The organism is Clostridium sp. DL1XJH146, assembly GCF_054819755.1.
On sequence record NZ_JBTVVN010000006.1, the window covers coordinates 1 to 57,671 of the forward strand.

The window sequence follows — 57,671 nt, forward strand, 5'->3', positions numbered from 1 at the left end:
GATACTCCGTATTTTAACAGGAGGATATTTATTTTTCAACACTTAAAAAGTCTTAATATAGGAATGCTGTGCATTGTTTATTGTGCATTAAATAACACTATCGTATACTCAAATAAGTTTGAAGATTGTCTTTCATCTTATGAGCTTGTTCTCTATCTTTTTCTTTTATAAAATATCTATTACCATCTACAAGGGTTGAATAATTTGTGAAGCTATTATTTTTTAAATAATCATTAAGCTCACTCACTTCTTCATTCTGTCCAAGCAAAACTTTATCTCCTATATAATCACCATTGACAAAAACTCTATAACTATCGTGGATTTCTTTCGTAGGTTCTTCTTTTTCATATATAGACCCAATTATTGCTCCAGGAAAAGCTTCTGTAAACTCAGTAGCATCTATAATTATTTTTTTATCTCTTTTCATAAAATCAGCTCCTTAGACTAATTTAACATAATTTTTTACTTATCCATAACTCCTTAAACTATGAAGTTTTGTACACGTATAAATTAAGTTTTAGTATAGTTTATATTTACTGATTCTAGTTTTCCCCTTCTTTATCTTATTATTCTATAGTTTATTCCTATTTTACAAGTACAAAAATTATATATATTACTATACATACACAAGTATTTAAAACAACTACACTATTAGCTAACTTTTCATAATCTTTCTCATTACTATATTTGCTCATCATTATAGGTAAAGAAAGAGGTCCTGGTAATATCAAAAATGTAAAATATGCATAATCAAAAAGTACATCATTTATAATAATCTTGTCCAATACAAAGAATTTAAACAAATATCCTACTGAAAAAACAATTATATATCTAATAATCACGTATATTACACTTTTCTTAATATGTTCTTTTTCAAATTTAAGTCCGTAACCAACTATTACAAATATAATTGGATTTGCTATAATTGACATATACTCAATACTTCCTATAATTCCTTTTAAAATAAAATTACTCTCAAAAATACTAGATAATCCTAAAATGTTAATAATCAAGCCCGTTACAACTGCTACTATCAAAGGTGATTTTAATAAATTCTTAAAAGTATCTAGGGTAAATTTATCTTTTTTCAACATAACTTTCATTAAGTTAATATATATAATCCATACAAACAGCTCATGTCCTACACCCAATATAACTATCTTATTCAAATTTTCTATACCAAAAATAGTCCCATAAAGGGGTATCCCAAGAAGTCCAAAAGAAAAACAAGTTGTTATAAAAGGAAGTATTGATTCTTTTACTAATCCCAATTTATTTATTAAATAACCTACAAAAAATAATAAACAATTAAGTATGATTATTGCTATAGTTAAATTTAAATATTCAATTTCAAGATCCATCCTTAAAAATGTCAAAAACAAAACTGCTGGAAGTGCACAATCTAAAATAATTTTCATCAAATCTTTTATTGTGTTCTCTGATAAATAATTTTTAACTCTTATAAGATATCCTAAAGCTATTACTAATATTATAGGTAAAATTTTTGCTACGATTTCATTCAATTTATCTAAACCCCTCTTTTTTTTGTTTTTAGCTATGTTTTATAGTGTTTAATATATCTTTGCTATTATATCATTATTTAACTGGTTTTTTATTATTATAATATTATTATTATAATATTATTATTTTAAATAAAATCGCAAATATTTAATCTTTAACTTAAAAAAATACGGTAGAAATATTTGTCCCTACACAAAATTTTCTACCGTTCTTTTTATATTAAAAATTCTTCAATTGTCTTTCTAACAGCTCCAGTGCCTTGTATCATTTTAACAAATATATTTTCAATCTTTACTCCAAGACCTATCTTATACATGTTAACTCCAAATATTTCTTCATTTGAAAGAATATCAGATATATCTACCTTAGTGTCACCCATATTAACCTTATCCATTATCTTTTTAAGTGTATCTATCATAGGGTCAGGGCTTAAAGTCATTTCATTGCCTTCATCATCTAATTCCATCAAATATCTGCACCAACTAGCTATTGCAAGAGGAATTCCTACAAGATTAGCCGGATCTAATTTTTCATCCTTAATATAAGATTTTATAGTCTCTCCGAATCTTATGGCTACTTTCTGTGATGTATCTGTAGCTATTCTTTGAGGTGTATCCGGTATATATGGGTTTGCAAATCTTTCTTGTACAACTTCATCAATAAATTTCTTCGGACTCAATACTTTAGGGTCTATAACTACAGGCAATCCTTCATCGTAACCTATTTTATCTACAAGTCTTTTCAGTGTTTCATCCTTCATTTCATCGGCAATTAAAGTATGCCCAAGCAGACAACCTGTTACTGCTAATGCAGTATGCAATGGGTTTAGACACGTTGTTACCTTCATAGTTTCTACATTATTTACTGTATCTCTATCTGTAAATATAATGCCTGACTCTTCAAGTTTAGGTCTACCATTTGGAAATTTATCTTCTATTACTAAATACTCGCAAACTTCTGTATTAACAAAAGGTGCCATGTAAGTATTTTTATTCGTTATAACTATATCTATATCTTCAAGACCATCCTTTTCTAATGCTTCCTTTACTACAGTAGCAGGTCTTGGAGTTATTTTATCTATCATAGATAGAGGGAATGTTATATTTTCCTCATCTTTAATATATTCAATAAATCCATCTTCTACAAATCCTCTCTTATTCCACTCATTTGCAATAGAGAATACAGCTTCTTTAACTTTATCACCATTATGTGAGCAGTTATCCATACTTACTAATGCCATTGGATATCCGCCAGCTAAGTATCTTTTATAAACTAGAGCCGTTACTACACTCATAGCGTGAGTAGGTAAGCTAGGTCCATTTTCTAAATCTTTTTTTACAAAAGAGAGGAACTCTCCCGAGAAATCTTTTAGAGCGTAACCTTTCTCTGTAATTGTAAAACTAGCCATTTGCAAACTAGGATTTTCAAAGGCAGATACAAGTCTATTGTAATCTCCATTATCTATCTTAGTAGTTATACCTTCTACAATACTTGCAACAACCTCTTTATCAAAGCTACCATCACTATTCATAAGAACAACTAAAGCTAAGTTATCATGAGGCTCATATACTTTTTCAATAACTTCATAATCAAAAGTTTCTACAGCTATTATTCCTGTATGGGCTATCCCTTTGTTAAGAAGATTTTGATGAGCTCTAGCTACAAAGCCTCTAAATATATTACCTGCTCCAAAGTGAACCCAAGTAGGATTTTCTTTTGTATTAGCTTTTACTTTATCATAATCAAACTCTGGAAGAGCAATTCCAGCCGCTTGCCATGCTTCAACATTTTTTAATTCATTTAGATTTAATTTCATTATTTGTTTTTCTCCTTTTCAAGAGTATCCCATATTCCTAAAATATACATTACACCAAGTGCTCTATCATAAAGTCCATATCCTGGTCTACAATTTTTCTCTTCACCCCATAGGTGTCTACCATGATCTGGTCTAGCATATCCTTCAAAACCCATTTCATGATAAGCTTTAACTACTTCTACAATATCAACATTTCCATCACAAGCTCTATGAGAAGTTTCTATAAAGTCCCCATTTTTAAAAACTTTTACATTTCTTATATGTGCAAAATGTATTCTATCTCCAAATTCTCTAATTATAGCAGGTATATCATTATTAAGATTTGGACCTAGTGAACCAGTACATAATGTAAGTCCATTATACGGGCTATCTACAAGATCTAAAAATTTCTTAATATGATCTCTACTTCTTATAACTCTAGGAAGCCCAAATATAGGCCATGGTGGATCATCCGGATGTATTGCCATTTTAATATCCTCTTCTTCACACACTGGAATTATTCTTTCAAGAAAATATTTTAAATTTTCAAGAAGTATATCTTCTGTTACTCCACTATATTTTTCAAATAATTCTTCAAGATGCGCTAATCTTTCTGGCTCCCAACCTGGCATTGTCTTTTCTCCTGCACCTTCAAGTATTCTGTCTACAACAGATTGAGGTGAAACTCCTTCAACTAAACTTTTTTCATAAAATAAAGCATTTGAACCATCTTCCGCTTCTTTATATAAATCAGTTCTAGTCCAATCAAAAACAGGCATGAAATTGTAGCATATTACCTTAACTCCAACCTTTGCAAGTTTTCTTATTGTATCTATATAGATGTCTATGTACTTATCTCTTGATGGAAGTCCAAGTTTAATGTCATCATGTACATTAACACTTTCTACAACTGCAGGACTAAGTCCTTTGGCAGCTAATTGATCTGCTACTTCTTGAATTCTTTCCATTTCCCACACTTCACCAGCTACCTTATCATGAAGTGACCAAACAGCTCCCATAACTCCTGGTATTTGTCTTATATGGTCTAAGGTTATATCATCATTTCCTTCACCATACCAACGCCAAGTCATTTTCATTTTTTTCATCTCCTTATTTAATACTTTGTTCACAGTTCATAAAATTTTAAAGGTTTATACCAAAATAGTCTTTTGCATTATTGAAACAAATGCCTTTTATTATCATTTCTAAAGTAGTGTTATCATCTGGGAATTCACCATTCTCTACCCACTCACCAACCATATTACATAAAATCCTTCTAAAATATTCGTGCCTTGTATAAGATAAAAAGCTTCTAGAATCTGTAAGCATACCTATAAATCTTCCTAAAACCCCAAGGTTAGCTAAAGCTCTCATTTGTGTTTCCATTCCATCCTTATTATCATTAAACCACCATGCAGTTCCAAATTGAATTTTACCTGTGATTCCACCTCCAGCAAAATTACCTGCCATAGTTCCTAACACTTGATTGTCTTTAGGATTCAATGTATATAATATAGTTTTAGGAAGACAATTACATACATCTAGAGAATCAAGAAGCCTAGATAATTTTTCTGCAATAGAATAATCATTGATAGAATCAAATCCACTATCAGCACCTATATCATTGAACATTCTAGTATTATTATTTCTAAGTGCTCCTATATGAATTTGCATGGTCCATCCTAATTTTGAATAAATCTTCCCAAGTATATTCATAGTGTATGTTTTAAATTTTTCTTCTTCTATTATATCCACTGTTCCACCATTTAACGCTTTGCTAAATATATATTTAACCTCATCTATTGTTCCTTTTTTATAGAAAACATATCCTAATGAGTGGTCTGATATTCTGCATCCTCTTTCATGAAAATATAAAGCTCTTTCTTCTAGTTGCTTAATGAATTCATCGTAAGATTCAATGTTTATTCCAGAAACCTCAGATAGTTTTGATACCCATTCTTTAAAAATAGGATTATTTATTTCTAAAGCTTTATCAGGTCTAAAAGTAGGTAAGACCTTAGTTTCAAAATCATTAAGAGCTGCAATTTTTTCGTGATACAGGAGGGTATCTGTAGGATCATCTGTTGTACAAATTCCTTTTACTTTAGATTTTTTTATGATCCCTCTTGCAGTAAAATCTTCTTTTTGTAATATTTTATTGGCTTTATCCCATATAATTTTTGCATTTTCTTTGCAAAGAATTTCATCGATATCAAAATACCTTTGCAGCTCTAAATGTGTCCAACTATATAAAGGATTTCCTATAAGATATGGCATAGTCTCAGCCCAAGCTTCAAACTTTTCATAATCACTTCTATTTCCAGTAATATAGTCCTCACTTATACCATTACCTCTCATAGCCCTCCATTTATAATGGTCACCATAAAGCCAAGCTTCAGTTATATTGGTGAATTTTTTATCTTCCAATATATCTTTAGGAGCTAAGTGACAATGATAATCAAAGATAGGCATATCCTTAGCAAATCGGTTAAACAATTCAATTGCTTTATCATTATTCAGTAAAAAATTATCATCCATAAACTTACTCATAAAATATCACCTCTTATGTAAATGGTATCATAGAAAACTTTGACTTATTTGTTTAAAACATTGCAAATATTGCTGTATAATATATATATAATTTCATAACTGCCCTATAAAAAGCGAGGATAACTTTATGACAAACTATTCTTCAATCCAACATATTAATAATAACTTATGGTTTCATCATAGCGTTGATAAGCCACCTTTTGAATATTCTACTCATATCCATGACGGCTACGAAATATATTATTTAATTTCAGGAGATGTAACTTCCTATATAGAAGGAATAAGTTACTCTCTTTGTAAAAATGATATTTTACTTATTAACAACAAGGAGCTCCATAGACTATATATAAATTCTCACACTATTTACGAAAGAAAAGTTTTACATTTTAAACCTGAAATTTTGAACATTATAGAATCTAATACATACAATTTATTGTCATGTTTTGAAAACAGAACCTTAGGTCATAATAATTTACTTAAATCCGATGCTGAAACTTTGAAAGAAATTGATTTTATACTAAATCAAGTCGAAAAATATAGTAAAGTTACCTCACAACAAAATCAACTACTTATAAAAACATATGTTATACAATTACTTATAATTTTAAACAATATTTATTCCAAACAAGAATCAAGCCCAGATTTTATTATTCATAATGAACTTACATCAAATATTTTGAATTATATAAATAAAAACCTAAGTTCAAAAATAACACTAGATACACTTCAAGAAAAATTCTTTCTCAATAAGTATTACCTTAGTCATTATTTTAAAGCCAATACAGGATTTACTTTGATAGAATACTTAACATATAAAAGAATAATGAAATCCAAGGAACTTATTTTGAAAAATATACCTATAAACCAGCTTTACAAAACTTTGGGCTTTAATGACTACTCAAATTTCTACAAGTCATTTAAAAAAATAACTGGATTATCTCCACGTCAGTATAAAAAAAATAAACAAGAAATAAAAGAGACTAGCCTGTAGCTAGCCTCTTATTTTAAAAAATCTTATCTCTGTGGTGTGAATACATCAACTAACATAGAATCATTCTCCAATGTTACAAGTCCATGTTCTACATTCTCAGGAATATATACAGTATCTCCAGCTTTAATAACTTGTTTTACTCCGTCTAACTCAAATTCAAAACTATCTTTGGACTAAAATATATTATTTTTCCACCCAAGCAACTTGGCAATACACTCTACATAAAAATAGTCACCATAAATCAATGATACATTCACATTTTGATTAGCTGGCCTATGTCCTGTTCCTTCAAGTAACAACCCTTCATAATCCATATTATCAAAAGTTGAATATTTACTAGTTAATGCAAATATTATTTTTTCTGCTTTTTCCCGGTAAATTCTACCTTCTTCTTTTGGAAGATGTTTTGCAATTTCTAACATTCCAGAAGCAGCACAAGAAGCAGCTGAAGTATCTTTAGGTTCTCCATCAAGGTCATTTACTCTAAAGTCCCAACAAGGTACATAATCATCACCCAAAGCAGCTAAAAAGTAATTTGCTACTTTCTGTGCTGCCCTTAAATACTTTATTTCTCCTGTATATTTATAAACATTTGCCATTCCATATAATGCCCAAGCCTGTCCTCTGCTCCATGCTGAATCCGGTCCATATCCTTGGCCTCCAAGAGCTTCTATGAAGTCTCCACTTTCAGGGTCAAAGCTTGTTATATGACAAACTGAACCATCTTCTCTAATAAAGTATTTTAATACTGTGTCAGCATGAGCTTTCGCAATATGTTTAAATCTTGGGTCTTTAAATTCTTCTGCAGCCCAAAACAATAAGGAAATATTCATTGAAGAATCGATAATAGACCAACCTATTTTATCTTGATTCCATGCACGTAAAAAATTACCTGCTATATTAAATCTACCAGCTAAGAAATTAGCTGCTTCTAATCCTCTTCTTTTACCATCCAAGTCACCTGTAAGCTTATATTTTATAATTCCTGTAGGTAAAAACTGAAAGCCCACATCGTGATGAAGATTTGACTCTTTAACAAAACATTGCTCTATACGCTCATCATAATCCCAAGCAGCCTTACGAAAAGCTTCATCTTTTGACATATCATAAATAATCCATAGAATTCCTGGCCAAAAACCAGAAGTCCACCAATCAAGTTTCATATCATCATAGACACCGTCAAAGGAAACATGTGGTGACTTACCTTTTGAGTTAGCTATCATTACATCAGTTTTTTCAATAATAGCTTGCCATATATCACCTAATGATTCTTCAAATTCGTCAAATTTCATAGTTTTAAAATCCTTCATACTATCATATCCTTTCAAATTAGCATATAACTTCAATTTCATCTGAAATTTTTACAGTATATTCTTTTGAATCAATTACAACATTAATTACAATATGTTTTCCATCATTAAAGTAATCCAAAACATCTACTTTTTTAATTTTTTTAGCTTCTTCTGGAATTAAAAGAGTTACCATATCCATTGGCAAGCTTTCTTTTATCCAATACCTAGCTACTTTTGCCTTCCGTTTACTACCATATTTATCGGATAGCCAACTCTCAAATACTTCCCCTTTAACTTTTGATGTAACTAGAGGAATAACTTGAATATTTGCTTTATTTTCATCATTACTTCTTGCTATTAAGCTCTTTGAGAACAATTCAACTTCATTACTATTAAAGTGCCAAAACTGTTCAATATCGTGTTCATCTTGTCCTAGTAATGTATCTACAACGACAAAGAACTCATCATTAATTGATATAAGTTTTCTTCTATGCGTAACTTGATCTTCCAAACGTTGGTATCCATAATGCTCTGCATCTATCAAAGAATACTTATTCGTAACTTTAAAATTATTTAATTTATATTTAGGAACTTCCTTAAAACTCATCCTATGCTCATATTCAGCTTGGTCACAGCCATCTACGGTTATTGTATTATGTGCATTAGTTCCTTTTAGATATCTTCTATCCGTACACTCATTGTAAGTAAAAATCCCAACATCCGTTAAAAGACTATACCCATACGCAAAAATATCAAAGCTTAATAAATCTGCATGAGGATGACCATGAACTAAGGGTCCACAGTGAAACATTGTATATAAGGCATCGTCATCCCAATTGCTTCGAATACAGTAGTAACCGCCATTATTAAATGCTCTTTTTTCCTGCAACCCAATTAGTAATTCTAAATTTTCAGTTTTCTTTTTATTATCATTAATCTTAGAAACAAACCAACTAAGTTTTTCATCAACCTCTGCAAAGGCTTTTAGCTCATTTAGATGAAATAAAAAATAACCAAATGCCGCCATATAGTTTCTAGATATTTTAGGAATAACATCTGAATCGCCTATAGGTGTACAGGAACCATCCGGCCTATATGTGTACATTGAAAATTGGAACATTTTCTTAACCCTCTCCTTATAGCTATCGCTTAAGGAGTATCCATTAATTTCTGCAAATAAAATAGGCTTTGCAAATAACATAACTGTAAGATTATGATAAGCTGGTACTGCTTCAATATGAATTCCATCCTCATATATCTGCTCTTCTGCACAAGCTTCTAATGTTGTTTTAGCTATATCTATCCACTCTTTAGATTCAAGAATTTCTGGGAAAAATATAGCTCCATATAATAATCCTTCCATATGCATTATGGTGTGATTATGATTAAGAATACAAATATGCTCTGCTAGTTGATTGCAATGCTCATAAACAAGCTTAATAAACATTGTATTAAGTCTCGGTGTCCAATAGGGTGAATCTTGAAACATATAATATGCTTGTATAAAATACACCATTCTCCTACTAACTTCCAAAGAACGCCAACCTGAATAATCCCAAAAATGTTCTTTGCCGTCATTTGGACATGGGCATTTTTCATACCAATCACTTAGTAGTTCAATAAACCCTTTAGTATACTTTTCATCATCGGTATACCAATAAGCTTTTGCCAAATCCAAAAACCATTCTTGTATGTTAATAGAAAAAAGACCTTCACGGTCTCCATTTGGAGTTACATGCCAATTAATCTCATCTCCAACAAAAACAAATGGATTCTCTATTGAATTACCTCTTAGTATAAATTTATGCTCAAGAGCCATATCAGCCTTATACAGAATTTCTTCTATTTCTTTTTTATATTTTTTTTTGTTTTCGGTGACTATTCTATGCTTATCTTTCTTATCAAAAAAAAATGTTGTTTTTTCTCTATTGCGGTAGTAATCTAATAATAACTCTTCTGCTTTGGCCATATTATCATTTGAAATTGCTAATTCAAATCCATTCCCAATTATTTTAACATCAATTTTATTTACAATTTCTTTAAACATACTAATTTAAATCATCACCTTAATCACTTATTTTAGATATACTGTCCTTGTTATATTACCCTTTAGGTGTTAAAACCTTTATGAATTCTTGGGCTAATTTATTTTGATAGACTCCCTCATATTCTTTACTTATAAATTTATTTAATGCTTCATCAAAAAAACGCTTCCATGATTGACTTTCTCTGCCAGGGATAATTGGATAATAAAGTATATTATTAGCTTTGGCTGCCTCATAATCTCCCGGTGCATCTCCAATCATAAGTACTTGAGTATTTTCGTATTTATCTTCTTTTGCTATCCTTATGCAGTCCTTTTTTGATCCCATCTCTTGTCCAGCCATCACCTTAACATATCTGTCTAAACCAAGGTGCTGCCATTCATCCTCTATAGCTTCTGCATTAGCTGATGAAACAACAATAATATCTGCATATTTTGTGGCTAATTCTAAGCTTTCTTTAACATAAGAAAAAGAGGGTTGCTCTTTATCTAAAAGAGCAATACTAGCATTGACGGCTTTTGACCATATCAATGCCTTTTTAAGTGCCTCATCTTTGCAACAATTATATTCTTCCTCTAAAGCTTCATTAGATAAACGCTCCGAATTTTCAGCCCATTCTTTTAATTTTACAAAATTGGGTATCAATATATTTGTAAAGTGTTTTTCTTGTAATAATTCTAACGCTTTTACTAAACCTTTAAATCTATTAATACCTCTATAAAGAGAGTATAGATTGACATAATTCCACACTTCTATAGCCTCTTCTTTAATCTCTTCTAGTCCCCAAACCTCAATCATTTTTGGTCCAAAACACTCTACGTGTTTTACTTCCATTGTATTTATTGCACATCCATCTGAGTCAACACATAATAGGAATTCCTTTTCTTTTTTTAATGTTTTTAATTCATCATTCATTCTAGCATCGTCCTTTAAGTTGATATTCTACTGGCCATTCTCCTTCAGGATTAACATCTCCAAATAATACACCTGCCGTTGCTTCGATGTTATCTGGAGAAGTAGCAAAGGTTATTACAACATTTTCTACATTTTCTGGTATAGATATTTCTTCATATGGTGTATTTGTTACTACAATAATTTTTTTAGATTTATCTTTTGAAAGTTCATTGATAAATTCACTATTACACAATTTGCCTCGTATAAAGTAATTAGTAATTACAATAGTATCAAATTCTTTTACTTGTTCCATAATACGTGTTTTATCATCTTCATCATATGTGTACGCAGTTTCAATATAAGATAAATTTTTATTGTACTTTAAGCAATTCTTATAAAGAATACCAGGATGCCATGTATAGCTATTATAGCTTTTTACCATTTGCTCAATTATTAGAATATTTTGCTCAGAACTTAATGGAAGTATGTCATCTTGCTGTCTTGCTATTAAAACAGATTTTCTAGCCACTTGTTTTGATAATTTAATAATTCGTTCATCATTAATTATTTCTTCTGGTTTTGAATTATTATAATTAGATTGTTGAAATAGTCCGTATTCATATTTTAAATTCAACACTCTATAAACTTTTTTATTTAACTCTTCTTCGCTTATTCTACCTTGTTCTACAAACATTTTAATTGTATTAAAAGTTTCTTCAACCAATTCGTTTTCTGCTTTCATAAGAACAAGGTCTGCACCTGCTTCAAGTGCCATAGCACAAGCATTTGCAACTCCATATCTAGTTGCTATTGCACCCATAGTCATGCTATCAGTTGTTATAACACCTTCAAATCCTAGTTCATTTCTAAGTAAATCAGTAATTATTTTTTTAGACACCGTTGCAATATCCTCTTCGTCTAAAGCCGGAAAAATACTGTGTGCAATCATAATAGAAGGCAACAATCCTTTTTCAATAAGGATTTTATATGGTAATAATTCTCTTTCAAGCATTGTTTCTTTATCAACATCGATAACAGGCAACTGGAAATGAGCATCTATAGGCGAATCCCCTCTACCAGGGAAATGCTTACCCGTTGCAATTATTTTTTCTTCTTTATAACCTTTGCAAGATTCTATTGAATATTCAATAACATCTTCAACCCTATCAGAATAGGCTCTAGTATAAATTTCAGGGTTTCGTGGATCAACATTAATATCTAAAACAGGCGAATGTAGCCAATTGAACCCTACTGATTTACTCTGTTTTGAAACAGCTTTTGCTACTTCATAAGCCAGTTTTTTATCACCTGTTGCACGAAGTCCCATTGGTTTTGGAAATATATTGACACCCCCAAAGAAGAAATCAGCACTTGTGCCTCCTTCTTGATCATAAGAAAAGTGAAGTGGAATACCTAAAGGACGTTCCAATGCCATATCCTGAAGTTCATTTAATATTTTCTTATATTCTGATGCTGTACAATTTGGTGCATTTACACCTTTTTTATAACCTGTTTTACGCTCAACATTTACAATTACTTTCCCAGTTTTAGGATCTGTATAATTGCCAAAAGATCTATGCTCTGGTGACAATCTAAGACCACCGCAATGATACTTTGTGATATATTCGTGTATATGAGGTTTTACTATTGTTCCTGAAAATCCTAATGTTAGCATTGCTCCTATTTTTTGATTCAGTGACATTTTTGAAATAAGTTTTTTGATACTTTCTGTCTCCATTACCCTTTTACAGCTCCTTCTGATAAACCTGATATAAATGTTTTATTTGCAAATATATAGACAATCAACATTGGTATAATGGCAAGTGATGCACCTGCAAGCATAATGTTCCATTCTATAGCAGCCTCTGTTCCATATTTTAATGAAACAACTCCAACTGTTAATGGTCTAAGATTAGGATTAGTCATTGTAAAAATAGATGAGTGAATATAATTATTCCAAGCTCCTCTAAAACTAAATAACCCTACAACCCCAAGTATTGGTTTAATCAACGGCAATATTATTTGCCAGTATATTCTAAAGAATCCAGCACCATCAATTGTAGCGCTCTCATCTAATTCTTTTGGAACTCCTTGAACAAAACGAGATACTAAGAAAATGTTAAAATTCATATTAGCACCAATTAGTATTAATATTATTGGCAATAATGAATTTTGTAATCCTAGTTTTACAAATAACAAATATAAAGGTTTTAAAGTTACTGTTCCTACAGATATAAACATAGTTCCAAGCAAAACACCCATAAATAGTTTTTTACCTGGAAAATCTTTTCTAGCAACACAATATCCTGTCATAGATGACACAATGATTGAACCAACAGTCACACCTACTGCAATGATAATACTGTTTAATGAATATCTTGCAAAGTTAAATCTCTTTAGTGCAATAACATAATTATCAAAAACCCATTTTTTAGGGATTATCGTCCCTCCAAGTGTTACTTCTGCATTTGTTTTAAAAGCCCCTAATATTGCGTAAAATACAGGGAAAACTGTTGCAATACAAAGTAAAATAAGCACTACATACATTAAAGCATAAAGCATTTTTGTCTTTTTATTTTTCATAGATTGTTCTCCCCCTTAATGATTATCTTTCATTTTTTTAGATGATTGCAAATAAATTAGCGTAATTACACCTACAATAAGAGATGTTAAAAGAGCTACTGCAGTACCATATCCATATTCAACAGTTGACATATTAGTATCTGTTCCAAAGAAAATTCTGTATATCATTAAGAACATTACATCTGTTTCACCTGCTGGTCCACCACTGGTCATAATCATAATACTTTCAAATCCTTTTAGAGCTGTCATGATTGCTAACATTACAACCATCTGTGTTACTGGAGCCATCATCGGTACAGTTATATGAATTAGTTGTTTGAATTTACTAGCACCATCAATTGATGCACTTTCATATAGTTCACCCGGTATAGATTGAAGACCTGCCATAAAATAAATCATATAGTTTCCTATTGCACCCCAAATTGCAACAACAACAACTGTTTGCATAGCATGTTCCATACCAAGCCAGTTTACAGGCTGACTCACCAAATTAAATCTCATTAACAATTGATTTATAATACCATTGTAAGAATTGAATATAAAATAAAATACCATACTCATAACAGAAACACTCATTATAGTTGGCAAGAATATTGCCGCACGAAATAAATTTCTTCCTCTAAATTTAATATTAAGTAATACTGCCAATAAAAATGAAAGTGGTACTGTTATAATTAGTTTACCAAAAGCATACTGAAATGTATTAACAACAGCATTCCAATAATCTGGATCACGTGTAAATATTCTTATAAAGTTGTGTAAACCTACAAACTCTGCCTGTCCGAACCCAGAATAATCGAAAAAAATGTATCTTAATACCCAAAGCAATGGATATACAGTAAAAACAGTTAAAAAAACGATTCCAGGTATCATCATGAATGAAAGTTGATAATTCTGTCTTATTTTCTTTAACATAAATACTCCTTCTCTTTTCATATTTTTAGCACAAAAGGGCTAAATAATAATTTAGCCCTTTCACAAAAATTATTGCTATTTTAAGATCTTTTAGTCTGTTATTATAATTCTCTCAATTTCGCCTTTTTCTATGGCTTTATCATAAGCTTCATTATATCTTGTATTAAGATCTTCTATAGCTTCATCAATATCCATTGCACCTAGAATAACTGCAGTAAATTCTTCTGCGTAATCTTTACCTTCAGCAGTTAACCCATAGCTTGCACCATATCCAAATTGGAAAGGTGTAACATCCCAAAATTTATCAATGTCTGAATTATATTGGAATTCTTTTGCTCCTTTAACTGTAGGCTCAGCTGTTTTTGCAAGAACTGAATCTACAACTGAAAATCCAAGACCTTTATCATGATATCCCACTAAAACATCTTCGCTATACATATAATCAAGTAATTTCCATGCTGCATCTTTTACTTCAGATGTGCTGCTAATTCCTTGCCAGAAACCTGCTTTAGTAGCTCCAATCTTACCTTCACCTTCTGTTCCATCTATAATTGGAACTGGTGCTGCTGACCAATCAACTTCTGTTGGGAACTGACTATTATAAACTCCAACTTCCCAATGTGCTGAAATATATGATCCAATTTTTCCATCTGCAAACTGACTTCTTAAAGGGTCCATACTCAATCCTTCAACTCCAGGGAACATATAACCTTTATCATACATTTCTTTAAATGCTAAAATTATTGGTTTCATTGCTGAAAAATCATACTTACCTTCTTCGTAATTATATGGTTGCGCACCACTTGCTTCAGCTATTTTATCAATAGATCTGCTAAATGCACCAGCTGGAGTTTTTAAATTAATAGCAAACCCATACTGTCCATCTGCTTTTCCAGCCTCTGTCATTAATCTTGCATCTTCAACCATTTCACTTAATGTTTTTGGAGCTTCAGTTATACCAGCTTCAGCCATTAAGTCTTTGTTATATACAAGTCTAAATATGTTACCAATATTCGGCATACTATAAGTTTTGCCATCAACATAGTTACCAGAATCTACTTTAAGCAACTCTCCAAATCTTTCTCTATGTTCATCTGTAATGTAATCATCTATAGGTGCAATCATATCTCTTGTAACATAATATCTAGCATCGCTTTTCATAGAAAAAATATCTGGTGCTTGATTACTTTGAAATGAAAGTTCTAAGTTTTGTGCATAATTATCAGTTTGCACTACATATTCAACTTCAATATCAGGATTTTCTGCCATGAATTCGTCAATCTTTTCTTGCATATAATCTTTATCATGAACCTGATGAGTCCACCAAACTATTTTTGTTTTCTCTGTTACTTCATTTCCCTCTTTGTTTGAAGTATTTGCATTTGCATTTGATGTAGCATTATTGCCACATCCTACTAAGATACCCACTAAAATCATTAATGTTGTCATGATACTAGTTAATTTAAACCATTTACTTTTCATAAAATACCCCCTATTTAATTTATAAAACACATATTTAGATGTTATCGGTTTCACCAAGTAGTAAAAAAAATAAACATCGTTAATAACTGTTCTATAATATTAATTATAAATCATTGTCATTTTCTTTCAATGAGGCTCTTTTATGAACAAGGGGGGGGATTCTTATCATTGTTTTTTATAGCTTGTACGTATTGAGCTGGATTTTGTCCAACATGTTTTTTAAATAGTTCACTAAAATAACGTCTATCCGAATATCCAACCATATTTGCAACTTCATATATTTTATATTGACCATCAACTAAGAGTCCCTTAGCTTTTTTTATTCTGTAATTGATTAAGAATTCAATAAATGATTCTCCTACATATTCTTTAAATACTGCTGAGAAATAAGTCGGACTTATACAAATATAATTTGCAACCTTTTGCAATGATATGTTTGTATTATAGTATTTATAGATATATTCTTTGGCTTTATAAATATCCTTCTCCAATCGGCTCTTTTTTTCCTCTTGCATCAATTGACATATCATTGTTAAATTTTGTTTCATCCAATCTTTTATTCTATCGAGAGTTTTTAACTTATTAATCTCAACTAAATAGTCTAATTCCTTTGTACATCCGTACTTATCACTATCTGTGTATAAAATCTTTCGGTATACGCTTCCAATAAACTCTATCAATATATTTTTAAAAGCTTGTGGTGATAATTTTTTTTCTGATAATAAATCATTTAAATACTTCTCTACCAAAACATCAATTTGCTCAACCCGCCCAATTTTTATAGCAAATAATAATTCTTCCTCTACATTCATCGGATATTTAAATAGGCTTTTTGATCCCAACTCAATATCATCTATTGTGATAACACGATTACCCCCTAGATATAGTTTGTATGAAAGTATTTTTTGCGCATTTCTAAAAGAATAATAAATTTCTTCCATCGTCGGAGAAATATCTCCAATTGCAAGCGTAATAGTATTCTGTGAACAATTCTCTACTGTACTTCTTATAATCTCAGCTATCTTATATGCCTTATGAATATTTTCTTTTAGATTAATTTTTTTATCGCCATTTAACAAGATAATAATTTTATTTTGGTCATATCTAAAAACTTCACATTTACAAGTTCTACTTACATCTTCTCTAAGGGTATTTGCTACTTGATTTTTATATAATTCAAATTCTTCCATATAATTTTTATTATTAATCATATGTATATTATCCAGTTCTGCAATAATTATTATGATGTTTTCAGTTTCCAAATTTATACCTAAAAAATCAAATTTTTCTTTAATCTTAGATAAATCATCTTTTTTAGCACTACTGAGTAAATACTTAAAATATTTTTCTTTAAGTAACGGAAAACTCTCAACTAATTTATGATTTAATAAATCAATTTCTTCTTTGCTATTTCTTTCCTCGTCTAACTTAATTTTCGCCCTATTAACTGCCTCTTTAATTAAATTAATCCTTACAGGTTTTAATAAATATTCTTCAGCACCAAGTTTTATTGCCTGCTGTGCATAAGCAAAATCATCATATCCGCTTAGTAAAATAACTTTTATATTCATATCTAATTCTTTTATTCGCCTTGTTAATTCAATGCCATCCATTTTAGGCATCCTTATATCTGTAACCACAATATTATGTTTCTTTTCTTTTATAAGTTTTAATGCCTCTTCACCATTAAATGCTCTATCACACACTTCAAATCCTTGTTGATACCAATCTCCCATTTTCATAATGCCTTCTGTTATATCACGTTTATCATCAACTAAAATTAATTTATACATAATCATCCCCCCAATTATTTATTCAATAATCACATGATTTTTATCTTTGGTATTCTTATACTGATCATGGTTTCAACATAAGGTGTACTATGTATTGTAAACTCACACAATTCACCATAATGCAATTCTAATCTTTGAAATACATTTTTCAGTGCATACCCTTTATAATTTTTATCAATATGCTTAAAAGAGTCTAACATATTTTTATCAGAAAATCCGCAACCATTATCAATTACCTCTATACATACCTTGTCCAAATCCTGACTTACATTAATCTTTATAATACCTGTTTCATTCATTTCATTAAATCCATGCAAAATGCTATTTTCAACTAATGGTTGAAGTATAAGCTTAAGTGTTTCATATTCATATGCTTCTTCATTAATATTAAAATAATAATTGAATTTATCCTCATAAATAATCTTTTGAATAAGCAAATAGTTTTTAACATGCTGAACTTCCTTGTATACTGTTGTTACTTCCTTCCCTTTATTAAGCCCAATTCTAAATAAATCTGCTAAAGCTATTGCCATTTCTCCTACTTCTTCATTCCCCTTCATCATTGAACGCCAATAAATTGAATCCAAAGCATTATATAAAAAATGAGGATTAATTTGAGCTTGTAATGCCCTCATTTCAGCCTTTCTTTTTAATAATTGCTCTTCTTTTATGTGTTCATGTTCTAATTTCAATTCTCCAATCAAACTCTGAATTTTATCACTCATAGCATCAAAACTCCTGCCAAGTTCACCTATTTCATCATAGTATTTACTGTTAAACCTAATATTAAAATCTTCATTTGGTGCGCTCTCCATAATTCTCTGCAGCCGTTTCATAGGCTTTGTAATATTACCCGCCATAAATGTTGAAAATAGAAATGCGCTTATTAGAAGTATAAAGCCTGATATTAATGTAATAGCTTTAATAAAGCTAAGGTCTTTTAATATAATATCTTGTCTTTGAACACTAACCATTTTCCAATTATTTATATGAAAATCAGATATATTGATCAACATATTATATTTTTCTTTAAACATAAAGGACTTATTATTATCAATTTCATCTAATTTATTTAGAAAAGTTCTATCATAAAAAATATCTAAAAATTCATTTGTTTTATTTGTGAAAACTATCTTATTTTCCTCATCAATTATATATATTTCACCTTGAATCTTTCTGCCCATTTCTTCAATATATGATTCAAAAGTATCCTTACTGAGATCTAGTAAAAAAAATGAATTCTTTTTATCAATATTTGCTTTTTCATTATCAATAGTTATATTCATAATGACTGGTATTGAGCTACTTGAATGATCAGTGATATCTTCATTATTCCCCCAATAAACAAGCCCATTAGCTTGTTTATTTTTATATAAGTCTTTTATATACGATTCCTCTTCTCTCTTGAAACCTAAAAAAGAATCATAAAAATTTCCTCTAGGAGTAATAACTTGAATAGACTTTATATATTCATCTCTTGATTTTATCTGAGTTAATAGGGGTTGAATCCTTGAGTATTGAAGATTATAATCAACATCTTCATTATTAAAAATATCTATAAGACTTTCTGTAAAAGATTCTGTTGTTTGTAAAAAATGTATTTGAATCAATATACTTTTCAATTTTTCATCTAAATATTTTGTTGACTGCTGTAAAATCTCATTGACGTTATTGTTTACTTGGTGATCAATTACTTGTGCTGCCTCATAATACACAACCGTACCTATTGTAATTATTGAAAATATTAATACAAATAACCATATTATAGTTATTTTAAGATTCATTTGTAAATTCCGAAATTTATTATATATATGAGAAATTATTTTCATCTACAATCTCCTTTTATTTTAATTTACTATTTAGATATTTTACTTTATAAAACCTACATAAAATGTTTACACTTTTCCTTTATTCTACACTACAATATTTACCTTATAACTGTCAAACCATTAAAAAATCGAATGTTTTATTTTATAATAGAAACAGGAAAAAGCTAGCATGTAACTATACTCTTCATTTATCTTCTAAAATCATATATTCTTTTCAAGTATAAAGTAAATTTACACAAATTTTTTTTAATATAAATTTAATAAAACTTTTGATTTGCTAATATTTACTTAATTGTTTATAATTTTATAGAAGACCATAATTATACGAAAAAACTATATCAAAATTATTTTCTACATAATATTTAAAAATATCACATAAAAAAATAATTTTTTAAGGAGGAGTGAGATGAAAATATTTATAAGCGCAGATATCGAAGGTGTTACAGGCGTAACTCATTGGGATGAAACTGAAAAACCTAATGGAGATTATCCCCCTTTTGCTGAACAAATGACAAGAGAAGTATTAGCCGCATGTAGAGGTGCTCAACTATCTGGCGCTGAACAAATAGTTATAAAAGACGCTCACAGTTCTGGAAGAAATTTAATACACTCTTTGCTTCCAGAAGAGTCATTGCTAATAAAAGGTTGGAGTGGACATCCTTTTTCAATGGTACAAGAACTAGATAGTTCTTTTGATGCTGCAATGTTTATAGGATATCATTCTGGTTCTGGGTCTTCCGGTAGCCCTTTATGCCATACAATGCATGAACATAACATCAGCTATATAAAAATAAATGGAGAAGAAACAGACGAATTTTTACTTCACGCTTATGCCGCTGCTTATGTAGGTGTACCTGTTGTACTAGTAACTGGTGACAAAGAATTAAAAAACCACGTTAAAAAAATCAACCCCAATATTAAGACCGTTGCTGTTAAAGAAGGTATCGGCAATTCTACTATAAGTTTACATCCTGACATCGCAATAAGCAGAATTAAAAAAGCGGCTCAAAACTCATTAGATAAAGAACTACTGCAAAGTTGTTTGCTTAAAATTCCAGATGAATTCGATGTAATAATAGGTTACAGTAAACCTCATCTAGCTTATAAAGCATCCTTTTATCCTGGAGCACAAAAAGTATCCCCTACTGCTATAAGATTTGTCACTAATGATTATTTTGAAGTAATGAGAATGATGATGTTCTTAACGTAGTTTTAAAAGACAATTAAGAATACTAATATACAATGCACAATGCACAATGCACAATGCACAATGAACAATTGTGGATGATTTTCTTCCCTTTGGTCAGAAAATCTTTAATTAATTAATTAATTAATTAACTAGTTGCAGTAAATTATGAGGGGCAGTAGATAAATTTATGTAAACACAAACTTATCTACTGCCCCTTTTAATATTAACAATATGATAAAACGTAACCTTATATGAATTACTATCTTCATTTGTTAATATTGATAATTTATTTTATTTTCACAAATATTTATGTTTATAGACTCAATTTCCAATGATGCTTTATAAGAAACAAGTAAATCAGATAGTTCAGGATCTTGCAGATTAATTTTTCCTGCACTTATCAACGTAATACTTCCATCATTTAGAACGGCTTCCAAATTGTTTAAATCATTTTTTATATTATATGTAATTACTATCTTCTTTCCCATTTTTCCGTTGAACTTCTCTAAAAAATGAAATTCTCTTTCAATCTTTTTAATATCAATTTTACCTTGTATATTGTTCATGAATTGTGTATCCATACCCAAACTACCTAATTGTTTTTCTAAATCTTCAATGCTGAGTCCATACTGAAAAGCAAGTCTTTCCATAAGTTTCTTCTGAATATTATTAAATTTTTCCTCTGTTAAATTATTTTTATCTTTATACATATTAAATTTTTCAGTCATCTTCATTATATCAAAATCACTTGTCCCGACTGAATAAAAGATACTATATAGATACTGTTCAAATTTATCAACATCTTTATCCGTTACTCTATTCCTTAATTCGTTAAAATCTATAACATCACTCACCAAATCACCTCATTAGTTTAAATTTATTTATAAAACTGAATTTATATACTTAAATTATAGCCCTAAAGTTACTTTTTTTAATCAATTTTATCTAAAATTTTTGTGAATATTTTTTCTATTTACTCTTCTTTAATAATTACTACTTTTTTCTTTTCATTTAACACCTTAAAAAACGCTCTCGTAGCAGATGATATAAGAATAATTCCTGTAGCAATTGAACCCGCATTAATTAAAGTTTCCAATCCAGTATATGCCGCTTTTTCAATATTTCCAGAAATGAATTCTGACATAGTATAGTACATTCCATATCCAGGAACAAGTGGAATAATTGCAGACAAAGCAAAAATAGTAACTGGTTTTTTAAGTACTCTAGCCATTATTTCTGAATAAATTGATACCGCTGCAGAAGCTGCAAAAAGTGCTAAAGATACAGATAAATTTCCCTGTATACAAAACAAATAAACAATCCACCCTATGCCTCCTCCTAAAGATGCAAAAGCCAAATTTCTTCCTCTTATATTAAACACCCCCGCAAAACCAAGTGTAGATAAAGTCGCAAAAATAAAATCTATAAACATAATAACCACCCACTTTTTAAAACATAATTTGCAATGTGCAATTTGCAATTTGCAGTTTCCAGTTAACCCCTTCATAAGTCCTAATGAAATCTTTCAGTTTAATTGAAGATTTTGCGCAGCAAAATCATCCTTAATTGTACATTGTGCATTGTTCATTGTGCATTGTCATTAAATACTTCCTCCAAAAACTCCAATCCAAAGCTTCAATACTAATCCTGTCCCAATAGCAATAGCACCTGCTACTATAATTGCTTCAGCCATTCTTGATATTCCTGATACTAAATCTCCTGAAATTGTATCTCTAATAGCATTTGTTATTAATAGTCCAGGCACCAGTGGCATAATAGACCCTATAATTATAATATCCAAGTTATCTCCAAAATTAAAATTGACGCATATCAATGCAATTATTGCTATAAATGCTCCTCCAAAAATGTTCACAAAAAAATCATTAGTTTTTATTTCTGTAAGCAAAATAATAAAATATTTTAAGCTTATACCAATAAATCCAGCTACAAGAAAATCTGCAAATGTTCCTTTAAAAATTAAAGTAAAAAATGCCGAAGCCATACCCGTAAAGAACATAAGTATCCACCTATTATATGATGGCTGATTTTTTATTTCATTTAGCTTGATTTTCATTTCCTCTAATGTTATCTCATCACTACAAATTCTTCTAGATAACTCATTTACTGCAACTACATTTTCCAAATTTACTTTTCTTTCTTTTATCCTTTTAACTATAGAAGCCGTATCACCTTTTTTATCCCTAATTGATATAATTATTCCTGTCGGCATAACAAAACTTTCAGCTTCGTCTAATCCAAAAGCCATACAAATTCTACTTATTGTCTCTTCCACTCTATATGTTTCTGCCCCATTCTCTAAAATAATTTTACCTGCAAATGCTGCAACTTGTATTATATCACTATTATTCAATATAATTCCCCCATAAAATAATTTCCTATCCTATTATAGTTTCTGAGAAACTACTATACAACCCCAAAAATGATTATAGTATTTCTTTATTCATAATAACCAATTGATTTATTTTTCCTACTAATTTATAATAATCCTTAAAGAGCATCAATCCCTTTATCTAGGCATAATAATAGAATTTTTATTAACTTAATAAATTCAGCAATCATATAGTATATTATTCTTTATGCACAAATATTCTTCAATGAACAATTTTTAAAAAACAAAATAATCTTCCCATATTGTAAATTTTTTATTTCAAATTGTAAATTATCATTATCTTATTAAATATCACATAAAAAAGAGGGATACTATGCTATTAAAAAATGAAGATATGCAAAAAATTGTAGACAGAGTTATCGGAATAGTCGGTAAAAATATTAATATAATGGATAAAAACGGTATAATAATAGCTTCTGGCGACTTAGATAGATTAGGTTCTTACCATGAAGCTGCAAAACTTTCCGCTAATTCAAAAAAAACTATAACAATAACTAATACTAATATGAACTTATTCAAAGGTTGTAAGCCTGGTATAAATGTACCGATTTACCACGAAAATAAGGTGATTGGTGTTGTAGGTATTACCGGACAAGCAGCTCTAGTAGAAGGTTATGGCCAAATTGTTAAAGAATTAGTTGAACTACTAATTCAAGAAGAAGAAAGAAAAACTCTTGAAATCTATCATAAAAGAGCAATTAATTCTTTTATTAAAGAACTTATAAATAAAAATGCACCAGAAAATTTAGATGTTTTAAAGTGGAGATCTGAATATCTAAACTTCGACTATTCAGTAAATCGTTTCGTTATTATTGCTGATATTTCCAATTTCAACAATAATTTATCCAATAATTCTAAAAGAGATTTTACTTCTGAAATTGAAGTTCAAAAACTAAAACAAAATATTCTAGATACTATAAATATTTTTTTAGGCAATAATAATGATTTTGCTATTAATTTAAATAATGATCGATATATAATTCTAAAAAGTGCAAATATAGACATTAATGATTTTCTAATAAGGCTCAATAAACTTTTAAAAAGAAAATTCAATTTAATCTTTCATTTTTCAATTGGAGAAGAGTGCCTAGATACAAAAGATTACAGTAAATCTTTTAAAACAGCTAATAAACTAATAAACTTAGGTAAAAAAATGCATCCTAAAAATTTGATTTATGACAAAAATCAATACAAATTACATCTTTTTTATGATTCTATTTCAGAAGAATCAAAAAAAGATTTTCTTTCTACTTTCCCTCAGTTATTTAATGATAAACCAAAAGATAATATTATAAATATTTTAAAAACAGTGAAAATATATTTTGAAAATAAAATGAGCATAAAAGAAACTTCTGAAAAAATGTATATACATAGAAATACAATTATATATAGATTTAAAAAACTAAATGAAATCTATAATATTGATGTATCAGATTCCTACCAATGTATGCTTTTATATAATTGCATAATTTTAGCTGAACTTGAAGGAATGATATGACGTGCACAAATTCTTTCTATAATACTTAGTATTACTTGTACTCTATAACCATTTCACTTTTCCATAAATAATCTATAATTTAGTTATGACCAATATTTTTTTGTTTAGTACTTAAATTACATATAATAACAATAGCGAGGTGTTTTTATGAAAATAGTTATTGCACCAGATTCATTTAAAGGCAGTCTTACTGCTAAAGAAGTAGCTGACTGTATTGAATTTGGCATAAAGAAAATTAAACCAGACAGTGAAATAATTAAAATACCTATGGCCGATGGTGGTGAGGGTACAGTTCAGTCCTTAGTAGATTGTACAAAGGGAAAATTAATAAAATTAAAAGTAAATAACCCTTTATTCGAAAAAATCGAAGCAACTTACGGAATTTTAGGTGACAGTAAAACTGCCGTTATTGAAATGGCTGAAGCCTCTGGCCTCCCTTTATTAAAAAGAGAACAGAAAAACCCTCTAATCACATCAACCTATGGAACTGGTGAATTAATAAAGCACGCTCTAGACTCAGGTTGTAGAAATTTCATAATAGGTCTTGGTGGAAGTGCAACAAATGATGGAGGTGCTGGAATAGTACAATGTTTAGGTGGAAAACTACTAGATGAAAATGGTGATGATGTAAAACCTGGTGGTGGATCTCTTTCAAAAATAAAAACAATTGATTTATCAAATTTTGATAATCGAATAGCTGAATGTAATATAACCGTTGCATGCGATGTTGACAATCCTCTAATAGGCCCTAATGGAGCATCTCATGTTTTCGGTCCACAAAAGGGTGCAAACAAAGAAATGGTCAAGCAGCTAGATAAAAATTTAGAGCACTATGCTAATGTGATTAATAATACTTTAAACATAGATATAAAGAATATTCCTGGAGCAGGAGCTGCCGGTGGACTAGGTGGTGGATTATTAGCTTTTTTTGGTGCAGAACTTAAAAGAGGTATAGATATAGTAATAAACACAGTAGAACTTGAAAGTTATATCAAAGATGCTGATTTAGTATTCACTGGGGAAGGCATGATGGATTTTCAAACTCAATTTGGAAAAACTCCATTTGGTGTTGCTAAAGTTGCTTCAAAATATAATGTACCAGTTATTGGTATAGCTGGCACACTTGGAAAGGATATAGATATATTATATCAAAAGGGCTTTACGTCTCTTTTTTCTATAACTGATAAGCCTATGTCCTTAGATGATGCTATAAAGAATTCAAGGGAGTTAGTTTCAAATGTATCCGAAAGAATAATAAGACTATTCTAAATTTGAACGTGCTTTTTTAATAAAATTAAATAACCCACTAATTTTTATTATAATTCTCTACAAAAAAACATTTTGTTTTTTGTGATAAAATAACATAGTGGCTATTTTAAAGGCTTCCCACTGTTTTACTTAACAAAGACTAAACAAAGTTAACACAAAACTGTCACATTAGTTTTATATAATATAAATGAACAGTTAAACAAAAACAAATTTTTTCATGATACTCCCCCTAAAAATTGAAAAAATATATGACAAATGCAAAAATCGGTATAGACCGATTTTTGCATTTTTGCTTTATTTATTTTTTTCAATTATAATATATTTTTCTAATTAAATTCAATACTTCTAAAATAACTTTCTCCATTTTTTAGAAGCTCATTTACTTTTAACATTTCAATAGAATATCCCATTTCTCTAGAAGCCATCACAACGTGACACAAACCAATCCCCATATCCACTGAATTCATTTTTTTCATAAATTTTTTTAATAAGACATTATTAGGTTGTCTATAAAAATCCCATCTATTTTTAACCTTAACTACTTTCCAAGGCTGTGAATTTATAGAAGAAGGTGCATCCCTCAAAGCTTCAAGTATAAAAACCTCTTGCTCATTAGGATTTCCCTCTATAATTTCTTCTATAGAAATTCTCTTTCTTTTACTAATAGGTTTTAGTTCTTCTTCTGGATATCCTAAAGCAATCATTATACAAAATTTTTGATTAGAACTGATTTTAATTACTTTTCTTAGTTTTTCCTCATCTACGTTAGATCCTACCCAGCAAGTACCTATACCTTCTTTAGCAAGCTTCAATACTATCTGTTCGCCGTAGTATCCTACATTCTCTCTCCAACCATCTTGTTCTTTAGAGATAAAGAACATATAGTGAGGAGCCTTTATCTTAAAAAAACCTTTTAAAATTTTTCTTAAATCATCACTATCATCTACTAAAATAGCCTCCATTTCAATTTCAGGAAAAAGTTTTTCTGAGTTCGAAATAAAATCCAACACCTTATTTTTATCTTCATCTAAAAGGCATTGTTTTTTATATTTTCTAACAGATTTTCTTAATTGTATTCCTTTTACAATACTCATAACTACCTCCATTAACATTTAGCAAATGTTAAAAATTTCTAACCTTCCTCTAACTTAGTGATTAAAAGTGATTTTTCATAAATTTTATAAAATTCTTTTGAATAGGACATTGCATCATTAATCTCCAGTTCTCCATTATATGCAGTTTTAACAAAAATAGTTACTAATGTTTCTTCTTCAATACATTTCACATCACTAATTATACCTGAACCACTTCTATCAAAACTTTGTGCAATCTTCAAAAACAATGCAATTTTAGTTATTTTATCGATATCTTTTTTATTAATATTTTTATTATAAGTAGTTAAATTTATTTTCACATTGCTCCTACCAGAAGATGCCGCCAAAATTGCGCTTAAAATCAACTCTTTATGAGATAATCCATTAATCCCTGAGTTTAGTAGTGTATAAAAAGTATGCTTATAGGCTGCGTAAAAATTAATATTAACACCACAATCATGCAAAAGACACGCTGTTTTAATTATATTATCATAAGTATTATCTAGACCATGTAAATTCTCAAGTGAATCAAACATTCTTTTTGTTAATTCATAAACTTTAAAAGAATGTTTCTTGTTCAAATTATAATTATTCATCATATTTTGAAGTGAAAAATCCAATACATTATGGAAAGGTATTCTACCATTACAAATATATTCATGGATCAGTCCATCTCTTAGTCCTTTTCCACTTATAATTATTTTATCTAACTTACAATACTCAAGCACAGTACATATGGCACCTACCGCTGCTGGAAATATATCAGCTCTAGCTTCTGATAATCCTTTGATCCTCTTTCTTTGGGATACTGATTTTTCTTTAACATAATCAAGTACTTCAATTACATCACTATTTTTCATAGTATAATTATGAGATATGTTTAAACTATAATTATTTCTCTTTCTATGAATTTTACTGATATTTCTAATAGTTCCTCCAACCCCTATTAAAGTATCTACTTTTAAATCTTTTAACCAAGGAATCTCTTCTAAATATCTTTGTACATGCTTTTCTAATTTTTCTTGCTTATCTTTAGTCAATTTATAATCAATCAAAAACTCATTTGTTAAATTGATAGCTCCTATAGGTATGCTGATACTTTCTTCTATTTGCCTATTTTTTATTAACACAAATTCAGTACTTGCTCCCCCTATATCCATCAATAGACCATCTTTAAAATCCATAGTATTAATAACGCCAAAATAATCATAAAAAGCTTCTTCAGTGCCCTTTAAAACTTGAATCATAAGTCCAGTCTCACACATTATTACATCTAAGAAAAACTCCTTATTTTTTGCTCTACGCACTGCTTCTGTAGCAGTCGCCCTTATTTCATCAACTCCGTAAGATCTACATAAATCTAGAAACATTTTAAGAGTTTTAATAGCTACTAATATTCTTTCCTCTTTTAAATTTCCATATTCATCCATATCTCCTAATCTAGCAGCTTTTTTCAATTCATCTATTATTTTATATCTTTTCATTTTTTCAATTTCATATATAACAAGTGTTATAGAGTTAGATCCTATATCTATTATTCCTACTTTTTTCATTTACAAACACCTCAATCACTTATACAATACTAAACTAATTACATTTAATATACCATATAAACTACATAAATTAAATAAAAGAAAAAAATCACATATTTCGCCACCATTCTAAAAAAATAGCTTAAATTTAACACGAAGTTACTTTTTAAATTTACGATTTATGATAAAATATTATATAAATATAGATTATTTTAGCCTTTTACCACTAGTAAATAAATGAGGAAGTGTGCTATGTTAAGTAAAGATTATTATATACTTGCTGCTATAGATATAGGTTCAAATCTCATTAGAATGTCAATAGCCCAAGTAAATTTATCTGGAGAAATAACAATTCTAGAAGATTTACGTCACAATACCCAAATCGGTATAGACACTTTTTCCTATAATAAAATATCAGCCCCTACTATAAAAGAAACCTGTACCCTGTTAATGGGATTTAAAGAAATTATCAGTCAGTACGAAGTTGATGACTTTTGGGCAATATCAACAAGTGGAATAAGAGATGCAGAAAATAAAGATTATGTTCTCGAACAAATCAAATTGAAAACAAATATTATGATTGATATAATAAATGACTCTCAAGAAAACTTTTTAATCTACAAATCAATATATAATGAACTTATTAAAATTGACCAAATCAAGGAAAAAGGAGCTCTTATTGCCTATGTAGGAGCTGGTGGAATCGAAATTTCAATTTTCAACAATGGCAAACTTATTTTTTCCGACTATATAAGATTGGGATCTCTTAGACTTAAAGAACTACTTAATGAACTTAAAAATGACACTAATGATTTCACTAATATTATGGAAGAATATGTAGACAATATTTTATATCCTTTTTCTTGGATAGTTAAACGACGTAATTTAGGATATTTTATTGCCCTAGGTGGGACATCTAAAGACTTGTTATTTCGTAAATTTGAAAAGAAAACTTTATCTAGAGATGAATTCAAAGAATTTTACTTAAAAATTAAAAATTTCGATGAATTTCAGATTGAGAATCTCTACAATACAGACTCTAGTAATATTGAATTAGTGATACCTTCATTGGTTATTTACTATAAGCTACTTAATATGACTAAAGCTAACGAAGTTTATATCTCCTTAAATCACTCGTTAAGACTGGGTATGATAAGTGAAATGATCGACAAACTAAGTAATTCAAGAAGAAAAATAGCTCTCCAACAAGATATAATTTCCTCTGTAAGATTTATCGCAAGAAAATATAAGATTAATCATGCTCATTGCAGATATGTTGAAAGACAATCTCTCTATATTTTTGATAAAGTTAAAGATTATATGAATTTAAATGACAAGAGCAGATTGTACCTACAAATTGCAGCTATTCTTCATGATATTGGCACTTACATTAATTTATACAAAGAAGAAACCCATTGTTATAATATAATCAAGAATGAACATATTTTAGGTATTTCGGACAAAGAATATATAATAATTGCAAATATAGCGAAATATCATAATAAAGCTATTCCAAGTGAAAAAGATATTGACTATTCTCTTCTAAGTTTTGAAGATAAAATGCTAGTATCTAAGTTATCTTCAATTTTGAGACTTGCTAAGGCCCTTGATATTTCTCACAAACAAAAAATCACAAACATTAATATTCGTAAATTAGGAGATAATCTATATTTTGAAATAACTTCAAAATGTGATTATTTATTAGAAGAATGGGATTTTAAAGAAAAGTCTAGTTTTTTTCATGAAATCTCAGGACTAAAACCTATTTTAATTAGAAAGGAACTATAAAATGAAAATGGAATTCTTTAATCGCGAATTGAGTTGGCTTGAATTTAATGAAAGAGTTCTTCAAGAAGCCTTTAATAAAGCTAACCCTTTGTATGAAAGAGCAAAATTTTTATCAATAAGTTCTTCAAATTTAGATGAATTTTTCATGGTAAGAGTAGCTTCTTTAGGCGATCAAGTAAAAGCAGGTTTCGATAAAAAAGATCCTGCTGGTTTAACCGCTGAAGAACAACTAATTAAAATTAGTGAGAGAGTTCATATAATGATGGAAGATATTTACTCTTGTTATAATAATCTTTTATCCTCTATGAAAAAAGAAAATGTAATTTACAAAAATGAAAAAGATTTAAATAAAACAGAAGTAGAGTTTTTGAAAAGCTATTTTGAAAATGAAATATATCCAGTTCTAACCCCTATGGTTGTTGATAGTAGTAGGCCCTTCCCTTTAATACTTAACAAAAGCCTTAACATTGCTTCTATTTTAGAAAATGAAGATAAACAAACTTTTGCAACTATCCAAGTTCCTTCTGTGTTAGATAGGATAGTAAATCTACCATCAAAAGAAAAAGAAGGATTCAATTATATACTGTTAGAAGATATTATAAAAATGTTTATGGACAAATTATATATAGGCTATAAAATAACTAATACCTATTGTTATAAAATCACTAGAAATGCAGACCTCTCTATTGACGAAGAAGAAGCAGAAGATTTATTAACTGAGATCGAACAATCCTTAAAATTAAGAAAATGGGGAAGTGTTGTAAGATTAGAACTTGAAGAAAACTTTAATGAATCTCTACGACAAATTCTAGTAAATGAATTAGATATAAAAGAAGAGGATATTTATATTAGCAAAGGAGCTCTAAACCCTTCTTATATGATGAAACTAGGTTCTTATGATAAAAGAAAAGAATTTAATTTTGATAAATTCAAACCAATTTATCATAAAGCATTAAAATCGAAAAATTTATTTAAAGCAATAAAAAAGGGTGATATACTGCTCCACCATCCTTATGAATCTTTTGATCCAGTAATTGAACTGGTAAAGAAAGCTGCTAAAGATCCTAATGTACTTGCTATAAAACAAACTCTATACAGAGTTTCTGGTAATTCTCCTATTGTAGCTGCACTAGCAGAAGCAGCTGAGAACGGTAAACAAGTTACTGTTCTTTTAGAAATAAAAGCACGATTTGATGAAGAAAACAATATTATTTGGGGTAAAAGACTTGAAAAATCCGGTTGTCATGTCATTTATGGCTTAGTTGGATTAAAAACTCATAGTAAAATTCTTTTAATTGTAAGAAAAGAAGAAGATGGTATCAAAAGATATGTCCATTTAGGAACAGGAAATTACAATGATGTAACTGCTAAACTTTATACCGATATGGGCTTGCTTACTTGCAAACCACAATTTGGTAGTGATGCCTCTGCTATTTTTAACATGTTATCTGGTTATTCTAAACTATTTAAGCTCCACAAAATAGATGTTGCCCCTTTAACTCTTAGAAATAAATTTTACACACTTATAGAAAGAGAAATGAAATACGCAAATGAAGGTAAAAAAGCGCACATTATTGCAAAAATGAACTCATTAACTGATGAAGAAATGATTAAAAAATTGTACGAAGCAAACAAAACAGGTGTTAAAATCGACCTTATCATAAGAGGAGTTTGTTGTTTAAAACCTGGTATAGTAGGAATGAGTGAAAATATTACTGTTAGGAGTATAATAGGCAGATTTTTAGAACATAGTAGAATTTTTTACTTTTACAACAACGGCAAAGAAGATATGTACCTTACATCAGCTGATTGGATGCGAAGAAATCTAACTAGAAGAGTAGAATTAATGTTTCCAATAGAATCTAAGGATAACAAAGCTAAACTAAAGAATTATCTTGAGGTATTCTTAAACGATAACGTTAAGGTAAGAATTCTAAGACCAGATGGTAAATATTATAATTCTGATGAAGTTGCCTGTGATTCTTTAGCCGAACCACTTAATTCACAGGAATATTTTCAAAAACTAGCTTTAAAACTAAATAGCTAGTTATAAAAGAAAATTCATAATTTACAATGCACAATGCACAATGCACAATTATTGATGATTTTCTTCCCTTTGGTCAGAAAATCTTTATTTAATAAAACCAAATTAACCAAAGCTCAATGATACTCTGTTATTAAGCTTTGGTTTTATTTATATAACTTTGTTTATATTTAATTATTTATATTTATTAATCTTTTAATCTTTTAATAAATTAAAGAGATTTTTTAGCTCCGCTAAAAAATCTCTTCCTTAATTGTGCATTGTGCATTGTGCATTGTGCATTATTATTATGCTCTTTCATTATCTAAAATATTTAACTCTATTAAGTGCTTTCACAAGATAAACAACACATATCCCAACAAATATACCTGTCCCTACTCCTGTTAGTGTCAAGAAAGGAAGATAATATACTATTCTAAAATTATGTATAATAATTCCTGCCATAAGTAATTGACCTAAATTATGAGTAACACCACCTACTACACTTACACTAATTGTACTGACTTTATCTTTTGCATATCTAACCATCATAAACATTACTAAAAAACTTAACATTGCTCCCGAAAAACTATATAAAAATGACGACATTGACCCTATCAAAAAAGCTGTTAAGAAAGTTCTTAAGATAACTAATAATAATGATTCTTTAAAGTTAAATAAATAAATCGACGTTAATGTAACAATATTCGCTAGTCCTAGTTTAGCTCCTGGTATCATAAAATTCAACGGTATCATTCTTTCAATTATGCTTAATACCAAAGCTTGTGCCACCAATAGGGCTATAAAAACTATTTTTGTAGTTTTAGTCATTTTATTTTTATTTTCTATTCTATCCATAGTAATTCCCCTTTTTTCAAACTTTAAGTCTCATGTTTTTCATTCATGTAAAGCAATTAACTAGAAATATCATCTACTTCTGGAACTGCCTCGCCTACAATTTCAACATATACTTTATTAGGTAGACATACAACCCTATTACCAACTTTATTTATAAACCCTGTTTTTACACAAACTTGGTCTGGGCAATCTGCTTTGTGCATTTCCACTCCATAATTATATACATGTATTTCATTTTGTCCATAAGAAGTATCTAATTCAATTATTTGCTCTTCTTCTGTTAAAAGAACTTTTTTATATATTTCTCCATCCAAGTAGATTACTGCATATAACTCTTCACTATTTTTATTCCTTTCATTGGCCACAATATTGTATATCCCAATTGTAACTATAGAAACAATGATTAATATTGAAATTATTACTATATCTATTTTTTTCACTTTTACCTCCTATTTCCTCTGTTATATAATTAAAATACATCTTAACTAAATAAATTCTAAAATTCCTTAGAAAACTACTTTTTTGTAATTATAGCTAAATATATTATAATGCAAAAAACAAATTATTCACAGATATATAATATTAGTTTATAATTATACCTGAATTGTATTTTAATTTAAAGTTTTTATTTGAAAGATTTATTTTTAATACATAAATTTTGTGCTTAATTAAATACAAATTAAAATTCAAAAAAGTTCTAAGAAAGGTGACGCTAATGACTAAACAAAACAAATTTTTTCTAATAATCTCACTATTAATAATTTTATCATCTGTTTTTCTATCAGCATGTAGTAATAAAAATACAAGTGAATTAACAACTCCAATATCATCTAGTGGTTTCTTTTTAGGCACTGTTATTGATATCAATATCTATAACGACGTGGATGAAGAAATATTTGACAATGTATTTTCTATATTAGAAAATATAGAAAATAAAATGAGTATCAACCTAGAAGAAAGTGAAGTAATTGATATAAATAATAATGCCGGAAATTCTTTTGTCAAAGTTTCTGATGAAACATTTTATGTAATACAAAAAGGTTACTATTATTCTGAACTATCAAAAGGCAATTTTGATATTTCTATAGGGCCTCTAGTTAAACTTTGGGGTATAGGAAGTGAAGATGCAAAAGTACCGACTGATGAAGAAATAGATGCTACTTTAAAAAATGTAAATTATAAAAATGTATTAATTGATGAAGAAAATTCTTCAATAAAACTTGAAAATGAAAATATGATACTTGACCTAGGTGCAATAGCAAAAGGCTATGCTGCTGATGTTATTGCAACCTATTTAAAGGACCACGATGTAGACAGTGCAATAATTAATCTAGGTGGTAATGTCTATGCATTAGGGTCTAAAGCTGGTGAAGATTGGTCTCTTGGAATTCAAAATCCTTTTGATTCAAGAGGTTCTTACTTCGGTATTCTAAAAGTCATAGATAAAACAGTTGTAACTTCAGGAATTTACGAAAGATACTTCGAAGAAAACGGAGTTAGATATCACCATATTTTAAGTCCCTATACTGGATATCCTATTAATAATTCATTAGTTAGCGTATCTATTATTACTGATAACTCTATTGATGCAGACGCCTTATCTACGACTACTTTTTCCCTTGGTCTTGAAGAGGGTCTTATATTAATAGAAACACTAGAAGATACAGAAGCTATTTTTGTAGACGAAGACTATAATGTCTATACAACTAGTGGACTTAAAGATAATTTCACTATCACTGATAATGATTTCAAACTAGCAAACTAGCTTTCAAGCCAATGCACATTGACAATGCACAATGCACAATGCACAATTATGGATGATTTTCTTCCCTTTGGTCAGAAAATCTTTAATTAATATATATAATAACAAACTAAATCATTCACAATAACTACAAAACATTGTTTTTATTATCATAAAATTATAACTAATTATTAAAACATTAGTATAAATATAAACAATATTTTAACCCATAGTCTAATAAATAAAGCAGTAGATAACTTTGTATAAAAACAAACCTATCTACTGCTCTCTGTTTTATTTCTTAACTACTTATTCTCTCATTGTTAATTTTAATCTCTTATTATTCTATCCTTTTATTGTTATTCATTATTATTCTTTTATTATTTTATTATTACTTTTTTTATTCTTTTAATTATTTCAAAGATTTTGCGCCAACAAAATCCTCCACAATTGTGCATTGTGCATTGTGCATTAAATTATAATGGTCTATATTCCTTAACAAGGTTTTCTGCAATTTTAATTCCATCTACAGCAGCGGACATTATCCCACCTGCATAACCTGCTCCCTCACCTGCTGGATACAAGCCCTTTATAGATATACTTTCACCCATTTCATTTCTATTAATTCTAACAGGAGCTGAAGTCCTCGTCTCTATTCCTGTCATTACAACATCATGGGCCGCAAAACCTTTAATTTTTCTATCAAAATTTAATAATCCATCTTTAATTGTATCAATTACATAATCCGGAAGACAATTTCTCATATCAGCAAATTCGTATCCAGGCTTATATGTTGGTTTAACGCTTCCTACTTTAGTACTTTTCTTATCCTGAAGGAAATCCCCAACTAACTGAACAGGTGCCTTATAATTTGCCCCACCACATTTATATGCCAATTCTTCATAATGTCTTTGAAATTCTATTCCGCTTAATGGTGAATTACTTTCAAAATCATTTTCTCCAACGCCCACAACTATAGCAGAGTTAGCATTTTTACCATTTCTATTATGATAGCTCATTCCATTTACAACTAATCGATTTTCTTCAGAAGAAGCTCCTACAACATATCCTCCAGGGCACATACAAAAACTATATAGAGAACGATTAGTTACTTTGCTATTATAAGTAAGTTTATAATCAGCTTCTCGTAGCTTTGGATGATTTGCATATTTTCCATATTGATTTTCATTGATTAATCTCTGTTTATGTTCCATCCTAACGCCAATTGCAAAAGGCTTGGGAGTCATCATTATTCCTCTATTGAATAACATTTCATATGTATCTCTAGCGCTATGACCAATTGCCAAGATTAAATTCTCACATTGAAGTTCTTCGTCATTTACAATTATACTTTTTATTTTATTATCCTTTATTTTTATATCTTGTAATTTACTATTAAATCTTATCTCTCCACCTAAATTTATTATTTCTTTTCTTATATTCTTTACAACTTCTTTTAAGATATCTGTTCCTATATGTGGTTTACCTAAATATTTTATCTCTTCTGGAGCTCCATATTCAACAAATTGATCTAATACAAAATTACATCTTTTATCTTTAATTCTAGTAGTAAGCTTACCATCAGAAAATGTGCCTGCGCCACCCTCTCCAAATTGAACATTGGAGTTTAAATTAAGTTGCCCACTCTTCCAGAACAAATCAATTTCTTTTGTCCTATCATCTACAGATGACCCTCTTTCAATTACTATTGGTTTATAACCCTGTTTCGCTAAAAAAAGAGCACAGAACATTCCTGCTGGTCCCATACCAATAATAATAGGTCTTTGATTTAATTTCTTATCTCCAACTTCAATAATTTCATTTTGTATTTTATCCACAAGTTTAATACTATTGACCTTTGCTTTATCCACAATTGCCTTCTCTTTATTAATTTTATCAATATTTACTTCAACAGTATATTTTAACTTAATGTCATTTTTCTTTCTAGCATCTATAGATTCTCTTATAACCTTTAAATCCTTTATATTATCTTTACTTACTTTTAGTTTTTTAGCTGCATAAACTTTTAATTCATCTATTGTTTCATCTATCCCTAGAGATATATCGCTAATTTTAATTGTCATTTCTTCCTCCTAAAGATGGTATAGTTATAGTTCACAGTGCATTTTTCATAATTTAAAAAGGCTTTAAAAACTAAAGAAAATCAGCCACAATTACTGTGTTGAAATATTAGTATTATCCTGTGTACTATCATCTGTACTATTATTAGTATTATTTTGTGTGTTATTTTGTGCATCTGTCTGCGTTTCTTTTTCTGATTTTGAAATTACTGCTTTTATAAAACTAACATTCTGTGCTATAAGACTTACCCCTTCTGGAAGTTCAAACTTAACAGGAACTTCATACTCTCCTTCGGTTAAATTACCAAAATCCATATATCCAACTATATCTTTTTCCTCAAGGTCTTCTACTATACTAGAGGCTCCTGATATAATAATCGATACATTAGTATTTTGAGTGTTTTCTTCCAAACCTTCCTCTAAATTCTTAATTTCAAGTAGTATTGTAATATTTTTTTCAATTACCTTCTCTAAGGTAAACTCAACATTTACTAATTCACTTTCTTCAATAAGTTCTATTCCTTCAGGAATTTTCAATTTAGCAGATATAATTTGGGAATCTTGAGAAATTTCATTTAAGTTAATTCCCTCTGTTTCTAAACTTGTAATATTATCAATATCCGTTTCATTACCTGCAATAGTAACCACTTCTTTCTGGGTTGAAATCTCCTTTAATATATAACCAGTTTTAATATTACCTTCTGTTATTACATTTATTTTAACTTCTTTTGTCTTTTTAATAGGCACTTGTACCTCTACTATCTTAGGTTCTATATCAATATCTTCAACTTCATTACCAATAGCATCTAATGCTTTTACAGGTAATGAAAGTGTAATATCACTTGTAGCATCTGCCTTATTAATATCCACAGTAACAGTTTCTACTTTATCCACATAATCTGCAGCACCGGATATAGTAATACTTTTAGGCTCAACTATTGTATCAAACTCATAATAACCTTCCCCTACATCTCCACTGCTATTTATAACTATCGGCAAAGTTTTTTCAGCTAATTTATCTACATTAATCTCAACCCAAAGTGAAGTATCATTTAATATATTCACTTCATTTGGTGACTGTAATACTTCCACCGGAATATTTTGAGAACCTTTTTTCAAGATATACTCACTTAAGTTTGCTATTAAATCAAAATCTTCAGCACCAATAGAAAATATCTTTGAAGGTGTACCAGAAACCTTAAGAGATATACTCATCTCTTGATTAGGTGATAATATAAGTGATGTGTCAGCTAATGACTCTTCATTAATTATCCTTACAGGTATATTTTTTATTGTTCTTGTTTGAATTGTATTACTCTCGTTTGATACATATAGCCATAATACAATAGCGGCTAGTATACATCCTATTTTAATTATTAAACTTCTTTTTTTATCTTCAGCCATGATATCACCTTATCTTTATATGAAAGTTTTTTATCTCTTCTATATTGTATAATCTTAATAAGAATTGCTCTTAATTTTTCTTCCGTATAATCTCTAGTTAATTTACCATTAACCGTCAATGATATAACTCCTGTTTCTTCTGATACAATTATTATAAGAGCATCAGATACCTCTGAAATTCCAAGTGCTGCCCTATGTCTTGTTCCTAGCTTTTTACTTATTGATGCATCTTTACTAAGTGGTAGTAAACATCCACAAGAAGCTATCCTAGCATTTTTAATTATAACAGCGCCATCATGAAGAGGTGTATTTTCCACAAATATATTTTCTAATAACGAAGAAGAAATTTCTGCATCCACGGAAATTCCAGTCTCCCTAATATCATTCAGTCCAGTAGCTTGCTCTATTACAATCAAAGCACCTGTTTTCGTTTTCGCTAACTCATCTACTGCATTGGTAATCTCAGTTATCATTTTAATAATTGTCTCATCATCTTGAAAAATATGTCTATCATTAAAAGCGCTTCTTCCTATATGCTCTAATGCCTTTCTAATTTCTGGCTGGAATATGATAACTAAAGATAAAACTCCAATTGTTAGTGTTTTACTTAAAATCCAATTAAGGACCTTTAAATTTAGCAAACTACTAACTGGAATCAATAATATAATTAACATGATACCCTTTAATAATTGTTCTGCCCTAGTTTCTTTCATTAACATATATACTTTATAGAAAATAAAAGCTACAACTATAATATCTAAAATAGAATAAATATTTATGGATTGTATTGTATTTAAAACTAAATTTATAAGTTCCATATGCTCACCTCAATGCAGTTCATTGTAATTACAATTATACACTATAAAATAATTATTTTAATCATATTTTTCAAATTATTTAATAGGTTTAATATATTTATTTGACTTTGTCTTGCAAATCTAGTATTTTAAAAATATAATTTACTTTAAATCATTTTTCACCTATAAGAGTTAGTTCTATTTATACTGGCTCTTTAATAAAAAGGAGTGTAATCCATGAAAAACAAAAATCAACTTATTATTAGGAATATATCTATAATACTTGCATTATTCTTAATTTGTGGGGGAATATTTTATACTACATATAAGTATTTTACAAATAAATCATACTCTAAGTATGAAAAAAATATTACAACTCAAATTGATAATATTTACGAAATAAATAGTAGAGTAGCAACTTATGTTACTGACGAAACTATTTCAAATGAAAGAATACTCTCAGACCTTCAAAATGATATAGATGAACTAAGAGGTATATACAACAATATTTCAAGTACTAAACCCATAGAAGATGATATCCAATCTTATGAAAATCTAAAGAATGGACTTTCAAACAATATTAGTATGTACAAAGAGATATTTTATATTGTAAAAAATCCAAGTAGTTCCAATATAAATAATTCTATGTTGAATATGAACAATTACAGGGATGACTGTATGAATTACTATTCTTTAATAACATTTGATAATGATAAATTTTTATTGCCAGATAATATATTACATTTAGTCAGTGGTACCACTATTTATGTAAGTAATGTATCTAAAGCTTCAACAGCAAATGAATCAGTATATTCTCAGAAGAAAGATTTTGAAAATCAAATAAATACTATATCAGCTACATTTGATCCAATAAAAAGAGATTGTATGAAATATGTACTTAACGCTAGAAATGGTATTCAAACTTATGATAGCATACTAAGTATTGCTAACAAAAATATTGAGGAAATAGCTGCTCTTGAAAAAAGCCTTGAAGAACTCTCAATGCCCATTGATGGTATTGATGCTTACGAAGCCCTATTAGCGTCTTTAAAGTCTTACCATACCTACTTATTTAATTTCAGTTATGCTGTATCCACTGAAAAAATTACTATTGAAAATAACGCTGATATCTCTACAAATACACTTGATTCTTTATATGATGATTCAAACAGTCAGTACAGTAATGCAGATGTTACTTACAGTGGATTTCTTTCAAAATTTATTCAATATAAAAATACTGTAAAATAATAATAACTCTACAACAATTATTGATAATTCCGAACAAATATTTATTAATTTTCAAAACATAACTCCTAGATAATTGTAACTTTAAAAAGTTTTAGTATTATTTTAGAATAAATGGGTACAATATGACTTGAACTTAAAATATTATGAAAAAGGAGTAACAATATGGAAAGTCATAGGTATAGTATTTTTCTAAGTATACTATTATTTAGTATGGTTTCCTTCTGTACAATAGCTAATGCTAAGACCGAAATAGGTACAGAAACGCTTGATCTTTTTAAGGATGAAACTCAAGTTGTTACAGTTTTTAATTCTGATTGGGAAAATATTGGTTTAACTGATGAAGATATTGATTTAATGGCCAGAGTAGTTTTTGCAGAAAGTAATTTAGAACCTTACGACGGAAAAGTTGCAGTTGCTTCCGTAATTCTAAATAGATTAAAAGATGAAGATTTCCCAAATACTATTGAAGGAGTTATAAATCAGAAATGGGCTTTTACTTGTGTGTCTAATGGTACCGTAAACAGAACCCCTGATGAAGAATGTTATAGAGCAGTGTATGATGCTTTAAAAGGTTATGATCCAACTACTAAGGCTACATTTTATTATAACCCTAAAATAGCAACCTGCAGCTGGATGAAAACTGTAGAAAAAAACAATGTAAGCAACATAGGTCAGCACGTGTTTTTCACTGTGGAATAACGTTTTTTTAAACATAGTGTGAAGCGTGAAGTGTGAAACGTGAAATTAAAAAATATAAAACCTTAATAATTAAAACCTTTGTTTTTGAAACATAGTGTGAAGCTTGCAGTGTGAAATTAAAAGATTAAAAACTTACTTTTCTGAATCTTAGAGTAAAGTTAAAAGATAAAATAAGCTCCTCGTCGTAAGACGAGGAGCTTATTTTACTTCACTCTGCACTCTTGTTTTAATCTATTATAAAGAGTCTAAATATTCTACAGCTTTAAGTGCCGCAACTTGACCTTCTCCTGCAGATTTGATGTACTGATAAGGTTTGCCTGTACAATCTCCTGCCGCATATAATCCTTTAATATTAGTTTCCATACTTCTATTAACTTTGATATGATTATCATCTATTAGAAGACCTGGCACTAACTGATTTGGTGAGATACTATCTCTTAATATAAATATACCATCAGTTTTAATTTCACCATCTTTAAGTAATAATTTCTCTACATGCTTATCTCCAACTATTTCAACAGGTCTTGCTTTTAATATATCGATTCCTTCTTTTAACTTAGGTTCTTTATTATTCATTGGTATATAATATACCTTAGATGCAAGCTCACTTACATAATTAGCTTCTTCTTCTGCTTCTTTATTATAGCCTATTATTGTAACTACTTTCTCTTTATATAATGGTGCATCACAAGTTGCGCAGTAACCAACACCTCTACCTAAAAATTCCTCTTCGCCTTTAAACCCCTTAACATTTTGAACTCCGGTAGCTAAAATAACTGTTTTAGCTTCATACATTTTCTCATTAACCATTAAACCAAAATAATCACCCATGGCATATACATTATTAATTCTTTCATTTGTTATTTCTATCCCCATATTATCTATATGGTTCTTAAACTGATCTTTTAATTCTAATCCCGTAACATCGAAAAAGCCTAAAAAATTATTTACTTTAGGAGCTTTTATTAATTTATTACTTAATGAATCACTACCAAAAATTATTATTTTTTTATTTCTAATTTTACTATTTATAGCTGCCTCTAGTCCTGCTGGACCACTTCCTATTATAGCAATATCATATCTGTCATTCATATGGATACCCCCTTAACGAATAAAACCGACAATATTTAATTGTCGGTAATTATCTTATAGATTATTTGATATAAATTTAATTATATCTTGCTTTGGTCTAAATCCTACCATTTTATCTACAACTTCACCATTCTTAAATACTAAAACAGTCGGAATACTTACTACACTATATTTTTGAGCTATATCTGTATTTTCATCTACGTTTAATTTAAAGAAGGTTGCTTTTCCTTCCATCTCATCTGCCACTTCGTGTAATACTGGCCCTAACATCTTGCAAGGTCCACACCAAGGTGCCCAAAAATCTATTACAACAGTAGAACTAGAATTTATAACTTCCTGAACGAAATCTCTACTCATTAAATCTTTAACCATAATATACCTCCATATAAATCATTATTTATACCCCCATAGGGTATCTATATCATTATTATAGACTTCCTTCTTTTAAATGTCAATAACTATCTAAAACTTTTTCTTGTTATTTTAAATTCATTTACTATTCAGTTTTCTAACCAAGTCGATACTTAATTAAGGTTTTTCTTTTATAAATTTATTATTAGTTTTAATAGTAAATTTATTCATTTTAGACCTAAGTAAAACATGAATGTTTTACAATATATTGAAAAGTATTTTACATATTAAACTAAATTTTATTGTATTTCAATAGTTTTTGATTCAATATGGTATTCAATAAAATTATCATCTTCATATACCATAATTTGAAGTTCAATCTTACCATCTACATTCTTAGCTTCTAATACTTGAATTTTCTCACTTTCTGTATCATATATAAATGTTGTATTTTCAGTTGTAAGGTCTAAGTTATAAACATTTCCACCTAAAGCTATTGTACCATAAGATAATCCCACTATCGATGCTATATTTTCATCATCTACCCAAACTATTTTTTTAGTAGATAATTGCCTGTTATCATCAACTACAGTATAGGACCATTTTTCATTTGTTTCATTATTTTTTACTATAATGTATCCTACTCCCTCTTCATTACCATCTGGTCCTCTGCCTTCTACACATGCTGAAAGTTTATTATTAGGTGATTCAATCCATTGAGTAGCAAAGTCAGGCTCTACCGTATCCTCTAATTGTTCTTTCTGATACTTTATATCTGCAGCTACTTCATTTATTTCTTCTACTTCAACATCTTCTGCATTTTCTGTAACGTCTTCCTCACTACTCTCGATATTTTCTTCTACTTCATTAGAACCTTCATTTTCACTTTCACTAATAATTACTTCACTTTCTTGATTACTATCATTTGAACACCCAGTAAAGGTGAAAAGTGAAAATACTAGCGTAGCAGATAGTATTACCAATAAAACTTTTTTCTTTTTCATCCTAATAAACCTCCTTTTATATTTTTTATTTTACTTTTTCTATATTATATAATTTTACATCTTCATTATGGAATTTTTTAGTCTCCTCCTCATAAACCTTAACATTTATAGTAATACTCTTATCACTAATATAATGTACATCAGTAATATAGCTTTTATTATTTTTAATTTCATATACCTTTGTATTCTTACTATTTATAATATTTAATAAGCTAACTAATTTACCTCCTTCTTCTACATTTCCAGACAGAATCAATAAATATCCTTCATCATACCACTCTATATTTTTAATTATACTAAATTTATCCTTTAACTGCACCTCTAATATTAATTTTTCTCCATTTTCTTGATTATTTATCAAAATTATATTCTTTTTTTCTAAAAGAACTGCACTATATTCTTTTTTAGATGAATTTTCAAAAATATTATCCTCAACATGGTCTGCATCTTCATTAATCAATGTATAAAATTCTTCTTCATTTATCCTATTTATTGTGAAATCCAAACTATCATCTGCATAATCACCATCTGATCCAATTCCATTTTTTATGGAAGTTTCACTTTCATTATTTTCCAAGTCATGTTCTTCCATCATTGTGCTATTAGCACTAGCATTCCCTGCTTCTTCTGTCATATTTTCCGAACGCATCATAAAATTTCCTCGAGTAAAAATAATAAATATAAAGAATCCTGCTGCTATTGGCGTTATTATCTTCATATATTTTGATATATTAATATTTTTATTCTTTTTTTGTTTTTTGTACCTGTTATTATTTATTCTTTCCAAAATACCTTTTTTAAATTCTTCCTCAACAATTATTTCTTCTTCATCAAAAAAACTTCTTAATGTTTTTTCTATTTCTAATTCTTTGTTATATAATTCCCTGCATTTATCACATTCTTCTACGTGTTTCTCCATTTTCATTTTTTCTTCCATGCTTAAATCATCAAGTATGAATTGGTATATATTTTTTGTGAATACTTTACAATCCATATTCACACCCCTTTTCTTTGCAAATTATGAATTCACTAAAATTCTTTCTTACATTATAATATTTCCTTTTAACTGTAGATTCACTTATATTCAAAATTTTAGATATATCTTTGAAAGTTTTGTTACTAGTATATCTAATAGAAAGAATTTGCTTTGATTCTTTATCTAAAGTATTTATATATTCATTAATATATTTTTTTGTTTCATTAAATTCTATTATTTCTTCTAAGTTATCATTGGAAGACAAGTCATATGCCCCTTCAATAATCGTTTCATTTAACCTCTTCTTTTTTCTTATATAGTCAATGGTCTTATTTTTAGCTATTTGAAACATCCAATTAGAAAATTTATATTTATTATTATATTGTTTTAATTTATTGTAAATAGTGATAAATACTTCCTGGCTTATATCTTCTGCTATGGATTGATCTTTCACAAAGTTATTTACATATCGTATTATTACGGTTTGATATTTTTCTACTATTTTTTCAAAACTTTTAATATTACCATTTAATATTTCCATTACTAAAAGTTCATCGGATTTCGACAAGTAAACTCCCCCTTTCACTTGTCTATATTATATACGAATGATTTGATTAAAAAGTTAAAAATTATTTAAATTTCTAAAAAAAGCTTATTTCTTTTGCGCAAACGCTTGCACATTTCCTTGTTCTTATTATATAATTGATATAGTATTTCATTATCAAACAAATTAATGTTCATTAATAATTATTGATTTGTATATTGCTATTTTTTGCATTAAAATCAATAGTATAATTAGCTATAAATAAGAGGAGGTATATTATGGATACAAAATCTTTACCTAAAGTTGCCTATTTTTGTATGGAATATGCATTAGATGCTAGCTTTAAAACTTATGCAGGAGGTCTTGGCATTTTAGCAGGCGACCATTTAAAGGGAGCAAAAGATATGAATTTACCACTTATCGGTATAGGTATTAAGTGGAAACAAGGTTATTCTGACCAGTTATTAGATGAAAACGGAAAAGCTTATGATAGCTATCATAATTATGAATATGATTTTTTAAAAGATACAGGAGTTAAAGTTACTGTTAAAGTGAGAGAAAATGATGTTGTTTGTAAGGTTTGGAAAGTAGATAGTTTTAATAATAATCCTATTTATCTATTAGATACTGATATAGCTGAAAATAATGGTGAAGATAGATGGATAACAGGTCAATTATATGGTTGGTTTGGTGAAGAAAGAGTTGCTCAAGAAATTGTTCTTGGAATTGGTGGTGTTAAAGCCTTAAGAGCCTTAAATATTCCTATAGATGTTTATCATTTCAACGAAGGGCACGCTGTTTTAGCTGCAACTGAACTAATTAGAGAAAAGACTGAAAATGGGCTTTCAACTGAGGACGCAATTGCTGAAACTACTGAAGAAGTTGTTTTTACAACACACACTCCTATCAAGCAAGGAAATGAGTCTCACCCAATTAGCAGGCTCCAATATATGGGCGCATTTAATGGCTTAAGCAAAGCTCAAATGGAAGCTATAGGAGGCACTCCATTCAATATGACAGTAGCTGCTTTAAGGCTTTCTCGAAATGCAAATGCTGTGGCACAGCTCCACGGAGAAACAGCAAATGAAATGTGGAAAGATATAGATGGAAGGTCTGATATTATAGCAATAACTAATGCAATTCATACTCCTACTTGGGTTGACGACAGGATAATTAACTCATATAATGACGAAGAATGTCTTTGGAATAAACATATGGAAATTAAAAAAGAATTAATTAGTTTTGTCAAAGATAGAAATGGTGTTCAATTAGATGAAAACAAGCTTCTAATAGGCTTTTCAAGACGAGCAGCTCCATACAAAAGAAGTGATTTAATCTTTAGAGACATTAAACATATAGGTCCTTTACTAGAATCTGGTGATATACAAATTGTATTCGCTGGTAAAGCTCATCCTTTAGATGATACTGGTAAAGAAATAGTCTTTAACCTACACAAAATGACTAAAAAATATCCTAATAGTGTTGTTTTCTTAGAGAATTACGATATGGTCATTGGCAAACAACTTACTAGAGGGGCCGATGTGTGGCTTAATAACCCTATTAGACCTATGGAAGCAAGCGGAACATCTGGCATGAAAGCTGCTATGAATGGAGTTTTAAATCTATCTACTCTTGATGGTTGGTGGCCTGAAGCTTGCAATGACAACATAAACGGTTGGCAATTTGGAAATGGAAAAACAAAAGAAGATGTTGAAGATATAGATGCTCATGATGGTGATGCTTTAGTAGATACTCTTCTTAATAGGGTTTTACCAACTTATTATAATAATAAATCTAAATGGATAAAAATGATGCAAAACAGTATAGAATCAACAAAAGACTATTTTGCAGTAGAAAGAATGCTGAACGAATACTACGATAATCTTTATACTAAATAATATCAATCTCAAATCTTCTACTTACAGACTGCATATGAGGTATTAAATATGGGACAGTATACATATTTGTGTAAAAATAAATATATATACTTCCCTTTGTTTTAATCATTCAATTAATTAAAAGATTTTGCGTAGCAAAATCATCCTTAATTGTGCATTGTTCATTGTGCATTGTGCATTGAATTCAAATATTCTTCTTTCCCAATCTCATATAAATCATTCCCTTCAGTATCTATAACTACTACTGCTGGAAAATCTTTAACTTCTAATTTTCTTATAGCTTCAGAACCTAAATCTTCATAGGCAATAATTTCTGCTTTAACTATTGACTTTGCAATGAGTGCTGCTGCTCCTCCTATAGCTCCAAAATAAACTGCTTTATTATCTATCATAGAATCGACAACTTCTTTATTTCTTAATCCTTTTCCTATCATTCCTCTAAGTCCAATTTCTAATAATTCTGGAGCATACGGATCCATCCTATATGATGTAGTAGGACCTGCAGACCCAATAGGTCTTCCCCCTTTTGCTGGACTTGGTCCAACATAATAAATAATCGAATTTTCTATGTCAAAAGGAATTTTCTTTCCACTATGTATGAGCTCAACAAGCCTTTTATGTGCTGCGTCTCTAGCTGTATATATTGTCCCGCTTATAAGAACCTTATCTCCTGCCTTTAATTTTACTGCTTGTTCTTCTGTAAACGGTGTAGTCACTTTAATCACCTTAGTCATTTCTCTGCCTCCCCAATTTTTATCAGCTTCTAATAAAACTCCTTATTACTAATTTACTATAATTCTAAGCTTCTTTTATTTAATTAAAGATTTTCTGACCACCGGGAAGAAAATCCTCCTTAATTGTCCATTGTGCATTGTGCATTGTGCATTGTGCATTGTGCATTGTGCATTTAAATTATATATTGCTATTAATAAACTGCATACTATCTTTATAAATTGATATTTTCCCCTTACAAAATTATAGTCTTATGTCTTGTAACATGGCAATTTATATTTACTGCTACAGGTAATCCTGCAATATGAGTTGGATATGTTTCAATATTTACACCAAGAGCAGTAGTTTTTCCCCCAAAGCCTTGTGGCCCAATTCCAAGGGCATTTATCTTTTCTAATAGCTCCTCTTCCATTTCTTTATAGTATCCATCTTCATTCCTTATATTAATATCTCTTATTAATGCTTTCTTTGCTAAGTAAGCTACTTTATCAAAGGTACCACCTATTCCAACTCCAACTACAATAGGTGGACAAGGATTAGATCCTGCCTTCCTCACAGTATCAATAACAAACTCTTTTACACCTTCTTCTCCATCTGCTGGCTTTAGCATACCAACTCTGCTCATATTTTCCGAACCAAATCCTTTTGGTGCAACAGTGATTTTAACCCTATCCCCTGGAACGATATCATAATATATTATGGCTGGAGTATTATCTTTCGTATTTACTCTGTTAATTGGGTCTTTTACTACTGACTTCCTTAAGTATCCTTCATTATACCCTTCACGTACCCCTTCATTAATTGCCTCTGTAATATCTCCGCCCTTTAGATGAACATCTTGTCCAACTTCTATAAAAACACATGCCATACCTGTATCTTGACAAATAGGTATTTCTTCCTTTTCTGCAATTTCATAATTACTAATAATATCTTTTAAAACATCTTTTGCTATACCCCATTCTTCTTTCACTGAAGCATCATTAAGTTTATTTCTTATATCCTTACCTAAAAAATAATTCGCCTCGATGCATAGCTTTTTAATAGCTTTTGTGATTTGGTCTACTTCTACGGTTCTCATTCTTATTTCCCCTTTCTTACCCTTACCTGCATTTTCATTGATATCAAATATACCTGTATATAATTATACATTAATTTCATTTTCTTCACACTAATTATACATAAATTGCAATGGGTATTATTTCAATCAAAGGGCATTTAGTTTCCTTATTAGCATCATAAAATAAAAAATTATCATACATTGAAGAAAAATAAGTACTCATAAAATTCTTAAAATACTGTTCATTAAAATAATCAAAACATGTTCCACTCAATAAATTTATTTTTTGACTTTCAGCATTATTTGTAACTCTAATTACCTTACCTAAAATAGTAACTCTAGAATCATCTAAGTAGTCTATACTGTCCTCCATAAATCCTTTGAAAATAGGAATTATTCCTCTAAAATTTGTTTCAAATAAATTTGAAGTAATATATTTTAAGCACTTAGAATTTTCATATTCATAAATACTTTCTTTTAACATTTTTAATATTTCTTTTTTACTTTCGATTGTATTTGAATTATAGTTTTCAACATCTCTTTTAAATGTTAAATCAAACTGCATAAATTTAACTATATTCTTTATTTGCTCTATTTGTGGGTTATGAGCTATATCACATAAAACTTCAACAAAATCATTTTCCTTTATTTCTAAAATTTGTTCTCCACTTTCAATTTTATTCAGTATTTTATTTTCACTCATAATTTGATTCAAACTAAGCAATGTTTCTATAATGATAGATACTCTTTTTTCTGTGTCTTGTTTGGAACATTCATCTAGATATTGAAAACTAAAATTACCCTGAAGACATTTATTTGGTATAACATTTCCTAATGGTGTATCAGCTTTCATAATTACTTGCTTTCTGGTGTTTAAACTTTGCGTTTGAGAGAATTCACGTATTGCTATTGTAAATAAATTATTAATCATATTCTTGTTTAAATACAAAGGTACTATTATAGGATTTACGCTCATATTTCACCTTTAATTATTATTACTATTTATAGTATATGTATGTCAAAACAAACGGTGATGTTTTATATAAGACTCTATTTTTAAAACCATTGTTGACTCAACATTACATATATCTTACTAATATAGCTGCAAAAACACGATTAATAATATTATTTATCATTTTCGAGTGTTTTCTCTAATTTTTAACTATTTCCGAGGAAATTTTTATATTTAATCCTTATCGATTATTAGTTCCAATGTTCTTCTTGATATTTATCTAATAAATCTTTATCTACTTCTTGTATTTCTTCTTTCTTTTCTTCCTCCGTATGCATTATAAAGTAGTCATCTATGGACCTTGCAAGAGTCTGTGCAATCATATATTGGTATTCCTCTTGAAGTAATTTTTCTTCTTCAATTTGGTTAGATAAGAATCCACATTCAACTATAACCGAAGGTACACTATTGTGACATCGAAGTATTTTGTATGCATCATTTGCACATTTTTCTTTTCTATTATTATTGTTATCTAAATCATTTTTTAAATTTACTTGAATAATATGTGCTAATTCTGCAGCTTCTTGTGGTTGTTTTGCATACCAGACTTGTGCACCTGAGTATTGTGGTTTATCAAACATATTTAAATGTATCGAAACAAAAATATCACAATTAGAATCTTTTTTTAATTTGCATCTATTATTTAAATCTTCAATTTTTTTGTCTCTAATTTTACCTTTATCAGAATATAAACCATAGTCATCATCTCTTGTCATTACACATTTATATCCTAACTCCTCGAGTTTATTTTTTAAGTTTAATGCAATTTTAAGATTTAATTCTTTTTCAAGTGTACCTTTCTTAGAAACAGCACCTCCGTCAACACCTCCATGACCAGGATCTATTAAAATTATTTTTTCCCTTCTATCAAATTTCATATCCCCAAGAGCTAAGACACAAAGCAAACTATTAAATATTATTAAGAGAATAGTAAATACTAATATATTTTTCAGCTTATCCATTTTAAACTCTCCTCAATTTTAATATGCTTTTTAAATGCTGCTACAAATTGTTTATTGTACTTATCTTTATTATTGATTTTTTTATAAAAAATATTATAATTAAAGCAAAAAAAGAGTATGCATGTTATGCATACTCTTGAAATATTTAAATTTGTATCTAATTATTAGCTAATACTACTTGTGCTATATTTACAGAATGGTCTCCTATTCTTTCTAAATTGCTAATAGCATCTAAGAATATTGCCCCTGAATGCGCATCACAAGAACCGTTACCTAGTCGTTTAATATGTTTTTTCCTTAATTCTTCCTCTAAATAATCAATTCTATCTTCCGATCTAAATACATCTTTCGCTTTTGATATATCCTTTAATAGATAGCTTTCTCTACTTAACTCAAGAGCATTTAATGTATAGTTATATATATCATCCAATTCTTTTTGCGCTTCATGAGAAAATTTCAAGTTTTTATCTATTTTTTCTGTAGCTAATTCTGCTAAGTTTTTACAATGGTCTCCAACTCTTTCAACATCATTGACCATATTAATCATATCTATAATATTTTTATGCTCATTATCAGATATTTTTTCATTTGATATTTTAACTAAATACTTAGTTATTTCTTGTTCAAGAAGGTTAATTATTTTCTCATTTATATATATTTCTTTAATAGCATTATTATCATTCTTCAGTAAAGCTCTAATTGATAGTTGCAAATTCTCTTTAGCTAATGTCATCATACGGTTAATTTCTTTTTCTGCCTGCCCAATAGCAATTACAGGTGTTTCTATAATTCTATTATCTATATACATAGTTCCACTGGCATCAACTTCGTCTTCTCCAGGAATTATCTTATTTACTAATAATACAATATATTTAATAAATGGAACCATTATTACAGTGTTAGCTATATTAAAAATTGTATGTGCATTTGCTATTTGTCTTTGTACATTTGTTGCGTCCATTGCGCTTACAATAGATGTTAATACAGGAATTAATGGTATAAATACTATCGTACCAAAAATATTAAAAGACAAATGGATAAGTGCTGCTTTCCTTGCAGTTTTACTCGTTCCCACACTTGAAATTAATGCTGTAACACATGTACCTATATTGTTACCAAAAAGTATTGGAATAGCTACACTGATTGGCAGCGCTCCTGTTCCCGCTAGAGCTACCAATATACCTGTGGAAGCCGATGAACTTTGTATTACTGCTGTCATTAAAGCTCCTACTAATATTCCAAGAGCAATATTGCCATCTATAGAATCTATCATTTTAATAAACATATCAGATTCTGCTAATGGGGACATTGCTTCTTTCATAAGGTCCATACCTAAAAATAAAATAGCAAATCCTAATACTATATTTCCAATAATTTTATACTTTTGATTCTTGCTAAATAACACCATATATACACCGATAGGTATTAAAATAGGAATATAATCCCCAATTGAAAAAGATATAAGCTGTGTTGTGATTGTTGTACCAATATTTGCTCCCATTATTACGCTTGCTGCCTGATAAAGATTCATAAGTCCCGCATTTACAAACCCAACTACCATAACAGTTGTTGCACTACTACTTTGAATAATAAATGTAACTCCCGCTCCTGTAGCTACTCCCATTAATGGGTTTGAAGTTATTTTTTCGAACAACTTTTTCATGTTATCCCCAGCTACGTTTTCAAGTCCATCACCCATCATTTTCATACCGTAGAGAAAAAGACCTAATCCTGAAAATAAACCAATTATCATCATAACCATTATTGCGTACCCTCCTACGTAATTTCAAAACAAATATCATACTAATGTAACCTCAAAACAAATATTACAGGAAAAAAAACATTTTGTTAAGTTATTTTTGCAAACTTTATGTAAATGTTAATTTTTTTTAACATTACGTTCCTGCGAACAACTATTTTATTACATTTTTTAAGGAATTATTTTAACTAACACCATTTTTTCAAAAAAACATTTTGTAACTTTATGTATTTGGCTACGAATATATTTTCATATATTTATACAAAATCTTGCTAAATTAAATTATTTTTGCTTTTTTTAATAATTCTTTTTTATGCAAAAAAAAGAGAGATAATAAAATCTCTCTTTTTATAAATAAATATATGTTTAATATTATCTTTTTGAGAATTGTGAAGCTTTTCTTGCTTTTTTAAGACCATATTTCTTTCTTTCTTTCATTCTTGAGTCTCTAGTCAAGAATCCAGCTTTTTTAAGTTCAGGTCTTAATGTATCATCTGCTTTTAATAAAGCTCTGGAAATACCGTGTCTTATAGCTCCTGCTTGACCTGTGAATCCACCACCATGAACATTAACTAATACGTCAAATTTATCTCTAGTACTTGTTAAAACTAAAGGTTGATTAACAATATATCTTAATGTCTCTAATGGGAAGAATTCTACGATATCTCTTTTATTTATTAAAACTTTACCATCACCTGGTACAAGTCTTACTCTAGCTACTGATTTTTTTCTTCTACCTGTTCCAAAATATTGAACTTTTGCCATTGTGGGGCCTCCTTTCGATATTAGTATTTTAATTCATATATTTCCGGTTGTTGAGCGTCATGATTATGTTCATTACCCTTATAAACCTTTAATTTACCTAACATTTGTCTTCCCAATTTACCTGCTGGTAACATTCTTCTAACAGCTTCATGGAATACAAATTCAGGTTTTTTCTCTACTGCTTTTCTGTAAGATATTTCTTTTAATCCACCTGGATATAAAGAGTGATGTCTCAACATTTTTTGATCTAATTTTTTACCAGTTAATACAATTTTATCAGCGTTTAAAATTATAACATAATCACCAGTGTCTACATTTGGTGTAAATGTTGGTTTATGCTTTCCTCTTAAAATTGATGCAACTTGGCTTGCTGCTCTACCTAGTGGTTTTCCTTCTACATCTATAACATACCACTTTCTTTCTATTTCGCTCTCTTTTGCTAAATAGGATTTCATTATTTTACCTCCTTATACTATGAAATTGCGTTCTTCTATATTAAGACCACAGCTTATTTAATTACGATTCGTCATCACAACAAGAGTAATTATAATACAACGAGCCGGGTGTGTCAATATAATTTTTTATAAAAACTATCTTTTTTTAATAAAATTTTTAAATTAGAAAAACCAAGATGTATCTTTGAAAGAATAATGCACAATTATCAATGCACAATGCACAATTATGGATGATTTTCTTCCAGTTGCTCAGAAAATCTTTGATTAATAGTACACCTCTTGCAAACACAATGCCTGTGGTGGTGCTGTAGGACCTGCATTCTTTCTATTTCTCGAATTAATAATTTCCGTAATATCTGTAGGGTCTATTTTACCTATTCCCACTTGAATAAGTGTTCCAATAATTATTCTTACCATGTTGTACAAAAAACCATTTCCAGTAATAGATATACTTATAATATCCCCACTAGTGTCTATAGTAAAATCATATATTGTTCTAATAGTTGTCCTCACATTACTACCTGTATTCTGAAAAGAAGCAAAATCGTGTTCTCCAATAAAAAATTTAGCTGCTTTTTTCATTTTATTTATATCTAGCTTCTTTTTATAGAAATACATATAATTTCTACACAAAGCAGGTGGTTGCTCCCTATTTAAAATATCATATGTATATTTCTTTCCTTTACTTGAATATCTAGCATGAAAATCATCAGAAACAAGATTTGAATTTATAATTACTATATCTTCAGGTAACTTATTATTTATAGCCTGCTTAAATTTATCTGGTGGTATAGTTGAAGATGTAATGAAATTAGCACAAAAACCTCTAGCATGGACTTTCGCGTCTGTCCTACTAGATCCAATAAGATTAATTTCTTCTCCAGTTAATTCTTCAATTGCCCTAATTATTGTCTCTTGGACAGTATTCGCATTATTCTGAATCTGCCATCCAGCATACTTATTTCCATCAAATTCTATAATAAGTTTTATATTCCTTTTATCCATATTACTCCTTACTAATTAAAAGATAAGATACATTTAAATTCTAATGCACAATGCACAATTTACAATGCACAATTAATGATGATTCTCTCCTAACGTCGAGAATCTTTAATTAAATAAAAAAATCTTATAAGAATAAAGAGATTGCTACTTAATTGTTTACTATACATTGAAAATTGCAAATTTTTATTAGAGCTAAATCAAATTTTTTAAATAAAATATAAAATATTAAATACATTATAAAATAACACTAAAAAATCAAAATATACTACTTAATTTTTTCATTTACATTCAATTATGCAGTTAAATAAATTTATCTTTATTATTTATCATTTATCATTTATTCTTTTGATTGTGCATTGTGCATTGTGCATTTTAATTATACTCCTCGGCTCCATATAGACACTATTACTAATGCTACTACTACAAATGAAGCAATACCATCTCTACTATGAAGCTTGAGTACTTTCATTCTAGTTCTACCTTCGCCACCTTTATAACATCTAGCTTCCATAGCTATTGCAAGCTCATCAGCTCTTCTAAATGAGCTAATAAATAGCGGTACTAGTAGTGGAATGAGATTTTTTGCTCGACTGAACAGATTTCCTGATTCAAAATCAGCACCTCTTGCCATTTGAGCCTTCATAATTTTATCCGTTTCATCCATAAGTGTAGGTATAAATCTCAAAGCTATAGTCATCATCATGGCCAATTCATGTGCTGGTAATCCTATTTTTTTAAATGGGTTCAACAATTTTTCTAATCCATCTGTTAACTCAATAGGAGAAGTTGTTAACGTTAATAAAGAAGTACCTATGATTAAGAACACAAGTCTTAATATCATAAACCCTGCAAGTTCTAAACCTTCTTTGTATATCTTTAAAAACCCCCATTTGAAAAGAGGTAATCCTTCACCTGGTGTCATAAATATATTTATCAATCCGGTAATTACCAAAAGTATAATTATAGGTTTCAATCCTTTATATATATACCTAAAAGGAATTTTTGATACTATTATTGATAAAGCTATAAATGCTACTATAAAAATATACCCAAAAAAATTATTTAGTATAAATAAATCTACTATAAATATCATTGAAATAAGAATTTTAATTCTTGGGTCAAGTTTATGAACAAATGAGTCACCAGGAACATATTGCCCTATAGTTATATCTTTAATCATTTATAGTTCCTCCCAATAACTTTATTAATTCTTTTCTTGCTTCATTTACAGTAAATATATTTTCAGATATATTAATGCCTTTATCTCTTAATTTTTTTATTAAATAAGTTACTTGTGGTACTGCCAATCCTACTTTTTCTAAGGTATCAATTTCTTTAAATACACCTGATGGTATATCATTTAAAATACACTTTCCATTTTCCATAACAATTATTTTAGATGCTACTTTTGCAACATCTTCCATACTATGTGAAACTAAAATAACAGTCATATTATATTCTTCTTTTAACTTCTTTATTTGAAAAAGTATTTCATCTCTTCCTTTAGGGTCTAATCCCGCTGTAGGTTCATCCAAAATTAGTATTTTGGGTTCCATAGCTACTACACCTGCTATGGCTACTCTACGTTTTTGACCACCACTTAAGTCAAAAGGAGATTTATCCTTATATGTTTCGTAATCAAGACCAACAACTCCCATTGCCTTAATAACTCTTTCTTTAATTTTTACATCTTGCAATTTAAGATTTTTAGGCCCAAAAGCTATGTCTTTTTCAATTGTTTCCTCAAATAACTGGTATTCTGGATATTGAAATACAAGACCTACCTTTTTTCTTATGTCACTCATTTTTACTTTAGAAGATGTAATATCTACTCCATCAACAATTATTTTGCCACTATCTGGTTTTAATAAACCATTTATATGCTGTATTAAAGTAGACTTACCTGATCCTGTGTGTCCTATCAAAGCTACAAATTCACCATCATCTATTTGAACATTTACACTATCAAGTGCTTTTTTCTCAAAAGGTGTTCGTGGCATATATACATGCGTTAAATTTTCTATAATAATTGACATAATGCATTCACCATCTCATCTATTGTTAATATATCTGAAGTTATATTCACTCCATCTTGTTCAAGTTCATAGGCTAATTCTGTCATCTGTGGTACATCTAGTCCTATTTCCTTCATCTTGCTTACATTCGAAAAAATTTCTCTTGGCTTACCTTGTAGACAAACTTTACCTTCATCCATCACTACTATTCTATCTCCTTCAACAGCTTCTTCCATATAGTGAGTAATTAAAATAATTGTTATTCCATAATTTTTATTTAATTCTTTTATTGTTTGAATAACTTCTTTTCTTCCTGAAGGGTCTAACATCGCTGTTGGCTCATCTAAAATAATACAGTCAGGTTTCATAGCAAGTATACCCGCAATAGCTACTCTTTGTTTTTGCCCTCCTGAAAGTAAATGAGGGGCATGTCTTTTATATTCACTCATATTTACAGTTTCGAGAGCTTCATCTACTCTTTTTCTTATTTTAAAAGGCTCTATGCCTAAATTTTCCGGTCCAAACGCAACATCTTCTTCAACTATAGTTGCCACAATCTGATTATCAGGATTTTGAAATACCATTCCTGCTCTATTTCTAATTTTCCATAAATTATTTTCATCCATTGTATCCATATTATCTACTAATACTTTACCTTCATTGGGAAGTAATAACGCATTAAAATGCTTTGCAAGAGTAGATTTTCCAGACCCATTATGTCCT

General features: G+C 29.1%; 50 protein-coding genes and 1 pseudogene (1 of these 51 running past the window's edge). 10 read left to right on the forward strand and 41 right to left on the reverse strand.

All coding sequences use genetic code 11. The features are described from left to right. Positions 1-97 precede the first annotated feature (97 nt). The 5 genes from ACVHXK_RS04260 to uxaC all read right to left on the reverse strand — a co-directional run bounded on the left by ACVHXK_RS04260 (position 98) and on the right by uxaC (position 5,866). The gene (locus ACVHXK_RS04260) at positions 98-427 is read right to left on the reverse strand and encodes a hypothetical protein (RefSeq protein WP_461205126.1); all 330 of its coding nucleotides are present in this window, start codon (positions 425-427) and stop codon (positions 98-100) included. Positions 428-584: 157 nt separating this feature from the next. Continuing rightward, positions 585-1,523 (reverse strand): AEC family transporter, encoded by a 939-nt coding sequence (locus tag ACVHXK_RS04265; protein WP_461205127.1) that lies wholly within the window; start codon positions 1,521-1,523, stop codon positions 585-587. A 212-nt stretch (positions 1,524-1,735) separates the two neighbouring features. Then, entirely contained in the window at positions 1,736-3,337 is a 1,602-nt protein-coding gene (locus ACVHXK_RS04270; RefSeq protein WP_461205128.1) for a mannitol dehydrogenase family protein, read from the reverse strand. Continuing rightward, on the reverse strand, positions 3,337-4,413 hold the full coding sequence (gene uxuA, locus ACVHXK_RS04275; protein WP_461205129.1) for a mannonate dehydratase: 1,077 nt from the start codon (positions 4,411-4,413) through the stop codon (positions 3,337-3,339). Before uxuA ends, ACVHXK_RS04270 begins: the two co-directional genes overlap by 1 nt. Before the next feature lie 46 nt (positions 4,414-4,459). Then, entirely contained in the window at positions 4,460-5,866 is a 1,407-nt protein-coding gene (gene uxaC / locus ACVHXK_RS04280; protein ID WP_461205130.1) for a glucuronate isomerase, read from the reverse strand. Positions 5,867-5,993: 127 nt separating this feature from the next. Between uxaC and ACVHXK_RS04285 the strand changes: the two genes are divergently transcribed. Continuing rightward, a complete protein-coding gene (locus ACVHXK_RS04285) occupies positions 5,994-6,857 on the forward strand; it encodes an AraC family transcriptional regulator (RefSeq protein ID WP_461205131.1) in 864 nt (287 codons plus the stop codon). 23 nt (positions 6,858-6,880) lie between these two features. Here ACVHXK_RS04285 and ACVHXK_RS04290 read toward each other — a convergent pair. The 10 genes and pseudogenes from ACVHXK_RS04290 to ACVHXK_RS04335 all read right to left on the reverse strand — a co-directional run. Continuing rightward, positions 6,881-7,006, reverse strand: a pseudogene (locus ACVHXK_RS04290) (cupin domain-containing protein); the annotation flags it as partial. Between the two features lie 24 nt (positions 7,007-7,030). Next, entirely contained in the window at positions 7,031-8,167 is a 1,137-nt protein-coding gene (locus ACVHXK_RS04295) for a glycoside hydrolase family 88 protein (RefSeq protein WP_461205132.1), read from the reverse strand. A 19-nt stretch (positions 8,168-8,186) separates the two neighbouring features. Further along, a complete protein-coding gene (locus tag ACVHXK_RS04300) occupies positions 8,187-10,196 on the reverse strand; it encodes an alginate lyase family protein (RefSeq protein ID WP_461205133.1) in 2,010 nt (669 codons plus the stop codon). A 55-nt stretch (positions 10,197-10,251) separates the two neighbouring features. Further along, positions 10,252-11,109, reverse strand: a complete 858-nt coding sequence (locus ACVHXK_RS04305) for an HAD family hydrolase (protein ID WP_461205134.1) — start codon at positions 11,107-11,109, stop codon at positions 10,252-10,254. Position 11,110: 1 nt separating this feature from the next. Then, on the reverse strand, positions 11,111-12,826 hold the full coding sequence (locus tag ACVHXK_RS04310) for a glycoside hydrolase family 3 protein (protein ID WP_461205135.1): 1,716 nt from the start codon (positions 12,824-12,826) through the stop codon (positions 11,111-11,113). Beyond that, positions 12,826-13,671: a carbohydrate ABC transporter permease gene (locus tag ACVHXK_RS04315; RefSeq protein WP_461205136.1), complete on the reverse strand. Its 846-nt coding sequence runs from the start codon at positions 13,669-13,671 to the stop codon at positions 12,826-12,828. The genes ACVHXK_RS04310 and ACVHXK_RS04315 overlap by 1 nt, the downstream gene beginning before the upstream one ends. 15 nt (positions 13,672-13,686) lie before the next feature. After that, entirely contained in the window at positions 13,687-14,586 is a 900-nt protein-coding gene (locus tag ACVHXK_RS04320; protein WP_461205137.1) for a carbohydrate ABC transporter permease, read from the reverse strand. A 90-nt stretch (positions 14,587-14,676) separates the two neighbouring features. Further along, complete coding sequence (locus tag ACVHXK_RS04325; protein ID WP_461205138.1) at positions 14,677-16,068, reverse strand: ABC transporter substrate-binding protein; 1,392 nt, start codon at positions 16,066-16,068, stop codon at positions 14,677-14,679. Positions 16,069-16,208: 140 nt separating this feature from the next. Further along, positions 16,209-17,861, reverse strand: coding sequence for a response regulator transcription factor (locus ACVHXK_RS04330; protein ID WP_461205139.1), 1,653 nt, complete (start codon positions 17,859-17,861; stop codon positions 16,209-16,211). Between the two features lie 29 nt (positions 17,862-17,890). Further along, complete coding sequence (locus ACVHXK_RS04335) at positions 17,891-19,690, reverse strand: sensor histidine kinase (protein ID WP_461205140.1); 1,800 nt, start codon at positions 19,688-19,690, stop codon at positions 17,891-17,893. A 406-nt stretch (positions 19,691-20,096) separates the two neighbouring features. Between ACVHXK_RS04335 and ACVHXK_RS04340 the strand changes: the two genes are divergently transcribed. Continuing rightward, complete coding sequence (locus tag ACVHXK_RS04340; protein WP_461205141.1) at positions 20,097-20,900, forward strand: M55 family metallopeptidase; 804 nt, start codon at positions 20,097-20,099, stop codon at positions 20,898-20,900. 251 nt (positions 20,901-21,151) lie between these two features. Here ACVHXK_RS04340 and ACVHXK_RS04345 read toward each other — a convergent pair whose 3' ends face one another. The 3 genes from ACVHXK_RS04345 to ACVHXK_RS04355 form a co-directional block, all read right to left on the reverse strand. Further along, a complete protein-coding gene (locus ACVHXK_RS04345; RefSeq protein WP_461205142.1) occupies positions 21,152-21,733 on the reverse strand; it encodes a DUF3867 family protein in 582 nt (193 codons plus the stop codon). 119 nt (positions 21,734-21,852) lie between these two features. Beyond that, complete coding sequence (locus ACVHXK_RS04350; protein WP_461205143.1) at positions 21,853-22,311, reverse strand: threonine/serine exporter family protein; 459 nt, start codon at positions 22,309-22,311, stop codon at positions 21,853-21,855. Between the two features lie 168 nt (positions 22,312-22,479). Continuing rightward, positions 22,480-23,250 carry a threonine/serine exporter family protein gene (locus ACVHXK_RS04355; RefSeq protein ID WP_461205144.1) on the reverse strand — a complete coding sequence of 257 codons (771 nt, stop codon included), beginning with the start codon at positions 23,248-23,250 and terminating at the stop codon, positions 22,480-22,482. Positions 23,251-23,602: 352 nt separating this feature from the next. Between ACVHXK_RS04355 and ACVHXK_RS04360 the strand changes: the two genes are divergently transcribed. Together ACVHXK_RS04360 and ACVHXK_RS04365 are read left to right on the forward strand one after the other, a co-directional pair. Further along, positions 23,603-24,787: a CdaR family transcriptional regulator gene (locus tag ACVHXK_RS04360; protein WP_461205145.1), complete on the forward strand. Its 1,185-nt coding sequence runs from the start codon at positions 23,603-23,605 to the stop codon at positions 24,785-24,787. Positions 24,788-24,934: 147 nt separating this feature from the next. Further along, complete coding sequence (locus ACVHXK_RS04365) at positions 24,935-26,056, forward strand: glycerate kinase (protein ID WP_461205146.1); 1,122 nt, start codon at positions 24,935-24,937, stop codon at positions 26,054-26,056. A 326-nt stretch (positions 26,057-26,382) separates the two neighbouring features. Here ACVHXK_RS04365 and ACVHXK_RS04370 read toward each other — a convergent pair whose 3' ends face one another. Both ACVHXK_RS04370 and ACVHXK_RS04375 read right to left on the reverse strand, forming a co-directional pair. Then, positions 26,383-27,150, reverse strand: a complete 768-nt coding sequence (locus tag ACVHXK_RS04370; RefSeq protein ID WP_461205147.1) for a nitroreductase family protein — start codon at positions 27,148-27,150, stop codon at positions 26,383-26,385. Between the two features lie 38 nt (positions 27,151-27,188). Beyond that, positions 27,189-28,703: a Ppx/GppA phosphatase family protein gene (locus ACVHXK_RS04375; protein ID WP_461205148.1), complete on the reverse strand. Its 1,515-nt coding sequence runs from the start codon at positions 28,701-28,703 to the stop codon at positions 27,189-27,191. Positions 28,704-28,934: 231 nt separating this feature from the next. Here ACVHXK_RS04375 and ACVHXK_RS04380 point away from each other — a divergent pair, with 231 nt between their 5' ends. Beyond that, on the forward strand, positions 28,935-30,470 hold the full coding sequence (locus ACVHXK_RS04380) for a Ppx/GppA phosphatase family protein (RefSeq protein ID WP_461205149.1): 1,536 nt from the start codon (positions 28,935-28,937) through the stop codon (positions 30,468-30,470). A gap of 1 nt (position 30,471) precedes the next feature. Then, a complete protein-coding gene (locus tag ACVHXK_RS04385; RefSeq protein WP_461205150.1) occupies positions 30,472-32,517 on the forward strand; it encodes an RNA degradosome polyphosphate kinase in 2,046 nt (681 codons plus the stop codon). Positions 32,518-32,814: 297 nt separating this feature from the next. Here ACVHXK_RS04385 and ACVHXK_RS04390 read toward each other — a convergent pair whose 3' ends face one another. Then, positions 32,815-33,351, reverse strand: coding sequence for a Gx transporter family protein (locus ACVHXK_RS04390; protein WP_461205151.1), 537 nt, complete (start codon positions 33,349-33,351; stop codon positions 32,815-32,817). 56 nt (positions 33,352-33,407) lie between these two features. Then, positions 33,408-33,791, reverse strand: coding sequence for a NusG domain II-containing protein (locus ACVHXK_RS04395; RefSeq protein WP_461205152.1), 384 nt, complete (start codon positions 33,789-33,791; stop codon positions 33,408-33,410). 275 nt (positions 33,792-34,066) lie between these two features. On the opposite strand from ACVHXK_RS04395, the gene ACVHXK_RS04400 reads away from it, so the two are divergent. Beyond that, on the forward strand, positions 34,067-35,116 hold the full coding sequence (locus ACVHXK_RS04400) for an FAD:protein FMN transferase (RefSeq protein ID WP_461205153.1): 1,050 nt from the start codon (positions 34,067-34,069) through the stop codon (positions 35,114-35,116). A 452-nt stretch (positions 35,117-35,568) separates the two neighbouring features. Here the strand turns inward: ACVHXK_RS04400 and ACVHXK_RS04405 are convergent, their stop codons facing one another. The 3 genes from ACVHXK_RS04405 to cdaA form a co-directional block, all read right to left on the reverse strand. Next, positions 35,569-37,176 (reverse strand): NAD(P)/FAD-dependent oxidoreductase, encoded by a 1,608-nt coding sequence (locus tag ACVHXK_RS04405; RefSeq protein ID WP_461205154.1) that lies wholly within the window; start codon positions 37,174-37,176, stop codon positions 35,569-35,571. A 90-nt stretch (positions 37,177-37,266) separates the two neighbouring features. Then, a complete protein-coding gene (locus ACVHXK_RS04410) occupies positions 37,267-38,577 on the reverse strand; it encodes a CdaR family protein (protein ID WP_461205155.1) in 1,311 nt (436 codons plus the stop codon). Further along, the gene (gene cdaA / locus ACVHXK_RS04415; protein WP_461205156.1) at positions 38,550-39,395 is read right to left on the reverse strand and encodes a diadenylate cyclase CdaA; all 846 of its coding nucleotides are present in this window, start codon (positions 39,393-39,395) and stop codon (positions 38,550-38,552) included. The genes ACVHXK_RS04410 and cdaA overlap by 28 nt, the downstream gene beginning before the upstream one ends. 216 nt (positions 39,396-39,611) lie before the next feature. Here cdaA and ACVHXK_RS04420 point away from each other — a divergent pair, with 216 nt between their 5' ends. After that, positions 39,612-40,622, forward strand: a complete 1,011-nt coding sequence (locus tag ACVHXK_RS04420) for a hypothetical protein (RefSeq protein WP_461205157.1) — start codon at positions 39,612-39,614, stop codon at positions 40,620-40,622. Positions 40,623-40,784: 162 nt separating this feature from the next. Next, on the forward strand, positions 40,785-41,321 hold the full coding sequence (locus ACVHXK_RS04425) for a cell wall hydrolase (RefSeq protein WP_461205158.1): 537 nt from the start codon (positions 40,785-40,787) through the stop codon (positions 41,319-41,321). 234 nt (positions 41,322-41,555) lie between these two features. On the opposite strand, the gene ACVHXK_RS04430 is transcribed toward ACVHXK_RS04425, so the two are convergent. From ACVHXK_RS04430 to ACVHXK_RS04450, 5 genes are all read right to left on the reverse strand, one after another. Next, positions 41,556-42,413 carry an NAD(P)/FAD-dependent oxidoreductase gene (locus ACVHXK_RS04430; protein WP_461205159.1) on the reverse strand — a complete coding sequence of 286 codons (858 nt, stop codon included), beginning with the start codon at positions 42,411-42,413 and terminating at the stop codon, positions 41,556-41,558. A 54-nt stretch (positions 42,414-42,467) separates the two neighbouring features. After that, entirely contained in the window at positions 42,468-42,785 is a 318-nt protein-coding gene (gene trxA / locus ACVHXK_RS04435) for a thioredoxin (RefSeq protein WP_461205160.1), read from the reverse strand. Positions 42,786-43,063: 278 nt separating this feature from the next. Then, positions 43,064-43,768, reverse strand: coding sequence for a DUF4652 domain-containing protein (locus ACVHXK_RS04440; RefSeq protein WP_461205161.1), 705 nt, complete (start codon positions 43,766-43,768; stop codon positions 43,064-43,066). Between the two features lie 25 nt (positions 43,769-43,793). Continuing rightward, positions 43,794-44,762, reverse strand: a complete 969-nt coding sequence (locus ACVHXK_RS04445) for a zf-HC2 domain-containing protein (RefSeq protein WP_461205162.1) — start codon at positions 44,760-44,762, stop codon at positions 43,794-43,796. Then, positions 44,752-45,312, reverse strand: coding sequence for an RNA polymerase sigma factor (locus ACVHXK_RS04450; RefSeq protein ID WP_461205163.1), 561 nt, complete (start codon positions 45,310-45,312; stop codon positions 44,752-44,754). Before ACVHXK_RS04450 ends, ACVHXK_RS04445 begins: the two co-directional genes overlap by 11 nt. Before the next feature lie 254 nt (positions 45,313-45,566). Between ACVHXK_RS04450 and glgP the strand changes: the two genes are divergently transcribed. Next, positions 45,567-47,186 (forward strand): alpha-glucan family phosphorylase, encoded by a 1,620-nt coding sequence (gene glgP, locus ACVHXK_RS04455; RefSeq protein ID WP_461205164.1) that lies wholly within the window; start codon positions 45,567-45,569, stop codon positions 47,184-47,186. A 161-nt stretch (positions 47,187-47,347) separates the two neighbouring features. Here the strand turns inward: glgP and ACVHXK_RS04460 are convergent, their stop codons facing one another. From ACVHXK_RS04460 to ACVHXK_RS04510, 11 genes are all read right to left on the reverse strand, one after another. Further along, the gene (locus ACVHXK_RS04460) at positions 47,348-47,920 is read right to left on the reverse strand and encodes a Fe-S-containing hydro-lyase (protein ID WP_461205165.1); all 573 of its coding nucleotides are present in this window, start codon (positions 47,918-47,920) and stop codon (positions 47,348-47,350) included. Positions 47,921-48,153: 233 nt separating this feature from the next. Continuing rightward, on the reverse strand, positions 48,154-48,996 hold the full coding sequence (locus tag ACVHXK_RS04465) for a fumarate hydratase (protein WP_461205166.1): 843 nt from the start codon (positions 48,994-48,996) through the stop codon (positions 48,154-48,156). Positions 48,997-49,090: 94 nt separating this feature from the next. Then, the gene (locus ACVHXK_RS04470) at positions 49,091-49,951 is read right to left on the reverse strand and encodes a DUF6414 family protein (protein ID WP_461205167.1); all 861 of its coding nucleotides are present in this window, start codon (positions 49,949-49,951) and stop codon (positions 49,091-49,093) included. Positions 49,952-50,178: 227 nt separating this feature from the next. Beyond that, positions 50,179-50,949, reverse strand: coding sequence for an N-acetylmuramoyl-L-alanine amidase CwlD (gene cwlD, locus ACVHXK_RS04475; protein WP_461205168.1), 771 nt, complete (start codon positions 50,947-50,949; stop codon positions 50,179-50,181). A 157-nt stretch (positions 50,950-51,106) separates the two neighbouring features. Next, positions 51,107-52,711 carry a Na/Pi cotransporter family protein gene (locus ACVHXK_RS04480; protein ID WP_461205169.1) on the reverse strand — a complete coding sequence of 535 codons (1,605 nt, stop codon included), beginning with the start codon at positions 52,709-52,711 and terminating at the stop codon, positions 51,107-51,109. Between the two features lie 369 nt (positions 52,712-53,080). Further along, on the reverse strand, positions 53,081-53,473 hold the full coding sequence (gene rpsI / locus ACVHXK_RS04485) for a 30S ribosomal protein S9 (protein WP_461205170.1): 393 nt from the start codon (positions 53,471-53,473) through the stop codon (positions 53,081-53,083). Between the two features lie 20 nt (positions 53,474-53,493). Beyond that, positions 53,494-53,928, reverse strand: a complete 435-nt coding sequence (rplM, locus tag ACVHXK_RS04490; protein ID WP_461205171.1) for a 50S ribosomal protein L13 — start codon at positions 53,926-53,928, stop codon at positions 53,494-53,496. 264 nt (positions 53,929-54,192) lie between these two features. After that, positions 54,193-54,933 carry a tRNA pseudouridine(38-40) synthase TruA gene (truA, locus tag ACVHXK_RS04495; RefSeq protein ID WP_461205172.1) on the reverse strand — a complete coding sequence of 247 codons (741 nt, stop codon included), beginning with the start codon at positions 54,931-54,933 and terminating at the stop codon, positions 54,193-54,195. 376 nt (positions 54,934-55,309) lie between these two features. Beyond that, positions 55,310-56,113: an energy-coupling factor transporter transmembrane component T family protein gene (locus ACVHXK_RS04500; protein ID WP_461205173.1), complete on the reverse strand. Its 804-nt coding sequence runs from the start codon at positions 56,111-56,113 to the stop codon at positions 55,310-55,312. After that, complete coding sequence (locus ACVHXK_RS04505) at positions 56,106-56,969, reverse strand: energy-coupling factor transporter ATPase (RefSeq protein WP_461205174.1); 864 nt, start codon at positions 56,967-56,969, stop codon at positions 56,106-56,108. The genes ACVHXK_RS04500 and ACVHXK_RS04505 overlap by 8 nt, the downstream gene beginning before the upstream one ends. Further along, on the reverse strand, positions 56,954-57,671 hold the 3' portion of the coding sequence (locus tag ACVHXK_RS04510) for an energy-coupling factor transporter ATPase (RefSeq protein ID WP_461205175.1). 125 nt of this gene lie beyond the right edge of the window; 718 of the gene's 843 nt are visible here — the last part of the coding sequence; the start codon falls outside the window, past its right edge; its stop codon occupies positions 56,954-56,956. The genes ACVHXK_RS04505 and ACVHXK_RS04510 overlap by 16 nt, the downstream gene beginning before the upstream one ends.

Bases quoted from the DNA above. Each gene is read 5' to 3' on its own strand.
- ACVHXK_RS04440 (WP_461205161.1), bottom strand. From the start codon at position 43,768: ATGAAAAAGAAAAAAGTTTTATTGGTAATACTATCTGCTACGCTAGTA.
- ACVHXK_RS04425 (WP_461205158.1), top strand. From the start codon at position 40,785: ATGGAAAGTCATAGGTATAGTATTTTTCTAAGTATACTATTATTTAGT.
- glgP (WP_461205164.1), top strand. From the start codon at position 45,567: ATGGATACAAAATCTTTACCTAAAGTTGCCTATTTTTGTATGGAATAT.
- ACVHXK_RS04330 (WP_461205139.1), bottom strand. From the start codon at position 17,861: ATGTATAAATTAATTTTAGTTGATGATAAACGTGATATAACAGAAGGC.
- ACVHXK_RS04410 (WP_461205155.1), bottom strand. From the start codon at position 38,577: ATGGCTGAAGATAAAAAAAGAAGTTTAATAATTAAAATAGGATGTATA.
- ACVHXK_RS04370 (WP_461205147.1), bottom strand. From the start codon at position 27,150: ATGAGTATTGTAAAAGGAATACAATTAAGAAAATCTGTTAGAAAATAT.
- ACVHXK_RS04465 (WP_461205166.1), bottom strand. From the start codon at position 48,996: ATGAGAACCGTAGAAGTAGACCAAATCACAAAAGCTATTAAAAAGCTA.
- ACVHXK_RS04295 (WP_461205132.1), bottom strand. From the start codon at position 8,167: ATGAAGGATTTTAAAACTATGAAATTTGACGAATTTGAAGAATCATTA.
- ACVHXK_RS04480 (WP_461205169.1), bottom strand. From the start codon at position 52,711: ATGGTTATGATGATAATTGGTTTATTTTCAGGATTAGGTCTTTTTCTC.
- ACVHXK_RS04270 (WP_461205128.1), bottom strand. From the start codon at position 3,337: ATGAAATTAAATCTAAATGAATTAAAAAATGTTGAAGCATGGCAAGCG.
- uxaC (WP_461205130.1), bottom strand. From the start codon at position 5,866: ATGAGTAAGTTTATGGATGATAATTTTTTACTGAATAATGATAAAGCA.
- ACVHXK_RS04315 (WP_461205136.1), bottom strand. From the start codon at position 13,671: ATGAAAAATAAAAAGACAAAAATGCTTTATGCTTTAATGTATGTAGTG.
- ACVHXK_RS04500 (WP_461205173.1), bottom strand. From the start codon at position 56,113: ATGATTAAAGATATAACTATAGGGCAATATGTTCCTGGTGACTCATTT.
- ACVHXK_RS04340 (WP_461205141.1), top strand. From the start codon at position 20,097: ATGAAAATATTTATAAGCGCAGATATCGAAGGTGTTACAGGCGTAACT.
- ACVHXK_RS04405 (WP_461205154.1), bottom strand. From the start codon at position 37,176: ATGACAATTAAAATTAGCGATATATCTCTAGGGATAGATGAAACAATA.
- ACVHXK_RS04430 (WP_461205159.1), bottom strand. From the start codon at position 42,413: ATGAATGACAGATATGATATTGCTATAATAGGAAGTGGTCCAGCAGGA.
- ACVHXK_RS04400 (WP_461205153.1), top strand. From the start codon at position 34,067: ATGACTAAACAAAACAAATTTTTTCTAATAATCTCACTATTAATAATT.
- ACVHXK_RS04305 (WP_461205134.1), bottom strand. From the start codon at position 11,109: ATGAATGATGAATTAAAAACATTAAAAAAAGAAAAGGAATTCCTATTA.
- ACVHXK_RS04445 (WP_461205162.1), bottom strand. From the start codon at position 44,762: ATGGATTGTAAAGTATTCACAAAAAATATATACCAATTCATACTTGAT.
- ACVHXK_RS04460 (WP_461205165.1), bottom strand. From the start codon at position 47,920: ATGACTAAGGTGATTAAAGTGACTACACCGTTTACAGAAGAACAAGCA.
- rplM (WP_461205171.1), bottom strand. From the start codon at position 53,928: ATGAAATCCTATTTAGCAAAAGAGAGCGAAATAGAAAGAAAGTGGTAT.
- ACVHXK_RS04360 (WP_461205145.1), top strand. From the start codon at position 23,603: ATGCTATTAAAAAATGAAGATATGCAAAAAATTGTAGACAGAGTTATC.
- ACVHXK_RS04470 (WP_461205167.1), bottom strand. From the start codon at position 49,951: ATGAGCGTAAATCCTATAATAGTACCTTTGTATTTAAACAAGAATATG.
- rpsI (WP_461205170.1), bottom strand. From the start codon at position 53,473: ATGGCAAAAGTTCAATATTTTGGAACAGGTAGAAGAAAAAAATCAGTA.
- ACVHXK_RS04320 (WP_461205137.1), bottom strand. From the start codon at position 14,586: ATGTTAAAGAAAATAAGACAGAATTATCAACTTTCATTCATGATGATA.
- trxA (WP_461205160.1), bottom strand. From the start codon at position 42,785: ATGGTTAAAGATTTAATGAGTAGAGATTTCGTTCAGGAAGTTATAAAT.
- ACVHXK_RS04365 (WP_461205146.1), top strand. From the start codon at position 24,935: ATGAAAATAGTTATTGCACCAGATTCATTTAAAGGCAGTCTTACTGCT.
- ACVHXK_RS04285 (WP_461205131.1), top strand. From the start codon at position 5,994: ATGACAAACTATTCTTCAATCCAACATATTAATAATAACTTATGGTTT.
- ACVHXK_RS04310 (WP_461205135.1), bottom strand. From the start codon at position 12,826: ATGGAGACAGAAAGTATCAAAAAACTTATTTCAAAAATGTCACTGAAT.
- ACVHXK_RS04390 (WP_461205151.1), bottom strand. From the start codon at position 33,351: ATGGATAGAATAGAAAATAAAAATAAAATGACTAAAACTACAAAAATA.
- ACVHXK_RS04325 (WP_461205138.1), bottom strand. From the start codon at position 16,068: ATGAAAAGTAAATGGTTTAAATTAACTAGTATCATGACAACATTAATG.
- ACVHXK_RS04380 (WP_461205149.1), top strand. From the start codon at position 28,935: ATGTTAAGTAAAGATTATTATATACTTGCTGCTATAGATATAGGTTCA.
- ACVHXK_RS04505 (WP_461205174.1), bottom strand. From the start codon at position 56,969: ATGTCAATTATTATAGAAAATTTAACGCATGTATATATGCCACGAACA.
- ACVHXK_RS04300 (WP_461205133.1), bottom strand. From the start codon at position 10,196: ATGTTTAAAGAAATTGTAAATAAAATTGATGTTAAAATAATTGGGAAT.
- ACVHXK_RS04350 (WP_461205143.1), bottom strand. From the start codon at position 22,311: ATGTTTATAGATTTTATTTTTGCGACTTTATCTACACTTGGTTTTGCG.
- ACVHXK_RS04260 (WP_461205126.1), bottom strand. From the start codon at position 427: ATGAAAAGAGATAAAAAAATAATTATAGATGCTACTGAGTTTACAGAA.
- ACVHXK_RS04375 (WP_461205148.1), bottom strand. From the start codon at position 28,703: ATGAAAAAAGTAGGAATAATAGATATAGGATCTAACTCTATAACACTT.
- ACVHXK_RS04385 (WP_461205150.1), top strand. From the start codon at position 30,472: ATGAAAATGGAATTCTTTAATCGCGAATTGAGTTGGCTTGAATTTAAT.
- cdaA (WP_461205156.1), bottom strand. From the start codon at position 39,395: ATGGAACTTATAAATTTAGTTTTAAATACAATACAATCCATAAATATT.
- cwlD (WP_461205168.1), bottom strand. From the start codon at position 50,949: ATGGATAAGCTGAAAAATATATTAGTATTTACTATTCTCTTAATAATA.
- ACVHXK_RS04335 (WP_461205140.1), bottom strand. From the start codon at position 19,690: ATGAAAATAATTTCTCATATATATAATAAATTTCGGAATTTACAAATG.
- uxuA (WP_461205129.1), bottom strand. From the start codon at position 4,413: ATGAAAATGACTTGGCGTTGGTATGGTGAAGGAAATGATGATATAACC.
- ACVHXK_RS04420 (WP_461205157.1), top strand. From the start codon at position 39,612: ATGAAAAACAAAAATCAACTTATTATTAGGAATATATCTATAATACTT.
- truA (WP_461205172.1), bottom strand. From the start codon at position 54,933: ATGGATAAAAGGAATATAAAACTTATTATAGAATTTGATGGAAATAAG.